Raw genomic sequence first — 57,671 nt, 5'->3', positions numbered from 1 at the left:
TGGCGAAGGATTCGGGAGAGATTTGGTGCTTCAAACCGTGAGCGGCAAATGCACCTAAACAGACACTGATAAATCCGCTGACAGCAGCGAAGCTGAGGAAGAGTCGTTGCATACAAATGCTCGTAATATTATTTCTATGTCAAATCAAATGAAGAGCGCTAATTAATCTGGGAATCGCCGGNTTGGGAGTCGCCATTCTCGCGCAGCGGGATCCAGTTGTTAACAAACTAAAATCAAGAGCTGGATCCCCGCTACGCGAGGATGACAACTCCCTATTAAATAAATCTCAAGCCCTATAAATCAGAACCACATAAAACAAAAAAGCCGCGCTAGGCGCGGCTTTTCAGCTAATCAGATAACGAATTAAGCTTCCATCATCATAGTTTTAACTTTGTTCATGGCATTCTTTTCAAGCTGACGAATACGCTCGGCAGATACGCCATACTCAGCGGCCAAATCGTGCAAGGTTGCCTTGTCGTCGTTCAACCAGCGACGCTGCAGGATGGCACGGCTGCGGTCGTCGAGTTTTTGCATGGCCAATTCCAAACCGTTTACGTTGGATTCTTCCCAATTGGATTCTTCCAGACGCACAGCCGGATCATAGCGGTTGTCTTCCAGATAATGAGCTGGCGCTACATAAACGCTATCTTCATCATCTTCGTCGGCGTCAAAACCGGCATCGTAGGAAGCCAAGCGGCCTTCCATCTCGCGCACTTGCTTGATATCTACGCCTAAATCTTGCGCTACAGCGGCAGCTTCATCATTACTTAACCAGGCCAAACGCTTTTTAGCACCGCGCAAGTTAAAGAACAATTTGCGTTGCGCTTTGGTGGTCGCAATCTTGACGATGCGCCAATTTTTCAAAATAAATTCGTGGATTTCAGCCTTGATCCAATGCACGGCGAAAGATACCAGACGCACGCCTTTATCAGGGTTGAAGCGTTTTACCGCTTTCATCAGGCCAACATTGCCTTCTTGTACCAAATCACCCAATGGTAAACCGTAGCCATTGTAAGAACGGGCGATATGGACCACGAAACGCAAATGCGCCATAACCAATTTACGCGCAGCGTCCAGGTTTCCGTTGAAATACAGATCCTTGGCCAGCTCTTGTTCTTCATCAACTGACAATATTGAAAAAGCGCTTACCGCTTGAACATAGGCGTTCAGGTTTGCGCCGGGGGCGAGTACGCCTAGGGGCTGCAGACTTGTGCTTGTGCTCATGTGTTTTCTCCAGAAAACTGTTTAGGAATACAGTTAAGGTAATACAATTAATCGGGTCTTAATGAACTTTCACGATCCTTTTTGACGAACATTGGATCGATAAGTTCACTTCGCCAGACACCGGGAATGGAGTCTAGCATTTGTTATTTTAGAGTGCTATCTGGCAAAAAGTTTCGCAAGTGATGCTTGTCATTAATATGTTTGACATAGGTCAACGGGGCTGGATTTGGATCAAATGCCTGACGACCGCAATCCATGCCCCCAACAGCCCGGTCAAACCCGCTAGCAACACCAGCTGCATGCTGCCAAACACACCAAGCCCTTGCAGACGGAAGTTGCTTTGGTAGAGCGCCGCAAGCTGATCAACTGTAGCTGAAACCCACAAAAACCCGAGACCCAAGACCACCAACGCCAGCAAACCACCCCCAATTCCGTACCACAAACCCGTATAGAGAAAAGGGCGCGCTACATAGGAATCGGTACCGCCTACCAACTTAACCACTAAAATTTCATCGCGGCGGTTCTCAATGGCAAGGCGAATTGTATTGCCAATTACCAGCAATACACCCAATGCCAGCAGGCCGCCAAGGCCAAACACCATCTTCTTGCCAAGGATCATCAGCTGTTGCAAACGCTTGACCCATTGCATATCCAAACGCACATCCGCAACGGCCGGATCGGCAAGTAAGGATTGTTCAAGTGACGTTATGGCGGCGTCACTGCCATTTTGCAAGCGGGGAGTGACTAATAAAGTGCCAGGTAGCGGGTTTTTCTCCAAACTATCAACCACTTCACCCAAACCTGACTGGGCTTTAAATTCAGCCAAACCCTGGGCTGGCGACACATAAACGACCTTGGCTATGTCGGCGCGCGCTGCCAATCGGATACGCATCTCTTCGGCTCTGGCATCCGTAGTTTCCGGTTTTAGGAAAACAGATACCTGACTTGAACCCTCCCAATTTTCGCCCAATTGTTGAAGGTTAGCGAAGCCAATGTAGAGCGCCGCCGGTATAGCCACTGCTATGGCGATAACCAACCAAGTCATCAAACTTTGGAAGGGTGTTTCTAGCAAGCGCATAAGGCTGTCGATGGCAGAAGTACTGTGATGCGCAAAATAGGCATCAAACTTGTCTGCCAGCCGCACCTTGGTTTGCACCGCACCCTGTTGGCGGTTTACGGGTTCCGGTTCCGGCGCTCGTTCGGGACGACGTGTGGTGGTAGCGCCGCGAGTGGCTCCAGTAGATGGACGTGTACTGGGGCGATTGCCTGTCACTGATGGACGTTTTGATTTCACCAGAGCACCCCGTCGTGTACAAGTTTGCCTTCAACCAAACCAAGAATGCGTTTGTTCATGCGCTTAAGCAGTTCAACATCGTGACTGGCAATCATTATTGTGACGCCAACTTCGTTGAACTGGCGGAATAAAGTCATGATCTCCTCAGATAACTCTGGATCCAAGTTTCCGGTCGGTTCGTCAGCCAATAACATGGTTGGTTTGTTCACCACAGCGCGAGCAATACCTACACGCTGCTGTTCACCGCCGGACAGAACTATGGGATTTAAGCGCTCTTTTTCGAGCAGGCTGACTTTATCGAGTGCTGCGCGTACGCGCTTGCCAATTTCATGATGTGACAAACCCGCAATTTGCAGCGGGAGTGCAACGTTATCAAACACGCTGCGATCAAACAAAAGTTGGTGATTTTGGAAAACCACGCCGATATTGCGGCGATAGTAGGGAATCTGGCTGGATGACATGCGGTTGAGGTCATGACCATCGACCATAATCTGGCCATGGCTGGGGCGCTCCATCTGCATAATCAGCTTCATAAGCGTACTTTTACCGGCGCCCGAGTGGCCGGTTAAAAACAGCATTTCGCCCGGTTCGACTGCAAAGTTGATGCGCGAGAGCGCTTCAAAACCGTTATCGTAGCGTTTGCTGACGTTGTCAAAACGTATCACGCAGGCTCCTTGAATAAATTTTATAAATTATGATTCTTGGGTACTGAAGAGTGCTTCTATAAAGGGTTCAGCGGCAAAAGGTTGAAGATCATCAATGCCTTCGCCCACGCCAATAAAGCGCACTGGCAGACCAAATTTTTTGCTTAGCGCGAAAATCACTCCGCCTTTGGCGGTGCCATCGAGCTTGGTTAGCGCAAGACCGGTTACTCCTGCGGCTTCAATAAATTGTTGCGCCTGATTCACAGCGTTCTGGCCAGTGCCGGCATCCAGCACCAATAGAACTTCATCTGGCGTACCTGCATCCAACTTAGCCAAGACTCGTTTTACCTTGGCAAGTTCATCCATCAAGTGGTCTTTGTTGTGCAAACGGCCAGCAGTATCGGCAATCAAGACATCCAAACCACGCGACTGGGCAGCTTGCAGGGCGTCATAAATAACCGAGGCCGAATCAGCACCCGTATGCTGGGCAATCACCGGAACCTGATTGCGCTCACCCCACACCTGCAACTGTTCAACAGCGGCAGCGCGGAAGGTATCGCCCGCAGCCAACATTACTTTTTTACCCTGGTTTTGCAGACGCTTGGCCAACTTGCCAATGGTTGTAGTTTTCCCTACGCCGTTAACGCCAACGACCAGAATTACATAAGGCTTTTTAACCCCATCGACCACACGGTTTTCAACCACCAACGGCTTTTCAACGGGGCGAAGCAGAATCGCAAGTTGTTCACGTAGCGCGGCGTAAAGCGCATCGCCATCGGCAAGCTGTTTGCGGGCAACGGCTTGAGTGAGGTTGTTGATAATTTCTGTGGTCGCGTCCAGACCAACATCAGCCACCAGGAGCTGCGACTCCAACTCTTCAAACAAGTCGTCATCGATAGTTTTGCGGCCGAGAATTAAGTTGCCCAAACCTTGCGCGAAATTGTTGCTGGTACGACTTAAACCTTGTTTGATACGGGCAAAGAAGCCTAGTTTGGCGGGCGCTTCGCTGGAAGCAGGCGCAGGTATCGCATTAGGGATTGGCTCAGAATCAATTCCTCCGGAGGTGACTTCCTCAGCGAGGTTTTGTGGTTCATCCGCTTTGGGTTCAGACTTCTTAAAAAACTTGGAAAACATAAGTAACAAATTCTTAGTAATACGGGGGGATTAGGCAGTGAATTAACAGGAAGCCCTGAAAAACCGTTATCCTATCATTATCCTAATCCTACCACTTCTATTTTAAGATTTGAGAATTAAGCCTTGAAACCTGCGCGACCGTCGCCTAAAGCTTCCACAAACAACCAACTTCGCATCATTGGCGGCCTATGGCGCGGCCGTAAATTGAGTTTTCCCGATGTTGACGGCCTACGCCCAACGGGAGATCGCATCCGCGAAACCCTGTTTAACTGGTTAGCACCGGAGATTCAGGACGCGCGTTGTTTAGACTTATTTGCCGGTTCGGGCGCCTTGGGGATTGAAGCTTTATCCCGCGGCGCAGCGACAAGTGTGTTGGTTGAGCTCGATACCAAAGCGGCCGCACAACTTAAAACAAATTTGGAAATTCTCAAGGGGGATAAGGGGCGCATCATCAACGCCGATGTTATGGAGCTGCTGCGGAAGGGAAATACAGAAGAGCCCTATCACATAGTATTTATAGACCCGCCCTTTCAGCTCAAACTTTGGCAGGCGGTGATTGGGGCTTTGGAAGAGGGAAATTGGCTCGCAGAAAACGCAACTATTTATATTGAGTCCGGAACGGAAGATGAATTCGCACCGCCTATCAACTGGCAGCTGCACCGCGATAAACACGCCGGTGCGGTGAGCTACCGGCTGTTTTATCGCGAGCCTGCTTAAGCTTTACTGGGGCGCAATGTCTACAAAATTGCTGTAAAGGCCGTTTTTATCGAAAGCGGCTACCTGGAAGACATAGGTACCTGCAAGCCAACTAAAGTTATAGTAGTTTTTCCACGCATCGTTAATAGTGACGTAGGTATAAGCAACATCGGTAAGTTTACGATAACGCAACTCATAACCACCTACTTCAGTAATATCTAAATTATTCCCGTTCTCACGCAAATTTGGTGCAACCCAATTAAAGTTTACTGGTCCCTCCACAGTTACACTTTTCACGCCCAAGCCAGATACCGAAGAACTACTTGATGAAGCCTTAGAGCTTACACTGGATGTCGATATCGAACTCACGGAAGACTTACTTGAGGACGTCACAGGTGCGCTACTTTTTGAAGAGGCACTTGATGCAGATGAGGCGACCGAGGATTTCGCCCCACTACTACTAACTGCAGCAACGGATGACGAAGTAACAGAAGAAGGGGCTGAGGAAACCTGTGAACCAGACTCAAGCGGAACCGAAGCGGTTTGCACAAACACAGATTTGATCACCGACCAATTACCTGCAGCATCACCTGCACTCACACCATACAAATATGTTTTCCCGGCAGCGACATTAAAATCAAAATAACTATTCTGAGACCCGTCAACAGTGTCTATCTGTACCTGATCACGATAAATTTTGTAGCTTACTACTTCGACGTTATCAGTAGCAGACAGCCATTCAAGTTGTACTTGGTCACTAAATGCTGCAGCTACCGTGATCTTGTCCGGCATTTTTGGGCTAGCTACGTCTAAACTCGAAGTCTTGCTAGAGGATGAAGATGACTTACTAAGGCTACTTACCACAGCACTCGCCTTGGAAGAACTGCTACTGGAAGACTTTAGACTGCTACGTGAAGAGCTACTAGCCGCAGAGGACAAGACCGGTAAAGGTTGTGATTTTGATTCGTTAGCATTGATAGAAGAAGAACTCTCAAAATCAGCACCATCAACATTAACCGGCGCGGAGGAAGCGCTTGAAGATTTAACGGTAAAACCAGGAGTAACTTTTGCAGCCGCGCTGGAAGAGCTGGCTTCAGCAGTGAAAGACGGACGAAACGTAGTCCCCGCCGCTGCACCAACACTTGCTGTCATTAAGGGTGCACAGAAAGACATTACAATCGCCATTTTGCGTAGCATCAATTGCCAATTCAAACCGCGTTTCAATTGCAAACGATCAATAAAACCCAATTCGATTAAAATTTCACCCAGGGACGAATTAACGCCCAAGTTTGAGTCAAATGGGTCCAGCAACTGACGGCGCTTTTGCTGCTCTTTGATGGCAATGTCCAACTGCTCAGCAGTTATCAATCCTTTCTCTAAAAGAATTTGGCCAAGACGAGTTGCGGTTGATTTGTTCACGGATCCTCCACGAATTGCATGCTTATGACTAAAAATCGATTAGCAAATACAATTCTAAAATTTACTGAATAAAGAAAAAATTACTAATAACAAGTTACTTTATTGTAGAAGATATTAGGTGGCGCAAAAAAATAAAAGGAGAAGTGGTTCACACACCGAAAAACCGTTTTGAAATAGGTTTTTAGCATTTTAGATCGATATGTGTTTAACGAAAAAAAGCAACAAAAAAAACCAAAACTTCCAATCAATTGGCTCTTAAAATCAAATTTTAATTCTATTGCGCGAAGGATCTTTTCCGGGATGTGATGTCTGAAAAATCATGTAACACCTTGCATCAAAGGCTCCATAGAAAATGGTGACCATGAATAACTCCTACCGTTCAAAGTGTTGATTTTTGTACTTAGGGTACAAATTGTTTACTATGCGGCCCACTATAAGCTCCCAAGAGAACTCCCCATGCGCAAAGTGGTTTATCCCGGTACTTTCGACCCTATCACCAACGGCCACATAGATTTGGTCGAGCGCGCCTGCTGTTTATTTGATCGGGTAGTCGTTGCGGTCGCCGCGAGTAACCGGAAAAACCCGCTATTTACACTCGAAGAGCGCGTAGCCTTAGCGCAAGAAACGCTAGCGCATCTGCCCAATGTGGAAGTCTGCGGATTTGATATTTTATTGGTGGAGTTTGTTCGCCAGCAGCAAGCCCAAGCTGTCCTTCGCGGGTTACGCGCAGTTTCCGATTTTGAATATGAATTTCAGTTAGCCAACATGAACCGCGCCTTGGCACCCGCCATGGAAAGCTTGTTTCTCACACCGGCAGAACATCTCTCGTACATCTCATCATCCATAGTGCGCGAAATTGCTTTCCTGGGTGGAGATGTCAGCCAATTTGTTGCCAAACCTGTGGAAGCTGCGCTGCACAAAAAATTTAATCGCTAGTACTAGGCTATAAATTCTGAGGAAGGACCATGGATAAACCTCTTATGCTCATTACCGGCGGCAGCCAGGGTATAGGTGCCGCCACTGCATTACTCGCCGCACAAGCGGGCTACAACATTTGTTTTAGCTATCACTCGCAAGCAAGCTTCGCACAACAAATTTCAACGCAACTTACTGAACTGGGCGCGGAAGTTTTGTATGTTCAGGCAGACGTTAGCATTGAGGCCGATGTATTAAATTTATTTGATCAAATTGATACGCGTTTTGGCCGGATCGATGCGTTGATCAACAATGCAGGAATCCTGCGAAAAAAATTAGTTGTTGATATAGATGTAAAAGAACTGGAAAAATTATTTGGCGTAAATGTAATAGGAAGTTTTATTTGCGCACGCGAAGCCATTAAACGTATGGCTGTTTCCAGAGGCGGTAAAGGCGGTGTTATTGTGAATGTATCTTCAATCGCGTCCCGCGTTGGTTCGCCGTTTGAATATATTGATTACGCTGCGACCAAAGGCGCTATAGATACCTTCACTCTCGGTTTGGCGAAAGAAGTTGTTGCGGAAGGCATTCGTGTTAACGCCGTGCGCCCCGGTATTATCCAAACTGAAATCCACGCAAAAGGCGGTGAACCCGGCCGTATAGAACGTTTAAAATCTGTGATTCCCATGCAACGTGCGGGAACTGCTGAAGAAGTTGCAAAAGCAATTTTGTGGTTAGTCTCTGATGATTCCTCTTACACAACTGGACATTTATTGGATGTTGGCGGAGGCCGCTAAATTTATTTTTTTGCCAAACCATCCAAATCCGATTTTACTTCTTTGAGTGCAGCAACAATCGGTGCAGGCTTAGCGGCATAGGCAGCCGCTGCCAACAGCAAAATATCAGCGACCAAATCAATAAATTGCGCAATTTCCTTAATTTTTTTCATAGCTTTTTTTGCGTCATTTACAGCGCCTAACAATTCTGCTTGCGGAGTTTTTAAATCTTTTACGATGCGATTTGCCGCATCAAGATACAAACTGTTAGCCCGTTGGCGCAAAATAGTTTCATCCTGAAATATCGCCTGTGCACTTATTTGATTTACCTCGCCATTTTTTATAGCGTCCATCAACCGCAGGTGCATTGCGTTGGCGCACTCGGTAATTTCATTTGCTAATGCTTCTACTTCCGCCGCGTTATCCAAAGCCATAAGATTCTCCTGGTTACAAAGATTCAAGATTTGTTCTAATGATTTTTATATCTTTAGCAAGCTTGCTAACGGACGTTTTGATTTCAGCTTTGGAAAGCTTATCAATATTGTTGTGCAGGTAAGTGTGTCCTTCAGCGATGTTATTGAGGCCTTTTTCGGCAAGTTCATATTTAACCTGAGCGTTATTATATTCTACTGTTTTAGCCTGGATATGCGCGCGCGCCAAGGCAATTAGCAATGCATCTTTTTTTGCATCCGCAAAAGCTATATTGGTTTCAAGCAAGCCCAGCACTTCATTTTTTTCATTCTCATTGGTGGCTTTATAAATACGCACTAATGACTTCATGCCAGCCAAGAGAGTTTGTACCGGTTCATTTCCTTCTTGTACCATTTTGCGTACCGCTTGCTCCTGATGGGCAGACGTAATCCATTTAGCTAATATTTGTGTAATGTTTGATACAGCATCGACCTGTTTTGCATCTACATTGAAATTTGGATGCGCTTTAATTCCACCCTTTAATGCATCTAACTCTTTTGCCAGGCTAAAACTATCTTCGCCCGCAACTTGCGCAAGCGTTTCCATGTAAAGCGAAACACTTTTTTGAATTTTTATTAGATCGTCATAGGCAGCTTTGCGGCCAAGATCTGTAGCTTGCGCAAGCTTTTCTGCCTCGCCATTCAGATAGGGTTGCTCGCGTGAATAAGTGTCGCGAAACCGAAGCGTTAATTCGTTATAGGAAGAAAACTTTGCCGATTCAGTGGCATATTCTCTTACCTCCTTAAGATTGGTACATGCCGTTAAGGAACTTGCAATGCAAAGTATTAAAACCAGTTTTACAATTTTCATAGCAACATCCTATTCATGCGGAAAATAAAAATCGCCCAATACGCCGTTTTGGCCAATTATAAAACGCACGTTATCACAGCCTCCAACTTCATTATCAGCATCAGCACCTATTTTGTTAGCATTTTGCTTACAGGTATTATCATTTTGAGTGGTGCTGAATAATTGGCCGCGCTTAATAAATTCATTAACGACTTCCTGATCAGGAAGCGTAACGCCACTGTATTTGAAAGGGCCCGAGGATATGACAAAGTAACGGGGCTTCACCGCATCTAAAAATAGACGTCGCGAAGACGTAGAGCTGCCATGATGCCCGGCAATTAATACATCGGCTTTTAAATTCGCTTTACAACATTCCAGCAAATCAGCTTCTATTGTATTTTTCTCAGGCGAATCATTAGTCAACCATTTTGCGCGCGCACCACCTTCGGCATCTCCCATCAACAAAAACGAGTTCTTACCCACTTCAAGTCTTACCACCAAACTATTTTCATTTACATCAGAATGGTGCTCCGCCGTAGCATAAAGAAATTGCATACTGATATTTTTATCCAATATTATTTTTTCATCTGTATTAATTCGGCTACTAAACTTTAATTTAACGGAAGATGGAAATTGGCAGTTAGCGCCTATTTCCATGGCTATATCTTTTAAACCAAAATTATTGGTTGCCGTGTGATATTCCGCATCGGATGCGCGCACTGCAGAAAGGAACTCAGCGTAAATACAAGAATTATAATCAGCACCGGAATCCCACACGTTGGCAACTTTGAAATTGCTGAATAGATCAGGCAACAAACTAATGTGATCTTTGTGTGGATGGCTAACAATCAGGTGATCTATGCGCTTAAGCGCAGGCTGATGATGCTGGATAAAATTTATTAAACGGTTGTCAGGCATCCTCGCACCATCATCTTGTGTGCCGCCGTCATAAATCACATTGAAATTATCATTGTGAATCCACATGGCCAAACCTGTCCCAACGTCAATAACATCCACATAAAAATCTTTGAACTTTGTATCTGCAAGATTTTCTTCGCTGTTATCCGTTAGCGCATGGTCGATAATTTCAGACCAGGATTTACTGACATAACCAATTTTACGTGGACTAAACCTGACTTTGTGCCAATAGGGAACGGATCCTAAATATTCAAGTTCCTCACCAACTTTGAGTTGGCCGAGTTGCACACCACCTTCATTCGGTGAGCTGCGCACCGTAATTGAGTTAGTCGCGCGATTGGACGGCGTTACATATTCAGCTGCTTGGGCGAACAGACTGCAACAAAAAAATAGAAGTCCCGCTATGAAATATTTCATTATATTTTTCCCTGTTTAAAATTTTATGCTGAATCGGTGAGACTCTTAATTCGCAGGTCATCAGGCAAGAAACCGATGACATGCAGCGAAGCATTTTCAATGCCAGATCATAAAGCTGATAAAAATCAAAACGCTATCCCCGGTTATCTTTTTTGCGAAGAAGTTTTGTAAATATCCCCGTCATGAATTCGGCGACAACCATACTTAAAACCAATTTGCGACAAGGCAGGATTCAACAAACCAAGCCAATGCTTTGCCTTTATTTTCTTTTCGCCACGCCATGTAAACGGGAATTTTTGGCCGCGGAACTGAACATTCCAACGCGATTAAATCGCCATTAACTAATTCATTTTTAATTAAATGCCGGGCTAAAAATCCTACACCTACGCCCATGACTTGCGCCTGGATTTTTGCTGAAGCATTTGCAACCCTAATGGTTTGGCGGCTTTCCAATAGGCCCGACGAACGGCCTGGTGAAGTCAATGACGAATCCGCAGCCACAATGGTTGGAAAGGCGCGAATCGCAGCCGCATCCACCGGACCTTTATGCAAACACAGTGGATGCTCACGGGCTACCGCAAACACAAACTCCACTTCACCCATGATGCGATACTCGAGCACGCCTTTCGGTAGCTCTCCACTTGCTCCTAAAGCCAGATCGCAGCGTTCAGCCAATAGCGCATCCCAAGTGCCACCGAGGACTTCTTCGCTCAGGGTAATGGCGACGCGTTTGTCGAGTTGATTGAAGGCGTTCACCTGTTGTAGCAGGGGAGCGAGCGGCAGGATTGTGTCCTTGGCGATACGCAATTGTGTCTCCCAGCCCGACTCCAGCTGATGTACAGCCTCCTCAATTGCATTGGCAGCTTGCAAGAGTTGTCGCCCCTGTTCCAGCAATAGTTTGCCAGCGGTAGTTAGCTGGGCACGCTGTCTGGAGCGATCAAAAATACTGATTTCAAGATCGGATTCAAGCTTTTGAATTGTATAACTAAGCGCTGACGGAACCTTAAAAAGCGCATCTGCAGCAGCGCCAAAGCTGCCTTTCCTATCAATTGCATCCAGTACTCGCAAGGCTTCCAGCGTAATTGCGTGTTGCATTTTCACCTCAACATCAAATGTTCAAAAATTTTGAACTATTAACTCAAAATCTTCCGCTTTTTTGTTTCGCTGTGCAAGCCTAAAGTAACTACCAAGTGAGGCGTGAAATGAATTGAACGACATGCCACCGCGAATTGAACCTAAACCCAATATTATTTTCGGAGTTACATCATGAGCAAATTAACCAAGATTCTTGCTACCCAAAACAGCTTTGCACCTTTGGCATTACGCGTTCCAGTCGGCCTGACATTGGCAGCCCACGGTTCACAAAAACTTTTTGGTTGGTTCGGCGGCTACGGTTTGGAAGGTACAGGCAAGTGGATGGCATCCATAGGTCTTGAACCAGGTGTCTTGATGGCGGCGCTCTCGGGTTCGGCAGAATTTTTCGGTGGACTGTTTTTAGTCTTAGGTCTGTTAACACGCCCAGCCGCGTTGGTAGTTGCCTTCACCATGCTGGTTGCGATTTTTTCAGTACACATCAATAACGGCTTGTTTATGAGCAACAACGGTTACGAATATGCGCTAGCTTTATTTGCAGTAGCAGTATCCTTGCTCATCTCTGGCGGCGGCCGTGCCAGTGTTGATAACCTTATCGCCAACAAATAACTCTTCGCATATTGCGGCGCAAGTGCGCCGCACAAAAATTGAGGTGACCTATGATCAGTATTAGAAAAAGTAACCAACGCGGCGGCGCAGATTTCGGTTGGTTGAAGAGCCAACACACATTTTCGTTTGGCAATTATTACGACGAACAACACATGGGTTTCTCTGCGCTGCGTGTCATTAATGATGATCGCGTTGCACCTGATTCCGGTTTTCAAACCCATGGTCATCGCGATATGGAAATTATCAGTTATGTTTTAAAGGGCGAAATTGCCCATAAGGATAGCGAAGGTAATGTGGCTGTGTTACCGCCAGGTGAATTCCAATTGATGTCAGCGGGTAGCGGTATTCGTCACAGCGAATTTAATCCATCGATTAGTAAGGAATTACACTTCCTACAAATCTGGATTCAACCCAATGTGTATGGCCAAACGCCCGGCTATCAGCAAAAAGATTTTGGGCAAGAACACGGCCTAACTCTGGTTGCAAGCCCAGATGGAAAAAACGGCAGCATGGTCATTAAGCAAGATGCGTTTTTGTATCAACTTATATTATCTGCCAGCAAGGAAGCCAGTTTACCTGCAAGCAAAAGCAGACATTATTACGTGCATTTGATTGAAGGTGAATTAGAAGTTGAAAACCAAAAACTAACGCCGGGTGACGGCGCCAAAATTGAAAATATTGATGAACTTCAATTGAAAGCTGTTGATCAGAATGTCAAAGCCTTGGTGTTTGATTTACCCTAAAACAAAAAAGTTGTGACTCCAGTAGCTCACAACTTTTTTATTTGGTATTCAGAGAATGCTATGTTTGATCGGGTTGTTCTGGCTCTGTAGGTCCTGTCGCTTCTGACGGATCTACAGAACGTTTTTGATGTGGATGATTTTTATGTTCAGCTTCTGCCATTAATCGCGCAGCCAAATGCCAATGGCGTTCCGCTTGACCGCTAGGTTTTCCTTCAGATTCCCAAATTTGATGGGCGAGTGAACGAACATTGTGTTCCGTATGAACCATAAGCCACCCCCGTAATTAAGAAAATAGCTTTAAATTTATAACACGCGGCTAATGATCGTCTGTGTGTTAAACCGCATAAGCAGTGTTTGGTATTTTCCAGTCGTCTCTATTAATTGTTACTCACAACTCTATTCCATTCTAAACCAATCAACATCCATATAACCGGCGCTTTTTTCGATACTGGAGTTAAGGCTAAATAAACCCACCTTTGCTCCTATCCATATGCCTGCTGTTGCCTGGAAAGGCTCACCTATATTTATAAATGTATTGCCATCTGTACTGTAGGAGAATTGGCTTAAGCCGCCATCGCAAACATCGACTCGTAGAAACGCAGAATAATTATCTGAAGTTGCTGGCCAGGAAACTGAAGCGATTTCCTTAGTCGCATCGTCATATTGTTCATAGGTGCCATTAAATAAACCTAAACGGGTTTCACTGTCGGTTTTATAGAATGCAAGATAAGCCCAGGTTTTTCCCATTACAACCAAACCGGCTTTGTCTTTTTTGCCGTCTGGATGGAAAGTAACTTTTGTTGTAGCTACAAACGCAGGTGACGAAAATTTCTGCAACAATAAATTAGGTACAAAGCGTAAATTGCCAGCTTGCGTTAAATTTTGTACGGCATGTAAACGCAAATGATCTTTGTGCGCACGATTAAGTGAATACCATTCCTGTTTGGGATTAGCATGCCATTGCCATTGTAATCCTAATTTTTTGGAATCAAATTCGTCACTGGTTTGTGGAGCTTCGATTGGAAATATTTTTCCAATGGCCGGTTTTTTCCATTCCAATACAGGCTCACCAATTCCGTCGTTATCGGAGTCATTTCCTATCACAGGCCAATCGTCTTTCCAGTTCATTGGCTGCAAATGTGCAACGCGCCCATAAAGTCCGCGATCCTGAAAATGCATAAACCACCATTCACCTGAATCCAGTTCAACCATTCCACCTTGATGTGGTCCATTGATGTTTGTTTTACCCTGGTTCATCACAACTCTGGATTCATATGGGCCGTAAATAGATTTTGAACGCAATACACTTTGCCAACCTGTCGCTACTCCACCAGCAGGAGCAAAAATATAATAATAGCCATTACGCTTTAAAAATTTGGGTCCTTCGATTACGGGCTGGGTTTTTAGATCCTTGAAAATAACCTTGCCATCATCCAGTAAGGTTTTTCCATCAGCACTTAATTTATGGAGATATAAAATATCGGCGCGAACTTTTCCGCGCACCAAATAAGCCTGACCATCGTCATCCCAAAATGCATCGGGGTCTTCCCACAATTCAACATCTGCCATGTGTTTAAGTGACCACGGGCCCACAGGATTTTTTGCAGTGGCAACAAATAATCCCAAATCAGGCGTGCAAAAATAAACGTAGAACATACCCTTGTGAAAATTTATTGAAGGTGCCCATGAACCCAAACCATGAGCTTGACGATCATGCTTTTCAAAGGGCAAGCGATCATAGATATGGCTGATAATTTTCCAATTCACCAAATCTTTTGAATGCAAGACCGGAATGCCCGGCATGGTGTTAAAGCTGGAAGCGACCAAGTAAAAGTCATCGCCTACTTTGATAATGTCAGGGTCTGAATAATCAGCAAACAGTACCGGGTTTTTATAATTGCCGTTACCTAAGTCGGGAACCCAAGGTGCAGAATGAGCGAAACACGAAATACATATTGCGAATGCTGCTGTAAGAAATTTCATTTTTAGATGCTCAAATGAATTCAATTAAAAAGGGAATCGTCATCCTCGCGTAGCGGGGATCCAGCAGTTAAAAAAGCTAAAATCAAAAGCTGGATCCCCGCTACGCGAGGATGACGACTCCCTACTTACGCAAACCCCAGATCAGATATATAACTGTGAATTAGATATCAAACTGCTTGCGCATTACCCCAGCCGATTAATACCGTTGAGCTGACTAAAGTGAGGATTCCAAGCCAAACCAGTAATTTGGTATTGCGTGTGGTGCCTTTCCATTCCGAAAGTGCAAACCCCCACAAAGTGGAAAATAAAATGATGGAGGCCATATGCAGGGTCCAGCTTGAAAAGCCGAAGCGACCCATTTGGCTTTCACCCAGGGTGTAAAAGAAAAATTGGAAGTACCACAGGGTTCCACCTAGAGCGGCAAAGAAATAATTAATGCGTAAAGAGGTGGCAGGAAGATTAGTTTTAAAAAATTGCTGCGCAGATTTATTGCTCCATATCAAATAGGAGCACCACAACAGATTCGTGGTAAAACCACCGGCGAGAATCACGCATAAAACTGGCAAACCTTTCCACGAGGGAGAAGTACCCTGTAAAAGCGAAGCAGCGCGAATCGATTCCCCAGCATCCAAACCAAAAGCAAAACAGGAAGACATAACTCCGGAAAATATGGCGATGGCGATACCTTTCTTTAAATTAAATTCGCCTCTATCTGTATCACTACTATTTAATTGTTTTTCTTTTATTTGCTTTTCTTTAGCATGACCAGCCAAAGCAATAATAATAATGCCGAGCAAAACCACGGCAATGCCAACAAAAATAATTTTTCCACTCAGTGTGCTCGCAAGTGTGCCCACAGTGCCACGAAATAAAGGTGGGCCCATAGTACCTATAACAGTTGTTAAACCCAGCGCAACAGCCATACCTAAAGACAAACCCAAATAGCGCATGGTTAAACCAAATGCTAAACCACCCAGGCCCCACATAGCGCCCCAAAAATAACACCAGAGCAAAACATTTGTGGGAGTACTACTTAAGACTTCCCACAGATTATTAGTTTGAATACTTGCAAATAACCAGGGCGCGATAACCCAGGAAAAAAATCCACCGGTCAACCAGAATATTTCCCATGACCAACCGCGAATGCGTTTATAGGGAACATAAAAACTGGCAGAGGCTAAACCGCCTAGCCAGTGAAACAAAACGCCGGTAAGTGGATTGGGTGTCATTTTGTTACCTCGTTATTATTAACTTATTTGCATATAACCCCGTCCCAAACTCCCGTCTACAACGGGTAGGCCGGGAAGAGGGGGAATTAAATTCTATAAATCCGCTCTGCATTTGCAGCAAAAAGTGCATCCTGTTCCTGCACACTCAATTCACACACGATTTGTTTATATACGTCGTAAGCTTGCTTAAAGGAATTAAAGAGTTTGTCGGTTGGAAAATCACTGGCAAACATAACGCGATCCGTTCCAAACCAATCAATTGTTTGGGTTACCAAATCTTTCATACCTTCAAAATTCCAGCGGCGATCAATAAATCCAAAACCGGAAACTTTTACCGAAACATGCGGCAAGCTGCTTAATAACGACATTCCTTGTTGCCATTGTTTTTTGTCTTTATCTACCGGCATACCCATATGATTGATAATCACCGGCACATTGGGATTTGCTTTAGCAAGGTCGTAGGCTTGCCCCATTTGATTGGGATAAATTTGCAGATCAAATGACAGACCAAATTTATTTAGCAGTTTGTACCCGCGTTTGAATACTGGATCTTCCAATAAATTTTTCGGCGTATAGGTTAGGGCTGGATTGGGATGCCAATTAATAATATGGCGAATACCGCGAACATTTTTATTTAAGCAGTGAACCTCTAGCAGAGACTCTACTGCAAGATCATTCAAAGATGCATGAGCCACTATGGCATGTGGAAAGCCGGTTTTATCAGCCAGTGATTGCAACCATAAGGTTTCAGATAGCGCGTCTTCAGCGTTTGCACCGGCCTCAATATGCACAAGCTTTTTTACGTTGATGTTTTGCGCATCAGCAAAATAATTTTCTAATAAATAATCAGAAGCAATGGCTTCAACGCTACCGTTAGGACCATCGCTGGTAAAGGGCGGAGTTAACCAAGGGTAGCGAATATGTTTGAGATCCCACAAATGCACATGGGCATCAACAACACGTGGGATCTTCATAAGGTGCCTCTTATTATTTTAAGCTTTACTAATTCTAATATGTTGTTCTTCCACCCGAAGTATCAAACACCGATGCCGTAGTGAATGAACATTCTTCAGATGCCATAAAGCACACCATAGCCACAGATTCATCAATTAAACCTAAACGTCCCATAGGAATTTTTGAACGCATATAATCAACTTGCGATTGCGGCAATTGTTCCAAGATTGGGCTGTCGAAAGTTGCGGGGGTTAATGCGTTGACGATAATATTTTTTGTCGCCAATTCTTTGCCTAAGGATTTGGTTAAACCAATTACGCCCGCTTTGGATGCGGAATAAGCGCTAGCGTTGGGATTGCCTTCTTTACCCGCTACCGACGCAATATTTACGATGCGCCCATAATTATTATTGAGCATGTGCGGCACCGCACTGCGGCAGCAATAAAATAATCCATTTAAATTGATATCCATTACGCGCAGCCAGGAATCAATGGGGAATTCCCACACAGGTTGGGTGGCGCCTGTAATGCCCGCTGCATTTACAAGCACATCAATTTTACCGAGAAACTCAAGTGATTTTGTAACCGCATTGTTAACAGCTTCTGAGTCAGAAACATCGACTGCTATGACACCTTTAGCACCAGTTTCCACAGCAGCGGCTTGCAGCAAGTTTTCATTCTGATCCCACAAAACTACATTGCCGCCTTCCGCAACAATACGCGCGGCAACGGCTTTGCCAAGCCCAGATGCGCCGCCGGTAATAATGGCGTTGCGATTTTTAAAACGATTTGAAAATATCATTCGATGATTTCCTGATTGGCAAGACTGAATGCGACTACGGTTTGGCGTTGCTCACCTAATTTGGTAACGCCGAGATGAATTTCATCGCCCACATTTAAATAAATAGCCTCAGGTTTTTTACCTTCACCCACGCCCGGTGGAGTACCTGTAATCACCAAATCGCCAGGTTGCAAAGTAATAAAACGTGAAATGTAGCTGATGCATTGCGCCACATTAAAAATCATGGTTTTGGTGTTGCCCGTTTGCATGCGCTGGCCGTTTACATTTAAAAACATATCCAATGCTTGCACATCGCCCACTTCATCGGGCGTTACCAAATAAGGACCAACCGGACAAAAGGTATCGCAACCTTTTCCTTTCACCCATTGGGTGCCGCGTTCTTTTTGGAAGCCGCGTTCGGAAATATCGTTTACTAACGTGTAACCGGCGATGTGTGACAGGGCATTCGCTTCATCTACATAGCGACAGGTTTTACCGATAATAATGCCTAGCTCAACTTCCCAATCCATTTTGGTGGCGTCGCGCGGTTTCATTACAGCGTCATTCGCGCCATTTAATGAAGTAATGGCTTTGGTAAAAAATATCGGCTCGCTTGGCACAGGCAAATTGGATTCGGCGGCGTGATCGGCGTAATTCAAACCTACGGCAATAATTTTTCCAATTCCCGCAACAGGCACACCGAATCTTTGTTCGCCTTCTACGATGGGTAAACTGCTGATGTCCACATCATGCAAAGAATTTAACTTTGATAAACGTACTTGATCAGCATTTAGATCTGGAATGACTGAACTGAGATCACGTAGGCGACCTTGCGCATCAATCACGCCAGGTTTTTCTGAATTTTTTTGGCCGAAGCGGCAGAGTTTCATGTTATGAGTTCCAAAAATCAGTTTTGTTGGGAGCCGTCATCCCCTGCGGGGATGACGGCTCCCTATTACATAAAATCCAAATTTATAAAAAGTCGTTACTTACTTTATTAATTCCGTACGTAAGGCCGACGCAATTTCACTGCCGGATTTAATTCCACACCAAAGCCGGGTTTATCCAACGCGGATACATTCATGCGGCCATTAAAGGGCACAGGTTCGCCTAGCAGTTGTGGATGGAACATGGGCGCAACATGATCGGCTTTGGGAGCCATCATTAGAAATTCTGCGAAGGGTGAATTGTGGCGAGTAATAACAAAGTGATAGCTGTAAACCGATGATCCGTGCGGAACAACCATAATTCCACGCGCATCGGCCATGGCAGAAATTTTTAATAATTCCGTCACGCCACCGCACCAACCTACATCGGGCTGGATTAAATCGCAGCATTCCATTTCCATAAGCATGCGGAAACCCCAACGCGTTGCTTCGTGTTCGCCGGTGGTGACAAGCATGCCGGGTGGCACTTGTTTTTTGAGTTGTTGATAGCCCCAATAATCATCGGGAGAAATGGCTTCTTCAATCCATTTCAATCCGTAGGGCTGACACGCATGCGCAAGACGCGTTGCATAATGGACATCGAGCGCCATCCAACAGTCGTACATCAACCAAAAATCCGGGCCACATTTTTCGCGCATTTCCGCAAGCCAGGCGACGTTTTTCTTGAGGCCTTCATCACCTTCAATGGGGCCGTGCAAGAGGGGTAATTTGCCACCGATAAAACCCATTTCTTTAGCGAGATCAGGGCGTGCACCCGTTGCATAAAATTGCAATTCATTGCGCACCGCGCCGCCGAGCAAACGATACACAGGTTCACCGCGTAAGCGCCCCATTAGATCCCAGAGCGCGAGGTCAACGCCGGAGATAGCATTCACCACCAAGCCTTTGCGGCCGTAGTATTGCGACGCAAAATACATTTGATCCCAAATGGTTTCGTAATCGAAAGGATCGCGGCCTTCTAAAAAGCGTGCGAAGTGATGTTCAACCAAATAAGCAGCAGGCTCGCCGCCGGTAGTCACCGCAAAGCCGACAGTGCCGTCTTCACATTCAATTTCAACCACCAAAGTGCCCAGTACATTAATGCCGAAGCTTTTGCGACTTTGGCGATATTCGGGATATCGCCCCATAGACGTGGCTATATGGTTATCAATCCAATGGCCTTCGCCTTGATCGTGATAATCAGCTCCTCCGCCGCCTTCGCCACCTTTCGCAACGAGTGCACGTACGTGTTTTATTTTTGTTCTTGGGTTCATTGCTTCACCAAGCTAGCTTGAGGGATTAAATAATATTCCACACTATGGGATTAAATCCTACAGAATGGGAAATGTTGCGTCAATGCAATAAGGTCGGGAAAGCGGGCTTTTTTTATAATTTTGTATGAATTTTTTGGGGGCACTTCAATACAACATGAAAAACTTCGTGCAGGTGTTGAGAAATAGTCCTGCACGAAGCAATTTCTTGTTAATCACTTACAAATTTATTTCCACTTTCGAATTTTCATTCAAACCTAGCGGCAAACGAATTTGTTGGGTGGACTCGTCGAATTTCCATGTTGCGGCTTTTCCATTTAGCGATATGTTTTTTGGTGATTTCACTAAAAATACGGTCAATTCGCTAGCATGATTCAACGCGGGAATATCGAGACTGATTTTCTTTTTATCGCGTTGCATGACAAACGACTTTTGCTTGTTGCCATCTAGCAGGTCAACGTAAGTAAATGTCGTATCACCTTTCGCCTGCGCCGGATTTGCAAAAATAGTTAAATGCGACGCTTGGTTGCTCCAGTTACGGTTGCTGCCTTTAAAAGTATCGCCTTGCACAAAAATGGAATTTTCAGCAATAAAGCGTGGCAAGGTATTGAGCGGTGCATTGACCTTTATGGTTTTACCGCCCTCGTAACGCTGTGCAGTATTATCAAAATCAATCCAGTTGCCCTTGGGTAAATAAACACTGCGCGTTTCGCCATCGTGTAAAACCGGTGCAATTAGCAAGGCATTACCCAAATAAAATTCGTCAGCAATTGCGTAGGTGTTTTTATCTAACAGATGGCGGTAAGCGAGCGGTTGCATTAATGCACCCTTTGTTGCACTTGTATTTGCCAGCGAATATAAATAAGGCAAAAATTGCATGCGCTCTTCACAAATTTTGCGGAAAATAGCCTGGAATTTTTCATCGTAGCGCCAGGGCATGCGATCATTTCCAGCACCACCAGCACCATCTAATTTAATTTCAAATAAGCCACTCATGCTGCCCGCTTGCATCCAGCGGATGTAAAGATTTTCTGGAATATAACCATCGCCCTGGTAACCACCCACATCTGTTCCCCACACCGGGAAGCCCATAAATGATGAACGCATAGCGTTGGCGATATTGCTTTGCAAACCTTCCCAACTGGTGCGCGGATCACCGCCCCAAATTGCGCTCAAATAAGGTTGGCTGCGTTGATAAGCGGAACGTGCAAATGTGAGTTGGTCATCCCCCCATTGTTTGCGCAAGGCTTCGTCATGTACTTTCGCCATCAAGTAAGAATATTTATTACGGCGCTCTGGAATCGTCACATTTTTGTCTGCCCAATCTTCTGCGGCGGGAAATACTTCATCAGCGCGATCCATCTTGTGGCCTTTAACACCAAATGCGTGTTGTTTTTCGGCGAGCGCTTTTTGGAAAACATTTACAGTCGCAGCATCACTTAAATCGAGATAAGAAAATCTGCCGGGCAAATGTTTTGCAACGGAATAATCGTTAAAAGTTGCGGTGGCCGTCCAGGTCATAAATTCCAGACCTTCCTGCGTACGCAATTGGTTAATCCACTGCGCAGGATTTGCAAATAATGAATTGAAATTCATTTTTGACCAAGCGTGAGCACCATCGCTGTAAGGGCGATCAACAAACCATGAAGTAAACGGAATTTTTAACTCACGCATTTTCTTAACATCGTCAAGAATTTCTGGCGCACCACCGTTATTTTGATCGCGCCATCCCATTGGCCCCAAGCCCCAGGCGGGTACATGTTTAGGTGCACCGATTAATGCAAAATATTTTTGTTGTATGGCAACGCCGTCGTCACCGGGAAACACATACCAATCCAACTTTCCGGTGTCGTGAGTAATGCGATTTTTTCCATTAATCGCTAAATCGTAGCGGCCGCGCGCAAAGCTATCGAAAAAGGAACCATAACCAAAGCTACTGATATAAAACGCGGAATAGGCAGTCGCGTAATTTTCGTGAAGGTAAGCATCTTCGCTATTGATATCTACGTTAATGCTACTGCCTGTTAAATCAGGTGATACTTGTGCGTCAGGTTGCAAGGGTTCTGACAAACCAAAGAAGTGGTCGCCGAGATAATTAAAATGCAAGGCAGTCGATCTGCCCCAGGCAGGTTCCGCATTTAAACGAAAGCCGCCCGCAACTTTGCTTAGCGTAAGATTAACTGAGCGCGGCTGAGTGTTGGTGACCGGATTATAAAAATCCACATGGGCAGGAAACTCACCTACAAGCGTGATTGAATTTTCTGAGGTGTTTGACAAGGTCCATCGGGACGCAGCTGTATCGTTGAAGCGAATATCATCAAGCGCGATAATTTTTTTGTTTTTGCTGAAAACATCTACCGCTATTTTATTTTTGCTAATTTCTACATTCAGCTTTTGCGTATCGTCTATAAGGCTCGCTTTTTCTTGCGCCGCACTGGATAAACTTATACTGCCAAACAAAATAAACACCGGGAGACTTAAGAAATTCAATATCGCTTTTCTATTCATCATTGCTCTCACTCATAATTTTCATTTATGTTCGGTAAATTTAAAGCTCCTGTAATTTCCGCTCAGCGACACAGGATTATGGATTTATAAATTTACCAAACTGTCACGTTTAATTGTGTTGACCGATGTATTGCCAGAGAGCGCCATTGCAACGCGCATTTCGTTTTTAAAAATATCCAATATTTCCCGCACACCTTTTTTCTGGCGCGCCGCCAAAGCATAAACCCAAGGTCGTCCAATCATTACAAAATTTGCACCGAGTGCGAGTGCACGTACGACATCAAGTCCGCTGCGTACACCGCTGTCTAAAATAATACCGAGGTCATTGCCCACGGCATCAGCAATGTCTGGCAATGCACGAATGGATGACAGGGCGCCATCCAATTGTCGACCACCGTGATTGGAAACAATAATGCCATCTGCGCCTATTGATGCCGCTTGCTTGGCGTCTTCCGAATCCAGAATACCTTTGATAATAAATTTTCCGTCCCACTCTGCGCGAATGCGATCTATATCCGCCCAAGTGACTGTTGGATCAAAATTTTGTGCAAGCCAACTCCAAAATTCATCAATCCCCGCGTTATCACCTAACACGGGCGCAATATTACCGAGCGTGTGCGGACGACCAAACAATCCGACATCCCACGCCCATTGTGGACGCATAAGTACCTGCCGTGCGCGCGTAATTTTACGTTGCAATATAGTGCCGGACGATAAACCGGATCGCATATCGCGGTAGCGTGTTGCAGGCACCGGCATATCAACCGTAAATAACAAAGTATCGGTTCCCGCTGCTTTTGCGCGCGCTAAAATCTCGCGCAAAAATCCGCGATCTTTAATCATGTACAACTGAAACCAGATGGGATTATTTACCGCTGCACGCACTTCATCAATTGCACAGGCCGACACTGTTGAAAGACAAAAAGGTACACCTGCTTCTTCCGCCGCTTGTGCTGCTTGTACTTCACCGCGCCGCGCGTTTAAACCGGCGATACCTATGGGCGATAAACCCAAGGGCATGGCATATTCTTTTCCAAACAAAGTCGTAGCGGTTGATACGGAGGAAACATCGCGCAGCACTCGCTGACGCAAAGCGATAGTTTGCAAATCGGCACTGTTGTTGCGCAACGTAGTTTCACTAAAGGCGCCGCCGTCGATATATTCAAATAAAAAATGCGGCAAGCGTTTGCGTGCGAGTGTTCGGTAATCTTCGATATTGGCCAGGATCATTTGTTGTAGTTTTCTCTCACAAAACTTAGTTTCTAATTTTATTTATCTTTTTTTGCCGTAATCCCCGCAGGGATCTAGTGTCATTGTAAAAAATAAAAATCACTGCAAATTTACAAACATCCCGCCATCTGCAAGTACCGAAGCACCCGTCACATAGTCCGCAAGATCTGATGCTAAAAATACTACTACCTTGGCAATATCTTCTGGCACCCCCAAGCGCCCGAGTGGAATTCGTTTTTCCATATAGGCACGTTTTTCGGGATTACTTAAATCGTCTTTGTTGATGTCAGTTTGGATTGTGCCAGGCATCACCGAGTTGCAGCGTATGCCATATTTTCCCAATGCGATGGCCGTGGATTGCATAAGCGAATGTACGCCTGCTTTGGTTGGTGTGTAGTGGGTTTGCATTTCACCGCCCACCAACGCCGAAATGGAACTGATTGCAATAATAGAACCGCCGCGACCTTGGGAATCTTTACCCTGGCTAACCATTTGTTGCGCGGCAGCCTGGCACATGGTGTAGGCGCCGAGCAGATTTACATCCATAGTGCGGCGCAAGGTCTCGATAGGCATTTCTAAAAAACTGTGGAAGGGGCAAATGCCAGCGTTGGAGACAAACACGTCCACACCATTAAAATTTTTTACGGCCGCTGCAATAAAATCCGTGGCAACTTGGGGATCTGCAACATCACCCGCATGAAAAAATGCGCGGCGGCCCATAGCCTGAATTTCTTGCACAAGGCTGGCAGCAGCGTCACCGTTTTGAAGATCATTAATACCAACATCTGCACCTTGGGCCGCAACCATCAATGCCGTTGCGCGGCCAATACCGTGAGTGCCGCCGGTGACTAAAACTCTTTTGCCTTGCAACAACATTCACAGCCTGCCTTGTTGTATTGATAGATTTATTTAGTGACGGATTTTTCACTCCATCCGTATTCAGCGGAGATGGCTTTCGCCGTAGCAATAACGCTTTCCCTCAGTTCATTCATGCGCTCGTCGTCCATGTACTGGGCCGCCGAGGCAACGCTAATTGAACCAATAATTTTGTCGCCCGCATTGCGAATAGGCGCCGCTACGCAGCGAATGCGGTCTTCGTTTTCTTCCAGGTCAAATGCACAGCCCTGGCGGCTATATGCATCCATCCGCTCCAGCCAGCTTTCCAAATTGGTGTGGTACTGGCTTTGCTCGCGGTTATAAATGGCTTCCAGCTGCGTTTTGGAATGGTCGAGCAACAATGCTTTCCCCAACCCGGTAGAACTGAGCGGCTGGCGCTCGCCAATGCGCGAGCTGATTTCAATGCGGCGCGAACCGGGAATTTTGTCCAGATAGAGCGCGCTGTCATTATCCAACACCCCCAAGTGCACCGTATCGCCAGTAGCGGAGGCGAGGAGTGCGATGTGCTCGTAGGCAACCCGGGGCAAGCTCATTTGCTGGGATGATTTATGCCCAAGCTCAATTAATTTTGCGCCCAGGCTGTAACCAATACGCGGAGTGAAATTCAGAAACCGTTGTTCAACCATGGTGTTGGCAAGCCGGTGCGCGGTTGAGCGCGATAGCCCTAAAGCATTGGCGATATCCTGCAAATTACCGGTGCCATTGGCGACTACCGACAAAATTTCCAAGCCGCGAATGAGAGTTTGCGCCCCTGAAAGGCCCTTTCCCTTAGCTTCTTCACCCGATTCGTTATTGGTTTCATGTTCCTGCATTTGTCTCACCTAAAGGGATTGAGTTTCATATTGTGGAATTTTATGGCCTATGTCAATCAAAAAACGCGCATAGATAATATTCAACGTATAGCATTGACGTATTTTGTTTCAATCTATAGGATTAAATCCCATAGTGTGAAACGACGATTTTTTAGTTTGTGTTCGCCTATAGCGTTAGACACCTAGTGTAGCGCGGTGAAGCGATGACCATAAGAGTAAAAATAAGGCAAGCAGGCGCTCTGCAGCAAAAGCCCCTTAATAACCTGGTCACAGTTCGGTCGGTTCCTCCAGGCTTTACGCGTTTTAGCAGTTGCTCAACCTGACAGATTGCAGCCACGCTCGGCACCAAGCAGGGGCGGCGAGATTAATAACTAATTCAAAGGAAAAGAGAGGCTATGAAAAAGAATCGTTCCAGCTCAGATCACACTAATTTATTGGGAGGCATCGGCGGTTTAAGCGTTCTGTGTGCCTCACTCCTGAGCCCCATTTTGTATGCCGCGCCCAATGGTGAAACTGCCGGCGACGTGCAAGAAGTTGTGGTAACAGGTTCGCGCATCAAGCGCGATGGTTTTGATGCATCCACCCCCGTATCCGTTATCAGCGCCGAGGACATCAAGCTGTCCGGCAAAATCAACGTGGAAGAACAGCTAGCTAAATCGCCCCAGTTTGTGGCTTCCACCAACGGCGGCGCCTCTGCCAATACAGTTCCCGGAGGTACGGCTGACGTCAACTTGCGCGGCTTCGGCGCTACCCGCAATCTCGTGTTGGTCAATGGTCGCCGCTTTGCGATCCATGGGCCGGAACAAGTCACCGACCTGAATACCATTCCTTCCGCATTGATTGAGCGAACCGAGATTGTCACCGGCGGCTCCTCTGCTGTTTACGGCTCCGATGCCATCACCGGTGTGGTCAACTTCATCATGCGTGATGACTTTGAAGGTGTAGAGCTCAATGCACAATACGGTGCAGATAGCCCCACCGGTACCGGCAACTACAGTTTCGATATCACCGCCGGCACTAACTTTGACGAAGGTCGCGGTAACGCGGTTATCTCCATTAACAAGCTCACGCGCGGCGGCATTACCCGTGGCGAGCGCGGTGATTTTGCATTTGATTCGCTCTCTGACGGTTGCGTAGTGAAAGGCAGCGGTACTGATCACAGTGCGGGCGACGTGTTTAACGCATCACTTGCCAGTTGTGTAAGCGCAGGTGGCGAGCTCGGTTTTGTACGCGGCGGCAGTGGTGATATTCCGGCGTCGCGCATTTCCGGTATTCCTTTACCCGGTTCGGCGCAATCCAACGCTGCTTTGAATGCAGCTTATACGGGAGCGGGCATAGGTAACTTTGGCGCCTTCGGTGTGACTTTTGATAACACCGGTAAAACCGCACGCGCAGCTCTGGACCCGCAAGATCGCTTCAACCTCGGGCCAGACAACTACCTGATTATTCCGCAAGAACGTGTAATGGCGAACCTCTTCAGCCATTACGACTTTAGCGAGAAGGCTACCGGTTACCTTGAGTTGCACTACAGCGAAAATACCGTAGACGCACAGCTCGCACCCAGCAACGTAGGCACCACCACCCTGTTAAACGTGAACAATCCTTACCTGTCCGCAGGCATGCAGGAAGTGCTCAACCAACTGGATTTGCGCGAAACCGGCAGCACCAAAGTCACTAGTGGCTCCACCTCGCGCACCACAGTTGCAGGCGACGGTTTGGCGATGGTCACTTTGGGCAAACGTTACAGCGAAGTGGGTAAGCGCCGCTCGGAAACCGAGCGCGATGTATTCCGCGGTGCCTTGGGTATAAAAGGTGAGTTGGGCAGTTACTCCAATAACTTCCTGAGCAACCTCAACTACGACGTTTATTACACCTACGCCAAAACCGACACCACCGAAGATCTGTTCAATGCTTTATCGCGCAGCCAATTACAAGCGGCGCTTCTCAGCAACGGCAGCAACAAGCCCGTGTGTAATGTGTTCGGGTTGAATGTAGATGAAGCCTGTGCGAAGGCCATCAGAATCAGCGCAAAAAATACCACCGAAGCCAGCATGAAAGTATTTGCGGCCAGCATTTCCGGTGATTTATTCCAATTGCCTGCAGGCGCAGTCGGTTTTGCGGTGGGTACAGAATGGCGCAGTACCAGCGCGCAATATTCGCCAGATACTTATTTATCCTCCGGCGATGTCGTGGGCTTTAACGCAGGTTTACCGACCGGCGGCAGCCTGAGCGTTAAAGAGATATTCTCTGAAATGCGCGTACCTCTGGTTAAAGATGTCACGGCCATTAAAAACCTTACCGCCAACGCAGCCTTCCGTTATTCAGATTACAGCTTGTCCGGGATTGGCGGGGCGGCAACTTATTTAGGTGGTTTGGAATGGCAAGTTAATGATGACTTAGCATTCCGCGGCCAATTCCAACGCGCCATACGTGCGCCCAATATGGCTGAATTGTTTGGCGGCTTGCGTCGTTCAGTGGAGACAGCGACAGATCCATGTTCCAGCAAACAACCCGCATCCCAGCAAACTGCCGATGTTCGCGCCGTCTGCGAAGCCACCGGTGTTCCTACATCACAAGTGTTCACAGCGGGCGTGCAGCCCAACACCATTATTCCAGCGGATTTTGGTGGCAACCCCAACGTGGGTGAAGAGACCTCGGACACCAAAACCCTGGGTGTTGTTATTACTCCATCTGCCCTGCCTAACCTGCGCTTGAGCCTGGATTATTTCGATATCACCTTGGACGGTGCTATCGCCACCTTGGGCGGCGGCCTCAACAATACCCTCAACCTCTGTTACAACGTGATCAAGGATGCAAATAGCGAATTCTGTAAAGCGGTTCATCGCGACGGCAACACAGGCGCAATTACCGATAGCAATGCCGTGCAAATTCGCCAGGCCAACACCGGCGCGCTGGAAACCTCTGGTGTGGATTTGGCGATGCGTTACAGCTTTGAACTCAGTAACAGCAAAATCGATGTGGGAACCGATTGGACTTACACCGATGATTTCTCGCTCACACCTGTGCAGGCGTTCCCGAATGTTATCAACCACTGTGTAGGTTCTTACGGGGCAACCTGTGGCGAACCAATCCCGGAATATCGCGGCACCACTCGCATTACCTGGGCCTTGGACAATTACTCATTTAGCCTGCGTCACCGCTATATGAGTGCCGTCACTATAGATACCCATGTATTGCCAACACGCCTCGGCAAAACAGCGCCGGCGCTTAGCACCTTGGTGTATCCAAAATTACCTTCCCAGCAATATCTGGATATTTCTTTCACTGCCAATGTGATGGAAAACATTCAGTTGTATGGCGGTATCAACAACGTCCTCGACAATGATCCACCAGTGGTAGGTAGCGCGCAAATTCGTGCAAATACTTATCCCGCAACTTATGACGTACTCGGGCAAGAGTATTTCATTGGTATCAATGCCAAGTTTTAATTTTTGCTAGACCCCACTTGTAACCCGCTCTAAAAAGCGGGTTACCTTTTTATTCGCGACAAATTTATTATTCGCATTACACTAGGCTTAACTATTTAGTGGATATCGGAATGGCTCCTCAACCCAACGCAAAAAAAAAATCCAGTAGGTGCGAAATCCACTTGGTATTCGCTAGTGTTGCTTTGTATGTTGAGTTGGAATACTAACGCCGATGCCATAAACCGCCAAAAAATTGTGTCTGCTTTTTCACCCGCTGTAAAAAGTGTTGATATGAAAAGCCCTTTCACCTTGGGCAACGGAAAATTTGCATTCACTGCAGACGTAACAGGATTTCAAAGTTTTGGTGATGAATATTTTTCCGCAGGTTTTCCGCTGGAAACCAAAGCGCGCTGGGCGTGGCACAACAAAGGCTCTAATGTGCACCAACTCGCCGAGGCCGATGAAGAATACCAAGCTTACGAGCGCACCATTAAATTCCCCACCCAAACCAATACACCTGCTGCCCAATGGTTACGGCAAAATCCCCACGATTTACCTTTGGGACAAATTAGTCTTTTGTTGGATGGGCAAAAAGTAGATCCCAATAAAATATCCAACATCAATCAGCAATTGGATTTATGGAATGGCAAATTAACCAGCCGTTATGAATTAACTAACCAACCTGTTTTAGTTACAAGCGCAGCTCACGCAAATCGTGATGCCGTTGCTTTCCAACTTAAATCGCCACTGAATAAAAATGCGCGATTGACTGTGCAATTTCGTTTTCCGCGCGGTTATGACTTCGCCGTAAAAAACACCCCGAACATGGATTGGCTTCGCGACGACGAACACAGCACGCGCATAATCAAAGAATCCAAACAACAGCTCGTACTTGAACGCAAAGTAGACGATGAAGTTTTCTCTATAGTCGTCCAGTGGAAAGGCCAGGCAAGTCTAAGACAACTTTCTGCGCACAACATTGAACTCACACCGGCTAGTAATAAAGAGTCGTTTGAATTTACCGTGGAATATGTGGAGTCGGTAAATGCCAAAATAAAATCACTGGCTTTTGCTGACACAGCGCAATCTGCCAAACATTTCTGGCAAGGCTATTGGAAGTCCGGCGCTTTTGTCGATTTAACGCAAAACACAGATTCACAGGCAACAGAATTGCAACGTCGTATTCTGCTATCGCAATATGTGCTTGCAACCCAGGCACGCGCAAACATTCCTACGCAAGAAACCGGCTTAACGGCGAGTTCCTGGTACGGAAAATTTCACACCGAAATGGCATGGCTTAGTTATTCCCATTGGATTCTCTGGAACCGCAGCGAATCTGCACAACCTATTTTTGATTGGTACCTGAAACACTTGGATGTTGCACGCGATATCGCAAAAAAAAGAGGTCTTGAAGGCGCACGCTGGCCAAAAATGGTAGGGCCGGAGGGACGCGAGAGCCCCGGTGGTAACGCCTTAATTATTTGGAATCAACCTCACGCAATTCATCTGGCAGAATTATTGTTTACCAAATCTGGCAATAAAAATTCACGCGATAAAGTGATGCAAAAATACGCCGCGCTAGTAGAAGAAACCGCGCAAGCCATGTCGTCGATGCTGACTTGGGATAAAGTTAAAAATCGTTTCGAATTAAACGCACCTATCTGGATTGCGCAAGAAATTTACACGCCCACCCAAAGCCGCAACCCGACTTATGAATTGGCTTATTGGCGTTACGGACTTGAAATTGCACAAGCGTGGCGTGTACGCCAGGGTTTACCTGTAAATGCGCAATGGCAAAAGCAATTGGAGTTATTATCGGCGCTACCAATTAAAGATGGAAAATATGTTGCCATGGAATCCATTCCGGATACCTTTGATAATGCAGCGAGTCGTGAAGATCATCCCAGCATGCTTGCACCCACCGCATTTTTTAACGATGCTCATGTTGACCAAAAAGTAATGAATAACACTTTGGATGCCGTGTTAAAACATTGGGCATTCGATACAAAAATTTGGGGCTGGGATTATCCTATGTTGGCCATGACCGCCGCGCGTTTAAATCGCCCGGAGCAAGCCGTGCAATTGTTATTGAAAGATAGTAAAAATAATTACTACTTGAACAACGGCCATTGCCCACAAGTGGGCGCAGATCTCGCCGTTTATCTTCCCGCCAACGCATCTTTGTTGAGCGCGGTCGCCATAATGTTGGAAAAAAATCCGCAGACAGGCGACTACACAGGCTTTCCAAAAACCTGGAACATTCGTAGCGAAGGTTTTTAAGAATGATTAAATTGTTGTCGCCATTTTCATAAGTGAAGTGGCGACAATATGAATCTATAGCTTCTGCGTTAAAAATCCCCGCATCATTTAGCTGAACTAGGGTATATTGGTTAGCTTCACGTTTTAGCACATCACGCCTGCCATATTCCCCATGCGCAAAACCAATAGCTTACTGTCAGTGGATTAAGAAATGAGCCTCACCCAAACGGCGCCGCACCAAAATCCATTTACCGGATTCCTGCTGGCTGCATCGGGTTTACTTATGTTTGCCTGTATGGATAGCTGCACTAAATATCTTGCAGCGCACTACAACGTACCTTTCGTAGTCGCTATGCGCTACATCACCCAATGTGTGCTTATGTTTGTTGTGCTGGTACCGCGTCATTCCAGTCACCTTATTAAAACCCAACGCACTGGTCTTGCTATTGTGCGCGCAGTCTCCTTAAGTTTTGCTTCGCTGTTTGTAGGCTTGGCATTGCAGCGTATGCCGCTGGCAGAAACAACCGCCATTAATTTTCTTGCGCCCATGTTAGTGGTGTTACTCGCGAGCCCTTTACTTGGTGAAACAATTGGGCCCATGGGTTGGGTTGCCGCAGTTGGAGGGTTTTTAGGTGTGCTGTTAATTGTGCGACCGGGAAGTGGTTTGGATACCGCGGGAATTTTATTTTCCTTGCTCGCCGTTTGCGCAAACACGACTTACCAGCTGCTATCGCGGGTTCTCGCTAGCACTGAAAAAGCCATCACTCTTTTATTTTACACAGCACTCGTCGGCTCCATTTTTTTTGGCCTTGCCCTGCCATGGTTTTGGGAAAATAAAACGCCCAGCAATCTGGAATTTGGATTATTTTTATTAATGGGTGTGTCGGGCGGCTTAGGGCATTATTTTTTCACCTCAGCTTTTCGCTACGCACCTGCTTCAATGCTTGCGCCTGTCACTTATCTGCAACTGCTGTGGGCGGCGTTACTCGGTTGGATTATTTTCAACAACACGCCTGATCAGATCAGCATACTTGGCATGATCATAGTGGCTGCATCGGGATTGATGATTGCGCTTAAGTCGCGGCGTACCGCATCTTGATAATATTTGATTTAACGTCTGCTAATTGACGACATCAAAAACTGTAAAGAGAAAAACATGGAAAACACGCTTAAAGAACAAGCTGAACAACTACTCGAAAAGGGTGAAGTTGAAGAGCTTTACCAATTGATTGAACCCTTTATTAAGGCCAATGATCCCTACGCCCTTTTTCTTTACTCAAGCTTTAGTTTGGAAAGTTTGAACGAAAGCGACGATGATTTTGAAAAACGTAGTGTTGAGCTGTTGAAAGCTGCTTCAGAAGGCGGGCTTGCAGAAGCCTCTTACCGCTTGGGTGTACTTTATCTCTACAGTGATTTAGCGACTGAGGAAGATCAAAAATCGTCGGTCTATTTTGAACGTGCAATTTCCCAAGGTCATTCACATTCCAAATTTACTTATGGATTTAGTCTTTACTATGAACAAGCAGGGCAAGCTAAAGCTCGCGGTCTTCAACTGCTTAAAGAGGCTGCAGAGGAGGGGATTGAGCTTGCAGCCGAAGAACTTAAAATTATTTATAACGCAAACCACTTGTGAACGAAAATAAAAAAGCGGAGTAGTAATGGAATTTTTGGATCATCCAAAACTTATTTTACTCGTGGCATTTTTGAGTATTCCTCTCTACCTAACCATTGCGCGCGGCTTTTGGGGCGAGAATTTTGAATCGCTGGGTGAGGCCATCAAATACCTTCTCTGGCCAGATTGGTATTCCTTGTATAAAGGAAAGTTTGATGAAGATGCAAACTCCTCAACGATGGTGACCCTATATATTATTCTCTGCGTCGGCTGGGCTTTAGCTGTGACAGAAATAATTTGCCGACATTTTTTAAACTAGTATTTAAAGAAACAGGCGTAGCGTCTAATTATTCATTTTGGGTTAAGTTGCGACAACTACCATACAGTTTCGCAGCAAAACCTTAACAAAGGATTTTTAAAAATGAAAATAGTTACTCTCACCTCTTTGTTGTCGCTTCTCGCCCTTACAGCTTGTTCCTCTGCTTACACCAGTATCACCCAAAACGAAACATCCGGGCTAATTGGCTGCCATCCAAAGGAAATCGCAATCGAACCACATGATTTCTCAGGCCAAACCTGGACAGCAACCTGTAAAAATACCAAATTCTATTGCAGCAAAACCGACAAACTCGTTAATTGCAAAGAAGCCAAATAGTATTAGTACTAAATCATTAGCGATAAATATAATTTCATAAAATTTCACAATTTTTAATTGGGCAGCAGGGAGGCTACCGCCCAAAATCATGGGCCAATAAATAAGGATTCACGCTATGGCCAAATCTTTTAATCGCAGGGCTTTTGTCTCCCTCCTCGTTTTCCTGTTTTTTACGGTTATTCTTGTTACTTCACTTTTGATGTTTATCAGCCCACATACCCCTATGGTGTCTATGGTACATACGGGTATAGGTTTTGTTTTGCTGTTAATACTTGGCTGGCACCTCAAAAATAATTTATCCAGCCTTAAAACCTATTTTACGTTTCGCACGGCAAAATCTGGCACCAACCTTGCAATGCCGGTTGCCCTAGCGCTTAGTATGACCATGTTAGGTTTGGGCCTGATGCAATCTTTGCCTTTCGCATCGCTTTACGCATGGGGTAATAAATTGAGGAGTGCTGAAAAATCAGCAGAACAGCTTCAATTCAGTTATGTAAGAGTTGACCAAACTAATGCTAGTGCACTTGGAAATAAATTAGTTATTGACCTACGTAAAGGTCCCTATTTCAGGTTTCCACAATATGCTATTTGGTTGGAGACCCTCGAGGGAAAATTCATTCAGCCCTTGTATATCACCCAAAAATTGGCGCAAAACAAATTCACCAATAAAGTAACTTTGCGCGATCAAAAGCAGATTTTTACCAGTGATGTCTCGGGCTTTGATGACCAAACCTGGGATAAAACCTTCGCTTCTGAATTGAGCCCCGAAACGGCAAGTAAACGGACGCGGCCTGAATCTTTACCTGTCTTTTTACATCAACTTGCATCGCAGAAATTAACTGATAATCAAAACAACCCAGCTAGCACTATGGATGCTTATGCAGGCGCAACTTTGTTAAATAATTTTTTAATGTCTTCGCGTTCAAATAATGATTTGCCGGAAAAATATAAAATCCGTTTTGAAATAAACCAGTCGTTCGATTTCAACACATTTTATTCCAGTGATCGCTTTCCTGATGATCCTATTTATTCCGGTGATGGTTACAACGGACAACCTTCTGTGATTTATGAAGCCATCATAGATACACAATCTTCACAACAATATTATCCAATGACATTGATCGGGCATGGCCATCATTCAGGGAAAGATGGCAAGGTTCATACAGATATGAATAACCTCACCACGGCAAAAGAATTGGTTGACCGAATAATTATTGAAGTAAAAAGCGATTAAATTTTCAATAACCTAGGCACGCGTAACCATACGCGCGCACAGAGGTACCAAAGTCATCAAACCTGCAAGAATCCAAAATGCGGAAGCCAAGCCAATTGCCTGTGCAACAAAACCAACACAGGCTGGACCGGCCAGAATTCCGGCATAACCCATAGTCGTCATAGCGCCCACCGCCAAAGCAGCTGGCATAGCATTTTGGTTTCCGGCGCGCCGAAACAACACGGGCACAATATTGGATGCGCCTAAACCAATTAATAAAAATCCAGACATCGCGATCAGTGTATTAGGGCCCATCAATAAAAATACAAAACCTGTTACCGCAATAATGCCGCCCCAAAATAAAATACGTTTGTCACCCAAGCGTGCGGTGATTGCATCGCCACTGAAGCGACCAATAATCATGGCAATGGAAAATATCATATAGCCTAAACCGCCTTGTGCTTCGCTAACTTGTCCTTTGCCAATAATTAACAAAGCGCCCCAATCTAGCAAAGCACCTTCCACTAAAAAAGTTGCCGCCGCTAAACCAGCAAGCACTAATACAAATCCTTTCGGCAAAACAAATAAAGGACCATCGCTCGCTTTAACGGCGGTTAACAAACGCGGCCAGGCTAGCAACATTGCGATAACCATAAGCGCAGAACACAATAGTGTGCTGAGAAAAGCATTTACATTTATCGATAATAAAAATGTCATTAAACCTGCGCCGGCAAATGCACCTACGCTAAATAAACCGTGAAAGCCCGACATCAATGGTTTGCCGGAAGCACGCTCCACTTCAACCGCGTGCACATTCATCGCAACATCCAATGAACCAAGCGAGGCACCAAAAACCAACAATGAAAGTCCAAGCATTATTGGCGTATCGACAATCGGCAAAAAAGGCAAAATTGCCAGAAGCCCAAAACCGCTCACCACAATAATCGGCTTGCTTCCATAACGCGACGACAATGGCCCCGTCACCAACATCGCGGCTATAGAGCCTGCACCAATACACAAAAGCAGTAACCCAAGAATGCCGTCATCAACGCCCAAACGTTTTTGCGCAAAAGGTACGAGCGGCGCCCAACAAGCGTAACCAAAACCCGCAACCAAAAAAGCTAAACGAGTGGCTAAACGTGTTGCAGGTTGATCTGGAGATAGCATCGAATAAATTCCGAAGAGAAAGATGGTGGGCAATTTTGGCAGGCCAAGGTAAAAAGGCAATGATTATCAGGATAAAAAGCGTAAAGATGAATACACACCTATAACTTATAAACCCAATGTGTGCTGTACCTAAAGCGTTCCGTCTAACATCTTATTCAACGTCAAATCTTCCTCAAGGGATGAGTTTTATAGCGCTATAGGCTTCAAGAATAGGTTTAGATTCTGAGGGGTTGTTCTGTTCAACTCTGCGATAATGGGAAATTGTTCTGCGTAAATAATCTTCTGCAATCTTACGCTGCGCGGGATCATTACTGTGCCACAACGAAGTGCCCACCGCGCCAATTTTTGATGTTGTATTTTTATTCGTGGTCACCCATAAAATTTCATAATAGCGATTGTTTTCAGCGAGCAAGCATTCAGTTTTCAATCGTAAATCCAATGCTATTAATTGTTGGCGCAAGGTGTAGTTGTGGTGCACCGGACACAATAAAAAATCTATCTCGCAATTTGGATTATTGCGATGAATTGCTGTAACCAAGTCACACATCAAATCACCACCAACACCCGCAATAATCACCAAATGTTTTCCTGAAAATTCAAGCAATGGCAATTTCGATACGTCTAAAGTATGCACTTGCCAACGTGGAATTGATTGCGAATCCTGCGGAAAAAAGCGCGTTAATTTTTCATGCAATTGCTGCATCAACTCGGGTACAACATCCACAAAGTGAATGTGAGGTGCGTTCCTTTGCGCAAGTAGTGCAGCACCTAACAATCCGTGGTCGCAGCAACAATCCCAAATATGATCGTAGTGCGGTGTGACCATGGATTTAATTTGTTCGAGACGCTTACCGAGTTTCAATACTCTATTCCTATCATGCGCAATCTGTACTATTTGCAGGCTCCGCATTAGATATCTTATCCAGATTGGCAATTAGCCTTGTGAGCAAATTAACGAGTTGGCTTGCTTCGGCATCGGAAAAGCCTTTCATAACTTCATCATTTCCCTCAAGCAATGTTTTTATCGCCTCGGGCATAAGCTTTTGCGCTGCACCAGTCAGCACAATGTGACTGCTGCGGCCATCTTCCGGGTGGCGGTTTCGCTCGATTAAACCATCCCGCTCCATACGTGCCAGCATTTGCGCCATGGGCGGCTGCTCAATTCTGGCGAAACGCGCGAGCTCTCGCTGCGTACTCGCGTTGCCATTTTGTAATGCAACCAAAACCGGCAGATGGCCAACACCAAAACCCAGCGGTTTAAGTCGGGACTCAGCAAGCCGGGCAAAGCCGCGCGCAGCAATGCTTATTAGATGACCGGGAGTAGCCAGTACGTTTTCATTCATTTGAGAGGCTTCCAATAAAAATGCGATTTGACAGGGATACATATGCGCATATATATTTATCTTAAATTACATATGTGCATATATATCAGAAAGGTTTACCGCAATCCACCCTTTGGAGGCCCCCATGTCGACCACCCACGTTCAACTCATCCATCGCCTTTATGAATACTTCAATTCAAGAAATATAGAGGGTGTACTTGCAGCACTTACTGAAGACGTTTGTTGGGCCAATGCTATGGACGGAGGTCACGTTCAGGGACATGAGGGTGTTCGCGAATACTGGAGTCGCCAGTGGGCAATGGTCAGCCCTCATGTTGAACCTCTGGCGTTTGAAGAAACTCAAGAAACTGTTACGGTGACTGTCGTTCAGTCTGTTTTCGATCTTAACGGCCAACCGCTAAGCGGACAAACCCACGGCCTCAAGGACAAAACTGTCTTGCATATCTTCCACATTGAGAAGGGCAGGATAAAACGTTTTGATGTTAAGGATTAATCATAACGACGACATATTTTTCAATTTAATGCACGGCAAGAAAATCGCTGACCAGTTTTATTACAAAAAAGAAGCAGGTTGTTTAATTCTGGAAGATTAGAAAATACTCTGGTGCGAACGGGAATTTTTGTGCTTGAAGGAACCATGTATCCCAACACGGAGCAAGCGGATAGTTCTATCACCAAAGAGTTTTTGAAATTTGATAATGCAACTAAAGAATGGAAGCAATTTTTTATCGGCGTTGCGCGTAAATCGGTAAATAAATAACCAATGAGTTTCAATACAAAATCTGCTTCTGCACGCTAATACCTAAGCGCTTTGCCAAGCGTGTCAGGTTAGCTCTGTCTTGTTGCAGGCAACGCGCAGCTTCTGCCCAATTGCCGTGAGTGCGCTCAAGGGTTTGCAAAATTAATGTGCGTTGGAAATTATCAGTCGCTGTTTTTAAATTGGTTTCCAACTCTCGCTCAGCACTCATAACAATTGGCAGCCTTGGTAAATTTGTTTGGCTCAACTCAAGTAAGGCTGCGCTGATACTGACAATACCCGCGCGGCCATTTTGGCCAGCAGCTTTTAATGCCGCACGGCTAAGCACATGCTCCAATTCACGCACATTTCCCGGCCAGTTGTATGACAGCAATGCATCCGCAGCATCTGCCGCAAGCTTTAGCTGACGAATGCCTAACTTGCGACTGATCTGCTCAAGAAAATAACCCGCCAATAGCAATACATCCTGTTGGCGATCCCTCAGGGGTGAAACTGTAAGGGGGTAAACCGCCAAGCGGTGATACAAATCTGCGCGGAAGCGACCCAGCTCTACTTCCTGTTGTAAATCGCGGTTGGTCGCAGCAATGATCCGGACATTCACTTTTTGAACCTCATCCTTGCCCACTGGCTGAATTTCACCGCTTTGCAATACGCGCAATAATTTGGCCTGAATACTGAGGGGTAACTCGCCAACTTCATCCAGAAAAATACTACCGCCATCCGCCAGCAAAAATTTTCCGGGCCGTTCTTTTTCCGCGCCGGTAAAGGCGCCGCGCGCGTGGCCAAACAGTTCGGCTTCCGCCAAACTCTCTGGCAAAGAGGCGCAATTCAAATGGACGAGGGGCGCCGTTTTTCGCGGCGACAATTGATGTAGCGTGCGCGCCACCAGTTCTTTGCCCACGCCAGTTTCACCTTGTACCAGCACCGTAAAATCTGAACTGGCTACCAGCTGTATATCTTTGCGCAAGGCCTGCATGGCTGGGCTTTGGCCAATCAGTTCACCCCCATCCCGCAGCAAAGCTTCCTGCGTCAGTTCTTCTACCAATTGCCGGGCATGTTGTGCGCTCAGGGCCAACTTGGTCATCTCAAAGGCACTTTTTAAGGTGGCCGCAGACAAGGCCGCCATTAGCTCCAGGGTTTTGTCGCTAATGTGATCAAACGCATTGGGCTCGAGGCTATCAATCGTTAACAAACCAATTATTTGATCGTCGGAATAGAGCGGCAAACCCATGCAGGAATGCACGGGAAGGTCGCCACTGCGCGATAGCAATAAACCATCGTAAGGATCGGGCAGGTCACTGTCGGCAGCAAAGCGGTGAGGGCCGGAGCTCTGGCAGAGCTGCTGCAGGCGCGGGTGCTCGCTGAGCAAAAAGCGCCGCCCGATAGTATCGGGTGACAATCCCTGAATGGCGAGCGGGGTTAGCACTTGCTGATGCAGGCCGAGCAGAACTACAGCATCACAGCGAATCGCCTTGCGGATTGAGGTCAATAATCGGTCGAACCGATTTTCATTGTTCAGGCTATTCGCGAGATCTAACGCGACTTCCAGAAGTAGATTAGTGTTTTGCTCAACCATATTAGCTCGCAAAGTCAATTTGACTCTTATAAATCGAAATAACCTCGATAAAGTATAAGTCAAATTGACTCACATCATAAATAAGTAATTTCAACTAATTGAATTTTAAACAAATTTTAAGATGGCACAGCTCCTGCTCTATAGATTTTATCTAGAGACGGACGCACCCCATGCAAATGACAGAACCCCTGTTTAACCCTGCGAATTACCAACGGCTACTCGGCTTTTCCAACTTTTGCTTAAGCCTGTCAGTGCTGGTTTTAGTGACTACCGTGCTGATCTGCTATCCGTTTGCAGAATTCCTATCCATAAGCCAGCTCGTCGCCAGCCACCTATGCCTGATTTGCAGTGCAACGCTGTTAAAACTCAGCTACATCGGGCGGTGTGTTGCCCGTCATGGCTTAAAACTTGAGGTTCTCTGAGATGCAACACAGCTCATCTTCTACACACCCGCTCTTTGCCATGGCCTTCAGGCCCTTTTTTCTCATGAGCGGCATCTGGGCTGTTGTGGTCATTAGCCTTTGGCTTGGGGACTTATCAGGCTGGTGGCCCAACCAGCAGCTATTAACTCCCAGCCTGTGGCATGCCCATGAAATGCTATTTGGTTTTGGCGCATTGGTCGCAGCAGGTTTTTTACTAACCGCAGCACAAAACTGGACTGGCGTACCAGGCGTGAAGGGCAACAAGCTCGTGCTTTTGTGTGCAATCTGGCTAGCCGCCCGTTTAGTGCCCTTCCTATGGCTTTTCCTTTGGGCCGAACAGAAGCAAGGATTAGTACTACTCATCATCTTACAAAGCCTTTGGTGGCTAGGCGTAATTGCTGCGCTCAGCCGTCAGCTGTGGCTCGCCAAAAACCCTGGCAATTACCCGCTGGCCGCGCTCTTACTGGCCATGGCAATTCTCAATGGCAGTTTTCTGTGGTTAAGCCAAAGGCAATACGCACTGGCGGCTCATCTTAGCCACTCCATGATCCTCATGTTCTGCCTGCTGATGGGTCTTATTGGCGGCAGGGTGATTCCGTTTTTCACCGCCCGCGCTACCCAAACCGGGCAAATCAAAACACCGGGGCTGGATAAATTACTGCTGGTTACCGCCCTCTTAGGCACAACACTTTTTATTGGCAGCGGCTTTGTACAGCCTCTATTTTCGCCCGGCTGGTTGATGTTGCTAGCAGGAATATTTCATCTGGTCCGGTTGAAGCGTTGGTTTACGCCAGGGCTATTGCGCCAGCCTTTGCTGTGGTCACTGCATTCGTCCTATCTCGCCATGAGCATAGGCCTGCTATTGATGGGCTTAAGTTTGCTAACCGGATGGGTGAACTTTAAAGACATGCTGCATCTGGTCGCGGTGGGGGCCATGGCCGGAATGATGTTGGCGATGATGGCTCGCGTATCACTCGGTCACACTGGCCGCCCTTTGGCGGTAGGCCAGTGGATAACCACCAGCTTTGTCCTCTTGCTACTGGCTGGCCTATTCCGCGCTTCAGCACTAATCACCGGGCGGCCACATTTACTTTGGCAGCTCAGCGCCGCCCTTTGGCTTATCTCGTTCCTGATTTTTATCCGGGTCTATTGGCCCATTTTAACGGCTCCCCGGCTCGACGGCCGCGCGGATTAGTTGTCCACACCTAGAGGTTGTTATGTTATCTGCTGAACAGATCCAAATCGTCAAAAGTACAGTCCCATTACTTGAAAGCGCTGGCGTCGCCATCACCGAACATTTCTACAAACGCATGTTTAAGGCTAACCCGGAGCTAATGAACATTTTCAATATGAGCAACCAGGTGAATGGCAAACAGCAATTTGCCCTATTCAGCGCCGTAGCCTCCTACGCAAAACATATTGATAACCTTGGCGCTTTGGGCGCCATGGTTGAGCGGGTTGCCCATAAACATGCAAGCTTTATGATCGAGCCCGCCCATTACGATATTGTGGGCCACCACTTGATTGGCACACTCAAGGAACTGGCGCCTCAAGAATTCACCGAACCCGTTGCCGAGGCTTGGACGCAAGCTTACAACATGTTAGCGGGCATTCTGATTGGACGTGAACAGCACCTCTATCAAGACAAGAGCCAAGCCAAAGGGGGCTGGCGTGGTGCGCGCCGTTTTGTGGTGAGCGAGAAAACGGCGGAATCTGAATTGGTATCCAGTTTTGTGTTGACGCCAGAAGATGGCGGAGCGGTTGTCGACTACCAACCCGGCCAATATTTGGGTATCAAGGTCAAGCCTGACCATGCGGACTACGTTGAAATCCGCCAGTATTCCTTGTCAGACCAAGCCAATGGCCGCAGCTACCGCATCAGCGTGAAACGCGAAGAACTGCCGCAAGCTGGCGTGGTATCCAATTATTTACATGACCAGATCCAGGTTGGCGACTCAATAGAAGTCATGCCACCGGGTGGCGATTTTTATTTAAAGTCTTTAACACAACCGACGGTGTTAATTTCTGCAGGTGTAGGGCAAACACCCATGATGGCGATGTTGGAAACGCTGGCCAGCAAACAATCATCCACGCCTATCTGGTACCTGCACGCCTGCGAAAATCCGGCCCAGCATTCATTTGATCAACGCATTCAGGAGTTAAAAGAAAATCACTCTACATTGCATAATCACACCTGGTACAACCAGCCACAACTTAATCACCCATTTAATGGGCTAATGCAACTGGCAGACATCGCCGACGAACTACCTTTGCAAACCGGGCAATTTTATTTATGTGGCCCAACAGGATTTATGAAGTTTGCGAAGGATCAGTTACTGGCGATGGATGTAAAACCCGAATCCATTCATTACGAGGTATTTGGTCCCCATAGTGATTTTTAAAAACAACATGCCATGCGGTTTTCCGCGTGGCATTCTATTGAATGATTTCTTTGCGCAATTGCAACAAACAAAGCCCGTGAAAACGAGATAACAAAAAACTATTCTTAAAAAGAAAAACCGCTGCAATTAGTCACCCTGAGCGGAATTTATTTCTTTGGTAAATTCGTGCAACCCACACCTCAGCAAATCAGCCATTTCATGATGTGCAATAATCTCATTGCAATTCATATTGCTCCCGAGTAAGGGCACAGAAACGCACGCACTCTCAATAATAATGCCCGACATAGTAGTAACAACCTCCCGCAAAGCATCCATAGCAATGTAAGCGCGGGGTGAGGTATTAATGAGCATGATGGGTTTATTAACAAATTCCGGGCCGCTCACCAACCAGTCCAATGCATTTTTTAACACGCCACTTATTCCATGAGCATATTCAGGGCTCGCAATAATCAAACCGTCAGCGGTGGAAAGTAATTTGCGGAGTTCTACAACAGCGGGAATGATTTCCAATTCACGGTCGGGATTAAATAATGGAATTTCATCCAGCAGACCAAAAATAATAATCTCAATATTTTCAGGTGCCAGTCTCTTTAATGCATTGAGCGCAGCGGTGTTGTAAGAGGTCTTCCTTAAGCTGCCTGATATCGCTAAAAAATTCATAAAATTATTCATCCAATGACGTTCAAATATTCATCACAAGACCAACGCGGCCTTAAGCGAAAATAAACTAAACCTTCTACTTATGTTAAACGAAACACAAATTAATTTTCTCGCTTTAGCAGAACGACTAAATATTCCAGCTGTGCGGCAACGTACTGTAATCTATTTGCACAAATCATAGCATTTCTCTCGATGCAATTTTGCATGTACATCAATCGCTAAATGAGGGCTTCACTATGAACTTTATTGTCTGGATTGTCGTAGGGGGTATAATCGGTTGGCTCGCGAGCATAGTTATGAAAACCAATGCGCAGCAGGGCCTTTTTCTAAACGTTGTGGTTGGCATCATCGGTGCGTTTTTAGGTGGCCTGTTTTTAGCGCCATTGTTTGGCACGGGCACTATAAACAGCGATGACTTTAGCTTGTCCGGATTACTCGTTTCGTTTTTAGGCGCAATTATTCTTTTGGCTATTGTTAACCTATTTCGCCGTCGCTCCGCACATTAAAAATGTTGTAATATGCTGCGTTTAAAAAATGGGCTTTTTTAAAAGCCCATTTTTTATGGTGAATTTTGTAAATCACTCGATGACCATATCCCGTTTTAACTACTTCAATACAAAGCCCTATCGAGGATAGCTAATGACCGCCCATTACCAAGCTGTAAACACATTTATCTTCGATATGGACGGAACACTGCTCAACGAGAAACATGAGCTTTCAGAATTAACCATTCGCACACTTAATGAATTGCAGGCACGCAATGCCAATTTGATTATCGCCACCGGCAGGCATATCAACGACATTCGCTGTTACATAGAGCAACTCGGCGGTAGTATCGCAGCCATTACCTGTAATGGCGCTAACATTCATGATATGAATGGCCAACTTGTCGCCAGCCAAAATCTTCCAAGAACAGCAAACGAGGCGTTAATTAACCTCGGCAATCAATTTGATGTATACACCAACCTCTACACACCTGATGAATGGCTTGTCTGCCAGCCTTGCGAAGAAATGCTTAAAGCACACCAGCGCTCAAAATTCTTTTATCGCGAAACCAGTCAGGAAGAAATGTTCGCAGCGCCCGCATTAAAAATTATGTTTTACGGCCAACACAGTGAACTTCTCGCCTTGCGCGAGAAAATAGATCCGGTCATAGCCTCTAGCATGAACGTTACGTTTTCTGACGAAAATTATTTGGAAATTATGCAAAAAAATATTTCCAAAGGTGAAGCACTCAAAGCTCTGCTTCCCACACTGGGAGTTGCGCTAAACCAAACCATGGCATTTGGCGATAGCATGAATGATGTGGAACTCTTCAGAACCGCAGCACACCCAATCCTTATGGAAAACGCAGTCAAAAATTTGAAAGCGCTTTTCCCAATTGCAGAACGCGCGCAAGCAAACTACAAAGATGGCGTGGCGCGTTTTTTAACTGAACACATTTTGTAGCGGTTCAATCACAAGCACAGACGCAAAAATTCTCGTCGCGCTTTAGCCTGGTTACTCGCGCACAAACTTAACAGTTTGCGTTTCCGCATCATACTCGTGAACTAGCCAACCGTGGTTCAGCCAGGCTGTACGGTGGCTCTGGATTTTTGGATACACATTCGTCCACCAGCTCGGCTTTTGCGAAGAAGCAGGCAAGGGCGCGGCAAGAATTTGCTCCGCCTCCGCAAATGTTAAGGTGAGTTTTTTTGCTGAAGCAGGGCGAGTGCGAAACCATTCGTCCAGCGGAAGATATTTAGTAAATTCGGGTTGCTTTGCCACAGTATTCTCCACGTCAGCTTTTTACTGATCACCAGAAGGCATTGCTGATTCATCCATCCACAAAGCTCCCCAAATATGTCCATCGGGATCAGCCATGTCGCGGCAATACATAAAGCCATGATCTTGCACCGGATTAATATCAGCCGTTCCGCCATGCGCAGCTGCCGCTTCGTTCATAGCATCAACAACTTCACGACTTTCGCACGACAAAGAAAATCCTACTTCGCTTGAGGTAGAGGGAGGAATAGGGCGTGTCGTAAAAGTGCGCCACTTTTCGTGCGTAATCAGCATGAGCTTAATAGCCTCACTCCATTCCATACCCGCAGCAGTATCATCCGTAAATTTAGGATTGGGCGTAAAGCCAATGGATTTATAAAAGGCCACAGACGCGTCAAGGTTGGTTACCGGTAAACTTATAAAAATCGTTTTGGTCATGGTTTTTCTCCAGGTTATTGAGGCGACAATTCTTTATTCTGTCTTCTAATAGACGAACGATACACAGCAAATTCGACAGTCACATGGATTATTTTTACAAAACCAACTCAATCCTTTTTTCCCCATGCTGATACGCGTAGATGACAAATAGCCGGCGATACGCCACCCCGAGGCCTCGCCAAAAAATTTGGCGGCGGTTTCAAAATATATTGTGGTTCAAACGTAGAAGGGAATATTTATACGACGAGCCTGGAATATGCAGGGCAGGATTAAGTAGGTCCTCATTCACTAGAGGCAATAGATTTGAGGACCTGTCTTTTTTACGTGGCTGTTTTTTTTGAGTAGCGGTGGTTGGTTACTGCACTACCAATTTGCTGCGCAGCACAGCATCTTTATGTGTAGACGTAGGAAAATCAAAACTACCGTATCCCGCTTTTATAATTGCATCAATAATTGGGCCTTGATTGGAGCTTTTTGGTTCGTTAGGCGTTTTTCGAATCATAAAAAAAGCGGCGCCTTTTTTGTCATCTTTCGGTAAAAATATGCCGCAGTCCCATTTATCGCTCCACGCATTTTCAGGATACTTCGGTGGAACTACACGCATTTCCAAACATTGAGGTGTTAGGCCAATTAAGTAATGTGCCGAAGAATCTTCATAAGCAAGTTTGAAACTACCAGCACTCAGCGTAAAAGTGGCCGATTTTTCTTGAAACTTATAATCCTCTTGCAGCACATAGGTTGTACCATTCTCTACCGTTTTTAAGCTTTTTGGATAAACATGCTTCGCAAACACCACTGATGGTATTAACGATAGAATTAAGATTGATATTAGTTTCACAGACATGTGAAGAAACTCCGGTGCTTTAAATTTTATTTTTGCTTGACCAAGGATCGTAAATCTTTAGCCAATGGATCATCTTTTCGAATTCTTAATTCGTACTGGCCTAACTCCATTTTAATGGCGGCGTTGGTGGCTGCCATTGCAATTGGGCTTGTGCCAATATTAGCTGTTGCATTATTTTTTTGGTCCGCTTGTTTGGAAAGCTTCTCCACTTTTTGCGTCCCGACTACAGTAAATATAACGGCTGGCTGATTAGCGTTACTGGGAACAAAAATGCCACAGTTAGTTGTAGTCCGGTGAAATGCATCAGCTACATCAATTTTAACCATGAAGCAACTTTCAGGCCCCAAGTAATATGTACCTTTTGCATCTTCCTTGGCGGATTCATAAATACCTTTGCGTAAGGTGTATGTTGTAACAGCGCCTGGAATGGTTTCTTTGGCTTCCCTATCCGCATCCAAATAAATGCTTGAAGCTGTTACCGGTGCATTTAATTTTTCTGGATTAACCCCACAGGCTGACAAAGCTATTAGAGGCATCAAACCAAAGCAAGACTTTAGCGTTTTCATTTTATTAGTCCTTATTAACAAAACTGGGCATCGCTGCCCAGTCATTTCTTTAGATGTTAATCAACAATAAATTCAGCTTGCCATTTTTTGTTAGCTTTATCGTAACTAAAAATATTGCCGCCTGGTGCAACACAGAATTGGACTTTATTTTTTTCGTTATGTAAAAGCACGTTGCAGCTGGTTAACCCATCGTAGTCTTTAACCCATTTATTTTTCACAGCATCATAATTGTTAAACTCCGGCGTCGCCGTAAACATACCGGGGCTTATGCGCGTAGCTATACCTTTTGTTTCACTGTCAAAAATAATGTCGTTGATCTGCAATGACGGTGAATCTATTTCTTTCCAGCTTTGGCCTGCATTGGTGGATATGTAGGTATCAGAGAAAGCACCGGCTGCAAGCCAAGCGGTGATGATTTGCGAGTTCGGCGTAACGTGGAATCCGTTGACTTTTTTCTCTTTGGAAATATCCGTTATTTGATTGGTTTTAAGATCAAGACTAAACAAACTCACAGGAACTATAAACACATACTTGTCTTGCAACTGTTCGCCACGGATTTGCAAAATGCCGCCCTGTTGCGAAGCGGGAATATCGTGATTATAAAGTTGCGTGAGGTCATTAAGACCAGCTTGCGTGCCACTATACAAACGCACATTCTTCAGTGGCTTAAACGCCCAGGGGCTTTCTGCATATTGCCCGGTAATGACAATGTTGCGCTCTTTAAGGCAATCAATATCCAAAACAGATTCCGCGCTGCCAAAATCTTTTACTTGCACCCAGGTTGCGCCGCCATCGCGAGACATTTTTAAAATGCCATTGGCATAGCCTGCCACTAAATTATTTCCGCACACTTCCACCGCCGTAACAGGGTAAAGGCTCGCTGTATCCAGGCTGGACCAAACACCCGAAGAGCTTCTAACTCTTACTTGTCCAAAATCAGCGCCGAAGTATAAATTTCCTTTTGCGTCTATTGGTGTTTCATCAGTTGATGGTGCGGAACCGCTTTTGGCTATTTTGAAAAAATCCTGTGGATTTTTTGTAGCAAGCAATTGTTTATTTAGCGAAGGTTTAACGACCTTGCGTTGGTACTCATTCATGATGTCGACAATTAATCCAAGCCCGGTGGAAGGCGCAACTTCTTTCAAAATTGGAGGAACTGTTTGCGGCGCCCAACTAATCGGCTCCGATGTTGCGAGTTGCGCAGAAAATTCACGTAACGGTGCTTGTACAGCCGTTTCAGTTTCTTTGAGCTTAACCGGCAATATCACATATTGATAACCACCTAAGGACATAGGGATGAGGCTACCCAAATCAGTGACTTGGCCGACCTTAACAGTAAATGTTTGATACTCGCCCCATGGAGTGGTGCCCCACTGACTTATTTTATATTCACCCGGCGGCAACCAACGCCCCCAACCATTTGCCTCAGAGCGCGACAAAAGAGTGTAAGTCTCTTTAGTACCAACACGCGCAACCGTTAATTGATTACCAGCACCAGTTTTGGGGAAATAAGCAAATACATAACCTTGGGTTTTAGCAAGAAGATTTGCATCCTGCGTTACGGGCGCGGTTGCGCAACCCAGCAGCATAAGTGTTATAAATAGACCTAAAGCAATTTTTTTCATTATTAATCCTTTTTAAAGTTTTACTGTTATTGATGTTTTCTAGAGCTGGATGGTGTGGTTAATGAATTATTATTTTTTAATCGACCCGAGTATCTTGATTATAACTTCAAGCCTAAAAATTAGGGAGTCGCCATTTTCGCGAAAGCGAGACTAAAGTACCGGGTACTTTGAACAACCAGAGGTTGACGTGAAAGGCGAACAATGTGAGTAATCCAGCGTTACTTCTTACCCTCAATTTCAGCGTTTTGTGAATCATATTGAATCCAGTTAGCCGCTGTATGAATCACTTCATCTAAATTTCGACGTGTTTTCCCTTTTAAAGCGCACTCCCAAATTACTAATACTTTCCAACCAAGCTTCGTAAGCTTTTCAAGGTTAACTTCATCGCGGATTTTATTGGAGTTTATTTTTTCTTTCCAAAACTCTGGCCTACTGGAAGGCCACTTGAATAAATGACAATTATGGACATGCCAAAAGCACCCATTAACAAAAATTACAGAATTAAATTTTGGAAAAACTAAATCTGGCCTTCCTGGTAAATCCTTTCGGTGCAATTGATAACGGAAGCCAAGTTTATATAAGCCTCTACGAATTAATAGCTCGCCTTTGGTATCTTTATTTTTGATACCAGCCATCATTGAAGATCTTTTGGATTTATCTACTATGTCCATAGTCACAATCTTGTGGTTAAGTAAGATATTTTCGTAAAAAGGCCTACATTTATAAGCCGCCCGTCCCTGGAAAAAGATCGAAATCCTGTTATCCTGCACCCTTTCAATTATATTCTACTTTTATAATGTCAACTCAAATCAAAATAATTGATCTTTTCGCAGGTCCGGGCGGGCTCGGAGAAGGCTTTTCTGCATACAAAGATAAAAAAACCGAGAAGCATCCATTTTCTATTGCTATATCTGTTGAAAAGGAAGCCAGTGCTCACAAAACACTACAGCTACGATCTTTCTTTCGCAAGTTTCCTGATGGGCAAGCCCCTCATGAATACTATCAGTATGTAAGTGGAAAAATTTCACGCGAAGAATTATTTGAAGCCTATCCAAAGGAAGCTAAAGCCGCGCAAGAAGAAACTCTTCATGGGCCGCGCGCTTTAGGTGAAGATAATAAATATATTTATGAGCAAATAGAAAATGCTCTAAAAAATCACAAAGGTAAAACAATCGTCATTGGAGGACCACCATGTCAAGCTTATTCGCTTGTAGGCCGTGCCAGAAATATGGGGATTGTTGGTTATGAAGCCAAAAATGATCCTAAACATTTTCTGTATAAAGAATACTTAAGCATTCTTTCATTAGTGAATCCTGAAGTTTTTGTAATGGAAAACGTTAAAGGTATTCTTTCATCAACGGTGGATGGCGAAAAGATATTTCCAAAAATATTGAATGATTTAAAGTGCCCCGGGAAATCCGTGGGGAACAAAACTGGAAATCGATATAAAATTTATTCTTTTGTTAAAGCAGCAGCTGATTCTACTGATCCCACCTATGAGGACAATTCTGATTTTATTATCCGTGCGGAAGACTACGGAATTCCTCAAGCCAGGCACAGAGTAATTCTTTTAGGTGTCAGAGAAGATATTAAAAAAATTCCTGGGCAGTTAGCCACCAAGGATGAAGTAAATATTGAAAAAATCATTGGCGATTTGCCAGTTCTTAGAAGTGGACTCTCAAAAGAAGGTGATAGCCATGAGAAATGGTACGACATAGTCGGTGAAATCGCTAAAAAACTATCATCTAAACTTAAGAAAGAAGGCTGTAAAGAACTCGCCGAAAAAATTCCGCTTTACTCTTCGCAAGATCTAAAAGTGGAAAGTCGTGGCCTAAGAGCAATTCAAATTAACCGTTCTGTTGTAAAGAGTGTGCCACCAGAGTTAAAAGACTGGTACAAAGATGAAAATTTGAAGTATGTTTTAAATCACGAAACTCGCGGACATATTGTAGAAGACTTGGAACGTTATTATTTCTGTTCAAGTTTCGCCATAGCTTTCGCCAACCGTGAAAACCCAAATCCTAAATCGCATGAATTTCCAAAATTTTTAGCTCCCAAACACAAAAACTGGGCGTCAGGAAAATTTTCTGACCGTTTCCGTGTGCAAGCGAAAGGAAGATATGCGACAACAATAACTAGCCATATTTCAAAAGATGGGCACTACTTTATTCATTATGATCCGCTTCAATGTCGCAGCTTGACTGTTCGCGAAGCGGCACGTATCCAAACATTTCCTGATAATTATTTTTTTGAAGGAAATCGCACGCAACAATATGTTCAGGTAGGAAACGCCGTGCCGCCGTTTTTAGCAAATAAGTTGGCTGAAATAGTTTACGATTTATTGTAAAGGATATTAATTTTGTCAAGCTCAGGGAAATGTTATTTACGCAGTTAAATCTGCTTTTCTTCTTTCTAAAATATTGTCAGTTGAAACTAGCTGGCTAAAAAATTTAGGTAATATTTTATTGGTAATTAGCTCGGCAGAATCAGTTAATTGCTTCCAGCAAGCCTCTCTCTTGCACCATTCTGAAATATTTGAAATTCCATGAGGAGGCTTAATGATGATGCCATTTACCGCTTCTGCGATAGTTGATATGGCATTTTCTAGAGCAGCATCAATTTCTTGTTCGTTCCAAATTTTTAAATAATCGATAGACTCTTTTTTACGCTTAGTAATTTCACCAAGCATTGCCAGTGTATAAGCCACGATATTTGCTCGGTATCCTCCGTTATACCAATTTTGGTTGGATACGATTCGTTCGGTGTTTCGAAAAATTATTGCTCGTGCTACCGCTCGCTTATAATAAAATTCATTAAATGAATCGGATGATTTTTCCCACTCCCTGCCAATTCTCTCGGCATATTGTTTGAAATTTTTTTGTGACCCTAAATTTACCCATTTTGGATGGTCATCCCAGATATTCTCATATTTTGCTAGATCAGTTTTAGTAAACATTTGAGGCTTTGGATGTTCAGCCTTGAAGCGGCGTTGTTCAGCGAGACTGAGTTTTGACTGCTGATCCGCATATTGACCACGAGTCCGTTCATAAAACCAACGAGTTTCACGTTGTGATCCAGATTTTGCCGGAGCCCAAAGACGCCTGGAAAATCCCTCCATTCGAACATGAAATGGATGATTTGAAAAAAAGTCGGCTGCATTTACTTTATTCTGCGTGTTTGCATATTCTGAAATCTTTGGTACAACAACATCACTTTGCTGGCTATCTATTACGGATAGCTTCATTTGAACAAATATCTGTGAAAGATCCGCTTTGTCTCGCTTCTTGGTATGGAATAGTGAAGCTGTAGTTTGACCACCATTAACAATCTGAAGATCAACAATTTTTGTAATCACTAGACCGGAATCTGTTACGCTTTTCTCAATACTTTGAGCGGTAGCTGTAATCCCGTTGTTGTAAGCGAAAAACATATAGGGTTCTTTTAAAATCGTTTCTCGTATCCCTTTGTTCACAGTACCTCGCGCCTGCAAGAATGTTCGAACGTTTTGTTCTAACAAACGAGCACCATATTTGTCGTAGAGCACCGCTAGAACATCTGCTGGCATTACCATTAGATATGATTGATAGCTATGAGTTGTTAAATGAGCGGGAAGTGAGGCGATACCTTTGCCAAACATCTGCACGAAATCCAGATCTAACGCTTCTTTATGATTTTTGGAGCTTTGTTGCCTATGTATTCGTGATATGTCCCATATATGGTGAGTTACAGGAATACCGGCAACTAGGGCATTGGGTAGCTCTTGAATTTTCTCGCTCAAAGAGCGTTCAGAAAATAGAAATAAGTTAACTTTGTAAATACTATCTATTCTGTCAGCAATCTGTCTTGCAAGTCCGTATTCTGGAGAGGTAACTTCCAGACTCTGCGCTAATCCTTTATTAGTACTTGCTTCGAGGAAGCTTATAAGGCGTTTGAATAAAACAGCAACTTCGGTTCTGCTTAGTGAGGTAAGTTCTACGCGATTATCAAAATCAGCAATAAATAGAGCTAAATTTCCTTCATCGTCAAACCAGTAACCGTCCACGCGCATCCCACGTTGTGCACGAAAGTGGCAAACTTCAAAGCCCTCGCTAAAACCAGTTTCTATAAGTTCATTTGCGACTTTTTCCATAAATTCCGAAAGAAAAAAACTTCCATTAGCCTCGGCACTTGAAAGTAATTCTTGACGGAAATCGTGAAAAAATTCTTCTTTTGTCTGTTCCATTAGATGCCCTTAAATATCAACCGCTCATCGCACTTATGTGATGCGATATTCTCCAGCTTTAAATAATAACTAACATTGGTGACTCCAGCCGGAAGCTGGGAGCGAATTAAACGAGGAAAATCATTATCAATTTTATATGTGTTTACCTCGCTAATCACAAATCTAGGAAGATCATATTGTGGTATTGGTACATACCCATAAGCTGCTAGTTTTTTATCAAAAGCATCTATTGCCTCAGCGTCTTTAAGTTTTATATATGTGATATTGATCGCCTCATTTAAAGATTTGGCTGCAGGTGACTTTGTTTGTGCGCTAAGCCTATATATACGAAGAAACAAAAAATCGTTTACCGATTCTAACTGATCTTCAGATGATATACACACCACGCCTCGCTCAATACCAGATATGGATTTAACTTCAATACTGGTGTTCCCAAAAATGAAATCATGATGTGATCTCTCCGCACCAAGCCAAGAGGCAACTGCATCATTGCTTGCAATGTCCTGATCAAGTAACTCTGATAAAAAAGTAATTTCTGCAAATAAACCACGTACTTCCTCAACTGAAAGTTGCTGGCTGTGTCCCGCCAAAAACGCCTTCCAGCGGCGAAGATGCGAAAGTGATATGGCTAATGAGGACGCAGAGTCCGTGGCATTCCTTAGAGAAACAATAAGCGCTTTGCAAAGTGCTTCAAAAATATCTCGATCAACTTGTTTTTCGAGAGAAAGTATAATTCGCTGCTGTTCATGCCCTCCTGACCGAAGATCAATGTTGATGCCATTTACTGTAATAAAATCCTTTCTAAATTGAAGCGTATGATCGCCTTCGAGCTCAATTATAAAAAGGCAATTTCCTCTAGGGTCGCGAGCCCAATAGCAAGGTGCAACAGTTCTTTCGGATATTTGACGGACATTAAAATCTTTTTCAGGAATATTGATTTCATCCCATGGTGAGATATTAATCATCATGATCATCCTCGTCAGGATTGTCTGAATATCCCGTCATTTGTTGAAGCCATATTTTGTTTACTACTACATTGATAGTTGTTTTTTGATCTCCATATGGAAAGCTAATTCCGAAAGCCGCAATTGGGCCTTGTACAATATCTCCCTTGGGTGCAAGGCTATGTATCATCAAAAGAGGTTTATTTCGAATCATTCGATAGTGAGTATCTGAGACGGCAATTTTTTCGATTGTGCAATCAAGCTCTTCTTCGCTTCCAGCAGCAGCTTTCTTTCTTGCTTGCTCTATTTGATCGTCGCTAAGTCCTAGCTGCTCATCCCCACGAGAAGCAACTCTACCTTTATTTAAATGCCATCCATTGCCTTTTGGCTGATTAGGGCCAACCGCTCGCTCCTGGTTATTCAACGCAAAAGGCTTCGAACTTTGCGTTCCACGTGCTGGAGAAATTAGTACAACATCCGCTAGCGGATATTTTCCTTTAACCCGGTCGAGATAATCTTTAACGGCTGATTTCGTGGATGAAATAGATGCATGACATTCGAATCGAACTAAAAACTCATTTAGTATCTCGATAGCTACGTCGCGATAAATTGGACCTTTTTTTGTAGATTCTTCCTTGCAGCCACCAAATCTGCCTTGCCAAAGCTCAGTAATCAAAGAGAAATTCTTGGCGTTAACCTCTGGATCAATTGAGACAATATGACTTTCCCATATTCTTCCACTGTAGCTTTGTTCTACTGTAACTTTTTCACCAAACCGCATTTTGTTTGCAGCTGTAATCAGTAAGGTGTCGGGATGTGATCGAACGTATAAACCAAAGTCTTTCGGACTAAGTTTGTCCCTTCTCATTTGTCTAACTTGTTGGATAAGTTCTTCAGCAGCATCAGCAATATGTGAGTACCACTCAATAGAGTCATAAGATAAATGGACGCGACAAAGATCTTCATAACTAGGTCTGTAACCAAACCATCGCCCCATCTGCATTAATGAGTCATACATTTTTGTATTGCGATACATGTAACTTATAGTTAAGCCCTCAATTGTCAATCCGCGCGAAAGGCTGAATCCGCCAACTGCAATTGCAGTTAAGCCAACCCCCTCATTTTCATAACGTTTGAAATCAAGAATTTCATCGCTCTTACTGTTAATTACATATAAATGAAGGTTATCAAAGACACTGTTAAGCGCAGCTTTTACTTCAGGCCAAGTAAATCCAACACTAGCATACTCGTTTTCAAAAACTTGCTTTAATTCCTGCATATACATGTTTTTGGAAGAAATTCCCTCATCCATTGCATAATTAGCAATGACGGCTTGCCGTATCAGTTTTTCTCTGAGGCTTAGAAAGTCTCGCACTGCGTTCTGAATCGGGACAAATCGAGAAACATTGATCATCATTGAGCAATGTTTATTGGCCTGCCCCCGGAGATTCCTAATTGCGCGAGCAATAATAAATTCATTTAGCGCTCGGTAGAGGCTCTGTGGAAGCTCAGAGATAAGATCATCTCGTTTGTGTGAGTATGGAATTAGGTCTTCACAATCATCTATCGGTCTCACTATCCGTGAGCTTGTAGTCTCATTGAGAAAGACCTTTTCTGGACCGAAATAAGTTGTTGGTGCATCGAGACAATAAATGAAGTCACGAGGAAATAGATCTTCACTCACACCTTCACCGTAAGCATCGGGATTTATAAAGATATTAGCGAACGGTGTAGCGGTATATCCTACATAGCATGATTTGGCAAATAGACTCAATATTTCCCTCATCTTTGCATTTGTCTTGGTCGGATCTAGATCTTCTTTATTTGTATTGATTGATGCATTGTCTGCTTCATCATCAATCATTAGCATAGGGATATCACGGATACGACCATCATTGGTTGCGTTTAACTCTTTTAGCCATTTATATAGAGCGGTGAGCGTTGTTACGTTTTTCTTAATTATTAAAATTGTTGGGTTAACTTGATTATTAATTTTCCAGCCACTCTTCGCAGCGGTATTTTTATTGAAGTCTTCGTTAACGTTGGTGAGTGTTGCGGGATGCGGATAGTCAGATGTAAGACCTACACCAATATAGCGACGATCATCGGGATCGCTTGAGCGGCCAATAAATGCTTCGTCGATTCGTTGTTGTGTTTGTTTGCGCAAGTTATTATGAATGCCCGCGATAACAATAATGAACTTATAGCCTGTATCCGCTGCTCTAGCTATTAAACCTGTGTAATTCGCAGTCTTACCCGACTGAACATGGCCGATAACAAGACCGCGTCGACTCCAAGTTGAACCTTCACTTGATGGGTCTTGCAGATGCCCGAGAATACGGTTAGTTACATCGCTTAATGATTGAACCATTTGTGGTGGCCAGCTTTCTTCGCGAAGAAATTGCTCATATGCATGGGTGTAAGTCCACTTGATGTTTTCACGCTTATGAACCCATTGATCATCGTGTTTTGCTGTTACATCGATAAGTGAAACTCCGGCTCCCATACGGGTATCAATCGCTATCATTACTTCTGTGATTATGTTAGTGAGCTCATCTGTGTAATTAAGAAGATCAGCGAGCTGTTTTGCTGTTTCTCTAACTTGTTCTTTTGTCGGTATTTCATTTTTATATTTAGCTGCTAAACCTGATATGAGCGTATTGGTGAAATGCTGTGTTTTAGTCATAAAGTTTCTCAAATAAAAATTTTTCTACAAGTTCCAATTGACTATCGAAAAGATGTGTTGAAAGTACTATCTGAATAAACTCATCAGGATTGCCAGCGCCACTACTATAAATTGTTTCCCACAATTTTTTTAACTTCTCTATAACCAGATGCTCATCTATTTTTTGTCTATTAATTTCTCGAGGGCTAGTCGAATAATCGGAATAAATCATCTCTAATGGTACTGAGGTAGCAATTGCATCAAGCAAAACCTTAAGTGATTCTCTTTCTTTTGGTGCTATTTTTGACTCCAGAGCTGCAATCACAGGATGTTGTTTGTTAATAGCGAAGCGTATGCCGCCATGATCAGCATATCGTTCCCACATTGGGGCTTGGTCTTCTTGAAAAAGCTTCTGTCCGCGACCACGATGTACTGTCACACTTCGATTGACAATCTTGGTAATTATCTGTCGAAGACGTTCGCGTACAATTAATGGAGGGCGAGCACGTGATTTTTTTATATCAATTGTCCACTCTTCATCTAGATTATTAGGAAAATCAATCCGCACTCTTGCCAATTTAGTTGCTTCACCTTTAGGGACCAATCTAAACCAGTCGCCCCATGCCATAAGTCGCCCATTTCTATAAACGTAACCTCCTTGATTAGAAATGAAGTCGCTACGACTTTGATAATAATCATATTCAGATGCAGACAACCGACTATGATGCGGCAAAACATAAGGTTGTATACGAACCTCTGCATCGCCAATACGAATTATTTCTTCGGGCAATAATTGGGTAGCGGGATTTTTTCTGCAAAAAGGATCAAAAGCTTTGAGCGAGTGCCCATTAATAGTTAAGGAGATTTTCGGCTGACCTTTTACTTCCCCGGAAATAAATCTATGGAATACGAGAGATAAATGCCTATTAACTGCTTCCAGTTTTTCATTGACGATTTCATCGCGACGACTTCCTGATTCATCTTCAAATAATCGATCAAGCTCTCTCCAAATAACAGCAGTACCTTGTTTGGTGAGTCGTTCAACGTAAGGTAATGAATTAATATCTGTTTGGTCGAGAATAGATAAAATCCAGTCATCAGCTTTATCAATTCGATCAAGATTCCATTCAGCCCCATTAATCGAAGATTCTTTAGCGCTTACAACAGTTAAAGAGCGACACTGGGAAAATGAGGCAGTTTTTAGGCCTAAACCAAAGCGTCCGAGATCTTTAGGCGAGCGTTTTTGCTGTGGATTAATTGTTCCATGACGCATTGCACTTAACAGTTCTACATGCGTCATTCCCTTTCCGTTGTCTAGAATCACAACAACGGGATCATTTCCAGATATGTCACAAATGATGTCGATTTTATCTGCATT

The 57,671-nt window shown here is 44.8% G+C and carries 56 protein-coding genes (2 of these 56 only partly in view); 20 read left to right on the top strand and 36 right to left on the bottom strand.

All coding sequences use genetic code 11. The features are described from left to right. The 5 genes from IE104_RS16370 to ftsY form a co-directional block, all read right to left on the bottom strand. Window positions 1-112, bottom strand: the start of a protein-coding gene (locus IE104_RS16370) for a DUF423 domain-containing protein (RefSeq protein WP_189420464.1). The gene continues 257 nt to the left of window position 1, outside the view; only the first 112 of its 369 coding nucleotides appear in the window; the start codon lies at window positions 110-112; its stop codon lies beyond the left edge, outside the window. 251 nt (window positions 113-363) lie between these two features. After that, window positions 364-1,224 (bottom strand): RNA polymerase sigma factor RpoH, encoded by an 861-nt coding sequence (rpoH, locus tag IE104_RS16365; RefSeq protein WP_189420462.1) that lies wholly within the window; start codon window positions 1,222-1,224, stop codon window positions 364-366. 211 nt (window positions 1,225-1,435) lie between these two features. Then, a complete protein-coding gene (ftsX, locus tag IE104_RS16360; RefSeq protein ID WP_229838029.1) occupies window positions 1,436-2,518 on the bottom strand; it encodes a permease-like cell division protein FtsX in 1,083 nt (360 codons plus the stop codon). Beyond that, window positions 2,515-3,183, bottom strand: coding sequence for a cell division ATP-binding protein FtsE (gene ftsE, locus IE104_RS16355; RefSeq protein WP_189420460.1), 669 nt, complete (start codon window positions 3,181-3,183; stop codon window positions 2,515-2,517). The genes ftsX and ftsE overlap by 4 nt, the downstream gene beginning before the upstream one ends. 27 nt (window positions 3,184-3,210) lie before the next feature. Next, window positions 3,211-4,296, bottom strand: a complete 1,086-nt coding sequence (gene ftsY / locus IE104_RS16350; RefSeq protein ID WP_189420457.1) for a signal recognition particle-docking protein FtsY — start codon at window positions 4,294-4,296, stop codon at window positions 3,211-3,213. A 123-nt stretch (window positions 4,297-4,419) separates the two neighbouring features. On the opposite strand from ftsY, the gene rsmD reads away from it, so the two are divergent. Next, window positions 4,420-5,013 carry a 16S rRNA (guanine(966)-N(2))-methyltransferase RsmD gene (gene rsmD / locus IE104_RS16345; protein WP_189420455.1) on the top strand — a complete coding sequence of 198 codons (594 nt, stop codon included), beginning with the start codon at window positions 4,420-4,422 and terminating at the stop codon, window positions 5,011-5,013. A 3-nt stretch (window positions 5,014-5,016) separates the two neighbouring features. Here rsmD and IE104_RS16340 read toward each other — a convergent pair whose 3' ends face one another. Further along, a complete protein-coding gene (locus IE104_RS16340) occupies window positions 5,017-6,411 on the bottom strand; it encodes a fibronectin type III domain-containing protein (protein ID WP_189420453.1) in 1,395 nt (464 codons plus the stop codon). A 456-nt stretch (window positions 6,412-6,867) separates the two neighbouring features. Here IE104_RS16340 and coaD point away from each other — a divergent pair, with 456 nt between their 5' ends. Both coaD and IE104_RS16330 read left to right on the top strand, forming a co-directional pair. Next, the gene (gene coaD / locus IE104_RS16335; RefSeq protein WP_189420451.1) at window positions 6,868-7,347 is read left to right on the top strand and encodes a pantetheine-phosphate adenylyltransferase; all 480 of its coding nucleotides are present in this window, start codon (window positions 6,868-6,870) and stop codon (window positions 7,345-7,347) included. A 29-nt stretch (window positions 7,348-7,376) separates the two neighbouring features. Then, a complete protein-coding gene (locus IE104_RS16330) occupies window positions 7,377-8,123 on the top strand; it encodes an SDR family oxidoreductase (protein WP_189420449.1) in 747 nt (248 codons plus the stop codon). Window positions 8,124-8,125: 2 nt separating this feature from the next. On the opposite strand, the gene IE104_RS16325 is transcribed toward IE104_RS16330, so the two are convergent. The 4 genes from IE104_RS16325 to IE104_RS16310 all read right to left on the bottom strand — a co-directional run bounded on the left by IE104_RS16325 (window position 8,126) and on the right by IE104_RS16310 (window position 11,792). Beyond that, a complete protein-coding gene (locus tag IE104_RS16325; protein WP_189420448.1) occupies window positions 8,126-8,536 on the bottom strand; it encodes a hypothetical protein in 411 nt (136 codons plus the stop codon). A 13-nt stretch (window positions 8,537-8,549) separates the two neighbouring features. Next, window positions 8,550-9,383, bottom strand: a complete 834-nt coding sequence (locus tag IE104_RS16320; RefSeq protein WP_189420446.1) for a hypothetical protein — start codon at window positions 9,381-9,383, stop codon at window positions 8,550-8,552. A gap of 9 nt (window positions 9,384-9,392) precedes the next feature. Continuing rightward, window positions 9,393-10,697: an MBL fold metallo-hydrolase gene (locus tag IE104_RS16315; protein ID WP_189420444.1), complete on the bottom strand. Its 1,305-nt coding sequence runs from the start codon at window positions 10,695-10,697 to the stop codon at window positions 9,393-9,395. A gap of 204 nt (window positions 10,698-10,901) precedes the next feature. After that, window positions 10,902-11,792 carry a LysR substrate-binding domain-containing protein gene (locus IE104_RS16310; RefSeq protein WP_189420442.1) on the bottom strand — a complete coding sequence of 297 codons (891 nt, stop codon included), beginning with the start codon at window positions 11,790-11,792 and terminating at the stop codon, window positions 10,902-10,904. A gap of 171 nt (window positions 11,793-11,963) precedes the next feature. Here IE104_RS16310 and IE104_RS16305 point away from each other — a divergent pair, with 171 nt between their 5' ends. Continuing rightward, window positions 11,964-12,398, top strand: coding sequence for a DoxX family protein (locus IE104_RS16305; protein WP_189420440.1), 435 nt, complete (start codon window positions 11,964-11,966; stop codon window positions 12,396-12,398). Window positions 12,399-12,448: 50 nt separating this feature from the next. Then, window positions 12,449-13,141 (top strand): pirin family protein, encoded by a 693-nt coding sequence (locus IE104_RS16300; RefSeq protein WP_189420438.1) that lies wholly within the window; start codon window positions 12,449-12,451, stop codon window positions 13,139-13,141. A 58-nt stretch (window positions 13,142-13,199) separates the two neighbouring features. Here IE104_RS16300 and IE104_RS16295 read toward each other — a convergent pair whose 3' ends face one another. The 11 genes from IE104_RS16295 to IE104_RS16245 form a co-directional block, all read right to left on the bottom strand. After that, window positions 13,200-13,409: a DUF2934 domain-containing protein gene (locus IE104_RS16295; protein ID WP_189420437.1), complete on the bottom strand. Its 210-nt coding sequence runs from the start codon at window positions 13,407-13,409 to the stop codon at window positions 13,200-13,202. Window positions 13,410-13,537: 128 nt separating this feature from the next. Beyond that, on the bottom strand, window positions 13,538-15,124 hold the full coding sequence (locus IE104_RS16290) for a glycoside hydrolase family 43 protein (protein WP_189420435.1): 1,587 nt from the start codon (window positions 15,122-15,124) through the stop codon (window positions 13,538-13,540). A 167-nt stretch (window positions 15,125-15,291) separates the two neighbouring features. Then, a complete protein-coding gene (gene rhaT / locus IE104_RS16285; RefSeq protein WP_189420434.1) occupies window positions 15,292-16,353 on the bottom strand; it encodes an L-rhamnose/proton symporter RhaT in 1,062 nt (353 codons plus the stop codon). 86 nt (window positions 16,354-16,439) lie between these two features. After that, complete coding sequence (locus IE104_RS16280; RefSeq protein WP_189420433.1) at window positions 16,440-17,327, bottom strand: amidohydrolase family protein; 888 nt, start codon at window positions 17,325-17,327, stop codon at window positions 16,440-16,442. A 34-nt stretch (window positions 17,328-17,361) separates the two neighbouring features. After that, on the bottom strand, window positions 17,362-18,108 hold the full coding sequence (locus tag IE104_RS16275; protein WP_189420432.1) for an SDR family NAD(P)-dependent oxidoreductase: 747 nt from the start codon (window positions 18,106-18,108) through the stop codon (window positions 17,362-17,364). Beyond that, complete coding sequence (locus tag IE104_RS16270; protein ID WP_189420431.1) at window positions 18,105-18,977, bottom strand: 2,4-didehydro-3-deoxy-L-rhamnonate hydrolase; 873 nt, start codon at window positions 18,975-18,977, stop codon at window positions 18,105-18,107. Before IE104_RS16270 ends, IE104_RS16275 begins: the two co-directional genes overlap by 4 nt. 107 nt (window positions 18,978-19,084) lie before the next feature. After that, complete coding sequence (rhmD, locus tag IE104_RS16265) at window positions 19,085-20,287, bottom strand: L-rhamnonate dehydratase (protein ID WP_189420430.1); 1,203 nt, start codon at window positions 20,285-20,287, stop codon at window positions 19,085-19,087. A gap of 216 nt (window positions 20,288-20,503) precedes the next feature. Then, window positions 20,504-22,795, bottom strand: coding sequence for a glycoside hydrolase family 31 protein (locus tag IE104_RS16260; RefSeq protein WP_189420429.1), 2,292 nt, complete (start codon window positions 22,793-22,795; stop codon window positions 20,504-20,506). A gap of 81 nt (window positions 22,796-22,876) precedes the next feature. Continuing rightward, the gene (locus tag IE104_RS16255; protein ID WP_189420428.1) at window positions 22,877-24,022 is read right to left on the bottom strand and encodes an L-lactate dehydrogenase; all 1,146 of its coding nucleotides are present in this window, start codon (window positions 24,020-24,022) and stop codon (window positions 22,877-22,879) included. A 99-nt stretch (window positions 24,023-24,121) separates the two neighbouring features. Beyond that, window positions 24,122-24,898: an L-rhamnose 1-dehydrogenase Lra1 gene (gene lra1, locus IE104_RS16250; RefSeq protein ID WP_189420427.1), complete on the bottom strand. Its 777-nt coding sequence runs from the start codon at window positions 24,896-24,898 to the stop codon at window positions 24,122-24,124. Window positions 24,899-24,927: 29 nt separating this feature from the next. Next, window positions 24,928-25,731, bottom strand: coding sequence for an IclR family transcriptional regulator (locus IE104_RS16245; RefSeq protein ID WP_189420426.1), 804 nt, complete (start codon window positions 25,729-25,731; stop codon window positions 24,928-24,930). Window positions 25,732-26,126: 395 nt separating this feature from the next. Here IE104_RS16245 and IE104_RS16240 point away from each other — a divergent pair, with 395 nt between their 5' ends. The 7 genes from IE104_RS16240 (at window position 26,127) to IE104_RS16210 (ending at window position 34,919) form a co-directional block, all read left to right on the top strand. Beyond that, the gene (locus IE104_RS16240; protein ID WP_189420425.1) at window positions 26,127-29,180 is read left to right on the top strand and encodes a TonB-dependent receptor domain-containing protein; all 3,054 of its coding nucleotides are present in this window, start codon (window positions 26,127-26,129) and stop codon (window positions 29,178-29,180) included. 186 nt (window positions 29,181-29,366) lie between these two features. Continuing rightward, entirely contained in the window at window positions 29,367-31,439 is a 2,073-nt protein-coding gene (locus tag IE104_RS16235; RefSeq protein WP_189420424.1) for a hypothetical protein, read from the top strand. Between the two features lie 190 nt (window positions 31,440-31,629). Next, window positions 31,630-32,517, top strand: a complete 888-nt coding sequence (locus IE104_RS16230) for a DMT family transporter (protein WP_189420423.1) — start codon at window positions 31,630-31,632, stop codon at window positions 32,515-32,517. 57 nt (window positions 32,518-32,574) lie between these two features. Continuing rightward, the gene (locus IE104_RS16225; RefSeq protein WP_189420422.1) at window positions 32,575-33,051 is read left to right on the top strand and encodes an SEL1-like repeat protein; all 477 of its coding nucleotides are present in this window, start codon (window positions 32,575-32,577) and stop codon (window positions 33,049-33,051) included. Window positions 33,052-33,076: 25 nt separating this feature from the next. Then, on the top strand, window positions 33,077-33,349 hold the full coding sequence (locus IE104_RS16220) for a hypothetical protein (protein ID WP_189420420.1): 273 nt from the start codon (window positions 33,077-33,079) through the stop codon (window positions 33,347-33,349). A gap of 102 nt (window positions 33,350-33,451) precedes the next feature. After that, entirely contained in the window at window positions 33,452-33,685 is a 234-nt protein-coding gene (locus IE104_RS16215) for a hypothetical protein (protein WP_189420418.1), read from the top strand. Between the two features lie 115 nt (window positions 33,686-33,800). Next, window positions 33,801-34,919, top strand: coding sequence for a DUF4405 domain-containing protein (locus IE104_RS16210; RefSeq protein WP_189420416.1), 1,119 nt, complete (start codon window positions 33,801-33,803; stop codon window positions 34,917-34,919). Window positions 34,920-34,931: 12 nt separating this feature from the next. Here IE104_RS16210 and IE104_RS16205 read toward each other — a convergent pair whose 3' ends face one another. From IE104_RS16205 to IE104_RS16195, 3 genes are all read right to left on the bottom strand, one after another. Further along, window positions 34,932-36,065: an MFS transporter gene (locus tag IE104_RS16205; RefSeq protein WP_189420414.1), complete on the bottom strand. Its 1,134-nt coding sequence runs from the start codon at window positions 36,063-36,065 to the stop codon at window positions 34,932-34,934. A 172-nt stretch (window positions 36,066-36,237) separates the two neighbouring features. Further along, on the bottom strand, window positions 36,238-36,927 hold the full coding sequence (locus IE104_RS16200) for a tRNA (adenine(22)-N(1))-methyltransferase (protein ID WP_189420412.1): 690 nt from the start codon (window positions 36,925-36,927) through the stop codon (window positions 36,238-36,240). A 13-nt stretch (window positions 36,928-36,940) separates the two neighbouring features. Then, entirely contained in the window at window positions 36,941-37,408 is a 468-nt protein-coding gene (locus IE104_RS16195) for a MarR family winged helix-turn-helix transcriptional regulator (RefSeq protein ID WP_189420410.1), read from the bottom strand. Between the two features lie 124 nt (window positions 37,409-37,532). Between IE104_RS16195 and IE104_RS16190 the strand changes: the two genes are divergently transcribed. Together IE104_RS16190 and IE104_RS16185 are read left to right on the top strand one after the other, a co-directional pair. Continuing rightward, window positions 37,533-37,901 carry a nuclear transport factor 2 family protein gene (locus IE104_RS16190; protein WP_189420408.1) on the top strand — a complete coding sequence of 123 codons (369 nt, stop codon included), beginning with the start codon at window positions 37,533-37,535 and terminating at the stop codon, window positions 37,899-37,901. Between the two features lie 129 nt (window positions 37,902-38,030). Beyond that, complete coding sequence (locus IE104_RS16185) at window positions 38,031-38,168, top strand: hypothetical protein (RefSeq protein WP_189420406.1); 138 nt, start codon at window positions 38,031-38,033, stop codon at window positions 38,166-38,168. A gap of 10 nt (window positions 38,169-38,178) precedes the next feature. Here IE104_RS16185 and norR read toward each other — a convergent pair whose 3' ends face one another. Beyond that, window positions 38,179-39,741 (bottom strand): nitric oxide reductase transcriptional regulator NorR, encoded by a 1,563-nt coding sequence (gene norR / locus IE104_RS16180; RefSeq protein ID WP_189420405.1) that lies wholly within the window; start codon window positions 39,739-39,741, stop codon window positions 38,179-38,181. A gap of 170 nt (window positions 39,742-39,911) precedes the next feature. On the opposite strand from norR, the gene IE104_RS16175 reads away from it, so the two are divergent. The 3 genes from IE104_RS16175 to hmpA are packed head-to-tail and all read left to right on the top strand — an operon-like array spanning window position 39,912 to window position 42,565. Then, window positions 39,912-40,163 (top strand): hypothetical protein, encoded by a 252-nt coding sequence (locus IE104_RS16175; protein ID WP_189420403.1) that lies wholly within the window; start codon window positions 39,912-39,914, stop codon window positions 40,161-40,163. Between the two features lies 1 nt (window position 40,164). Beyond that, entirely contained in the window at window positions 40,165-41,358 is a 1,194-nt protein-coding gene (locus tag IE104_RS16170; RefSeq protein WP_189420401.1) for an NnrS family protein, read from the top strand. A gap of 22 nt (window positions 41,359-41,380) precedes the next feature. Then, a complete protein-coding gene (gene hmpA, locus IE104_RS16165) occupies window positions 41,381-42,565 on the top strand; it encodes an NO-inducible flavohemoprotein (protein WP_189420399.1) in 1,185 nt (394 codons plus the stop codon). A 126-nt stretch (window positions 42,566-42,691) separates the two neighbouring features. Here the strand turns inward: hmpA and IE104_RS16160 are convergent, their stop codons facing one another. After that, window positions 42,692-43,225 (bottom strand): NADPH-dependent FMN reductase, encoded by a 534-nt coding sequence (locus IE104_RS16160; protein WP_189420397.1) that lies wholly within the window; start codon window positions 43,223-43,225, stop codon window positions 42,692-42,694. A gap of 236 nt (window positions 43,226-43,461) precedes the next feature. Between IE104_RS16160 and IE104_RS16155 the strand changes: the two genes are divergently transcribed. Next, a complete protein-coding gene (locus IE104_RS16155) occupies window positions 43,462-43,731 on the top strand; it encodes a GlsB/YeaQ/YmgE family stress response membrane protein (protein WP_189420396.1) in 270 nt (89 codons plus the stop codon). A gap of 133 nt (window positions 43,732-43,864) precedes the next feature. Then, entirely contained in the window at window positions 43,865-44,674 is an 810-nt protein-coding gene (locus IE104_RS16150; protein ID WP_189420394.1) for an HAD family hydrolase, read from the top strand. Window positions 44,675-44,725: 51 nt separating this feature from the next. Here the strand turns inward: IE104_RS16150 and IE104_RS16145 are convergent, their stop codons facing one another. The 6 genes from IE104_RS16145 to IE104_RS16120 form a co-directional block, all read right to left on the bottom strand. Beyond that, window positions 44,726-44,992 carry a hypothetical protein gene (locus IE104_RS16145; protein ID WP_189420392.1) on the bottom strand — a complete coding sequence of 89 codons (267 nt, stop codon included), beginning with the start codon at window positions 44,990-44,992 and terminating at the stop codon, window positions 44,726-44,728. 21 nt (window positions 44,993-45,013) lie between these two features. Beyond that, the gene (locus IE104_RS16140) at window positions 45,014-45,427 is read right to left on the bottom strand and encodes a VOC family protein (protein WP_189420390.1); all 414 of its coding nucleotides are present in this window, start codon (window positions 45,425-45,427) and stop codon (window positions 45,014-45,016) included. 355 nt (window positions 45,428-45,782) lie between these two features. Beyond that, complete coding sequence (locus IE104_RS16135) at window positions 45,783-46,271, bottom strand: hypothetical protein (RefSeq protein WP_189420388.1); 489 nt, start codon at window positions 46,269-46,271, stop codon at window positions 45,783-45,785. Window positions 46,272-46,297: 26 nt separating this feature from the next. Further along, window positions 46,298-46,837 carry a hypothetical protein gene (locus IE104_RS16130; protein ID WP_189420386.1) on the bottom strand — a complete coding sequence of 180 codons (540 nt, stop codon included), beginning with the start codon at window positions 46,835-46,837 and terminating at the stop codon, window positions 46,298-46,300. A gap of 56 nt (window positions 46,838-46,893) precedes the next feature. Then, a complete protein-coding gene (locus IE104_RS16125; RefSeq protein ID WP_189420385.1) occupies window positions 46,894-48,462 on the bottom strand; it encodes a beta propeller repeat protein in 1,569 nt (522 codons plus the stop codon). Window positions 48,463-48,680: 218 nt separating this feature from the next. Beyond that, a complete protein-coding gene (locus tag IE104_RS16120) occupies window positions 48,681-49,133 on the bottom strand; it encodes a very short patch repair endonuclease (RefSeq protein WP_189420384.1) in 453 nt (150 codons plus the stop codon). 125 nt (window positions 49,134-49,258) lie between these two features. Between IE104_RS16120 and IE104_RS16115 the strand changes: the two genes are divergently transcribed. Beyond that, window positions 49,259-50,809, top strand: coding sequence for a DNA cytosine methyltransferase (locus IE104_RS16115; RefSeq protein ID WP_229838020.1), 1,551 nt, complete (start codon window positions 49,259-49,261; stop codon window positions 50,807-50,809). A gap of 36 nt (window positions 50,810-50,845) precedes the next feature. On the opposite strand, the gene IE104_RS16110 is transcribed toward IE104_RS16115, so the two are convergent. The 4 genes in view from IE104_RS16110 to IE104_RS16095 are tightly spaced (each overlapping or abutting the next) and all read right to left on the bottom strand, a layout consistent with a single transcriptional unit that may run on beyond the window. Next, window positions 50,846-52,684, bottom strand: coding sequence for an AIPR family protein (locus tag IE104_RS16110; protein WP_189420383.1), 1,839 nt, complete (start codon window positions 52,682-52,684; stop codon window positions 50,846-50,848). Continuing rightward, window positions 52,684-53,652, bottom strand: coding sequence for a PD-(D/E)XK motif protein (locus tag IE104_RS16105; RefSeq protein ID WP_229838018.1), 969 nt, complete (start codon window positions 53,650-53,652; stop codon window positions 52,684-52,686). The genes IE104_RS16110 and IE104_RS16105 overlap by 1 nt, the downstream gene beginning before the upstream one ends. Further along, complete coding sequence (locus IE104_RS16100; protein WP_189420382.1) at window positions 53,642-56,314, bottom strand: Z1 domain-containing protein; 2,673 nt, start codon at window positions 56,312-56,314, stop codon at window positions 53,642-53,644. The genes IE104_RS16105 and IE104_RS16100 overlap by 11 nt, the downstream gene beginning before the upstream one ends. Continuing rightward, window positions 56,307-57,671, bottom strand: the 3' portion of a protein-coding gene (locus IE104_RS16095) for an ATP-binding protein (protein ID WP_189420381.1). It continues 117 nt past the right edge of the window; only the last 1,365 of its 1,482 coding nucleotides appear in the window; its start codon lies off the right edge, out of view; it ends in the stop codon at window positions 56,307-56,309. Before IE104_RS16095 ends, IE104_RS16100 begins: the two co-directional genes overlap by 8 nt.

This window comes from Cellvibrio zantedeschiae (genome assembly GCF_014652535.1).
Classification (GTDB): Bacteria; Pseudomonadota; Gammaproteobacteria; order Pseudomonadales; family Cellvibrionaceae; genus Cellvibrio; species Cellvibrio zantedeschiae.
The sequence above is the reverse complement of the archived record's forward strand: the minus strand, read 5'-3'. Positions and strand labels throughout refer to the sequence as shown.

What these genes read in the sequence shown, in the direction of transcription:
- rpoH (WP_189420462.1), bottom strand. Translation starts at nt 1,224, where the DNA reads ATGAGCACAAGCACAAGTCTGCAGCCCCTAGGCGTACTCGCCCCCGGC.
- ftsY (WP_189420457.1), bottom strand. Translation starts at nt 4,296, where the DNA reads ATGTTTTCCAAGTTTTTTAAGAAGTCTGAACCCAAAGCGGATGAACCA.
- coaD (WP_189420451.1), top strand. Translation starts at nt 6,868, where the DNA reads ATGCGCAAAGTGGTTTATCCCGGTACTTTCGACCCTATCACCAACGGC.
- IE104_RS16330 (WP_189420449.1), top strand. Translation starts at nt 7,377, where the DNA reads ATGGATAAACCTCTTATGCTCATTACCGGCGGCAGCCAGGGTATAGGT.
- IE104_RS16325 (WP_189420448.1), bottom strand. Translation starts at nt 8,536, where the DNA reads ATGGCTTTGGATAACGCGGCGGAAGTAGAAGCATTAGCAAATGAAATT.
- IE104_RS16320 (WP_189420446.1), bottom strand. Translation starts at nt 9,383, where the DNA reads ATGAAAATTGTAAAACTGGTTTTAATACTTTGCATTGCAAGTTCCTTA.
- IE104_RS16315 (WP_189420444.1), bottom strand. Translation starts at nt 10,697, where the DNA reads ATGAAATATTTCATAGCGGGACTTCTATTTTTTTGTTGCAGTCTGTTC.
- IE104_RS16310 (WP_189420442.1), bottom strand. Translation starts at nt 11,792, where the DNA reads ATGCAACACGCAATTACGCTGGAAGCCTTGCGAGTACTGGATGCAATT.
- IE104_RS16305 (WP_189420440.1), top strand. Translation starts at nt 11,964, where the DNA reads ATGAGCAAATTAACCAAGATTCTTGCTACCCAAAACAGCTTTGCACCT.
- IE104_RS16300 (WP_189420438.1), top strand. Translation starts at nt 12,449, where the DNA reads ATGATCAGTATTAGAAAAAGTAACCAACGCGGCGGCGCAGATTTCGGT.
- IE104_RS16295 (WP_189420437.1), bottom strand. Translation starts at nt 13,409, where the DNA reads ATGGTTCATACGGAACACAATGTTCGTTCACTCGCCCATCAAATTTGG.
- IE104_RS16290 (WP_189420435.1), bottom strand. Translation starts at nt 15,124, where the DNA reads ATGAAATTTCTTACAGCAGCATTCGCAATATGTATTTCGTGTTTCGCT.
- rhaT (WP_189420434.1), bottom strand. Translation starts at nt 16,353, where the DNA reads ATGACACCCAATCCACTTACCGGCGTTTTGTTTCACTGGCTAGGCGGT.
- IE104_RS16280 (WP_189420433.1), bottom strand. Translation starts at nt 17,327, where the DNA reads ATGAAGATCCCACGTGTTGTTGATGCCCATGTGCATTTGTGGGATCTC.
- IE104_RS16275 (WP_189420432.1), bottom strand. Translation starts at nt 18,108, where the DNA reads ATGATATTTTCAAATCGTTTTAAAAATCGCAACGCCATTATTACCGGC.
- IE104_RS16270 (WP_189420431.1), bottom strand. Translation starts at nt 18,977, where the DNA reads ATGAAACTCTGCCGCTTCGGCCAAAAAAATTCAGAAAAACCTGGCGTG.
- rhmD (WP_189420430.1), bottom strand. Translation starts at nt 20,287, where the DNA reads ATGAACCCAAGAACAAAAATAAAACACGTACGTGCACTCGTTGCGAAA.
- IE104_RS16260 (WP_189420429.1), bottom strand. Translation starts at nt 22,795, where the DNA reads ATGATGAATAGAAAAGCGATATTGAATTTCTTAAGTCTCCCGGTGTTT.
- IE104_RS16255 (WP_189420428.1), bottom strand. Translation starts at nt 24,022, where the DNA reads ATGATCCTGGCCAATATCGAAGATTACCGAACACTCGCACGCAAACGC.
- lra1 (WP_189420427.1), bottom strand. Translation starts at nt 24,898, where the DNA reads ATGTTGTTGCAAGGCAAAAGAGTTTTAGTCACCGGCGGCACTCACGGT.
- IE104_RS16245 (WP_189420426.1), bottom strand. Translation starts at nt 25,731, where the DNA reads ATGCAGGAACATGAAACCAATAACGAATCGGGTGAAGAAGCTAAGGGA.
- IE104_RS16240 (WP_189420425.1), top strand. Translation starts at nt 26,127, where the DNA reads ATGAAAAAGAATCGTTCCAGCTCAGATCACACTAATTTATTGGGAGGC.
- IE104_RS16235 (WP_189420424.1), top strand. Translation starts at nt 29,367, where the DNA reads ATGTTGAGTTGGAATACTAACGCCGATGCCATAAACCGCCAAAAAATT.
- IE104_RS16230 (WP_189420423.1), top strand. Translation starts at nt 31,630, where the DNA reads ATGAGCCTCACCCAAACGGCGCCGCACCAAAATCCATTTACCGGATTC.
- IE104_RS16225 (WP_189420422.1), top strand. Translation starts at nt 32,575, where the DNA reads ATGGAAAACACGCTTAAAGAACAAGCTGAACAACTACTCGAAAAGGGT.
- IE104_RS16220 (WP_189420420.1), top strand. Translation starts at nt 33,077, where the DNA reads ATGGAATTTTTGGATCATCCAAAACTTATTTTACTCGTGGCATTTTTG.
- IE104_RS16215 (WP_189420418.1), top strand. Translation starts at nt 33,452, where the DNA reads ATGAAAATAGTTACTCTCACCTCTTTGTTGTCGCTTCTCGCCCTTACA.
- IE104_RS16210 (WP_189420416.1), top strand. Translation starts at nt 33,801, where the DNA reads ATGGCCAAATCTTTTAATCGCAGGGCTTTTGTCTCCCTCCTCGTTTTC.
- IE104_RS16205 (WP_189420414.1), bottom strand. Translation starts at nt 36,065, where the DNA reads ATGCTATCTCCAGATCAACCTGCAACACGTTTAGCCACTCGTTTAGCT.
- IE104_RS16195 (WP_189420410.1), bottom strand. Translation starts at nt 37,408, where the DNA reads ATGAATGAAAACGTACTGGCTACTCCCGGTCATCTAATAAGCATTGCT.
- IE104_RS16190 (WP_189420408.1), top strand. Translation starts at nt 37,533, where the DNA reads ATGTCGACCACCCACGTTCAACTCATCCATCGCCTTTATGAATACTTC.
- norR (WP_189420405.1), bottom strand. Translation starts at nt 39,741, where the DNA reads ATGGTTGAGCAAAACACTAATCTACTTCTGGAAGTCGCGTTAGATCTC.
- IE104_RS16175 (WP_189420403.1), top strand. Translation starts at nt 39,912, where the DNA reads ATGCAAATGACAGAACCCCTGTTTAACCCTGCGAATTACCAACGGCTA.
- IE104_RS16170 (WP_189420401.1), top strand. Translation starts at nt 40,165, where the DNA reads ATGCAACACAGCTCATCTTCTACACACCCGCTCTTTGCCATGGCCTTC.
- hmpA (WP_189420399.1), top strand. Translation starts at nt 41,381, where the DNA reads ATGTTATCTGCTGAACAGATCCAAATCGTCAAAAGTACAGTCCCATTA.
- IE104_RS16160 (WP_189420397.1), bottom strand. Translation starts at nt 43,225, where the DNA reads ATGAATTTTTTAGCGATATCAGGCAGCTTAAGGAAGACCTCTTACAAC.
- IE104_RS16155 (WP_189420396.1), top strand. Translation starts at nt 43,462, where the DNA reads ATGAACTTTATTGTCTGGATTGTCGTAGGGGGTATAATCGGTTGGCTC.
- IE104_RS16150 (WP_189420394.1), top strand. Translation starts at nt 43,865, where the DNA reads ATGACCGCCCATTACCAAGCTGTAAACACATTTATCTTCGATATGGAC.
- IE104_RS16140 (WP_189420390.1), bottom strand. Translation starts at nt 45,427, where the DNA reads ATGACCAAAACGATTTTTATAAGTTTACCGGTAACCAACCTTGACGCG.
- IE104_RS16135 (WP_189420388.1), bottom strand. Translation starts at nt 46,271, where the DNA reads ATGTCTGTGAAACTAATATCAATCTTAATTCTATCGTTAATACCATCA.
- IE104_RS16130 (WP_189420386.1), bottom strand. Translation starts at nt 46,837, where the DNA reads ATGAAAACGCTAAAGTCTTGCTTTGGTTTGATGCCTCTAATAGCTTTG.
- IE104_RS16125 (WP_189420385.1), bottom strand. Translation starts at nt 48,462, where the DNA reads ATGAAAAAAATTGCTTTAGGTCTATTTATAACACTTATGCTGCTGGGT.
- IE104_RS16120 (WP_189420384.1), bottom strand. Translation starts at nt 49,133, where the DNA reads ATGGACATAGTAGATAAATCCAAAAGATCTTCAATGATGGCTGGTATC.
- IE104_RS16115 (WP_229838020.1), top strand. Translation starts at nt 49,259, where the DNA reads ATGTCAACTCAAATCAAAATAATTGATCTTTTCGCAGGTCCGGGCGGG.
- IE104_RS16110 (WP_189420383.1), bottom strand. Translation starts at nt 52,684, where the DNA reads ATGGAACAGACAAAAGAAGAATTTTTTCACGATTTCCGTCAAGAATTA.
- IE104_RS16105 (WP_229838018.1), bottom strand. Translation starts at nt 53,652, where the DNA reads ATGATGATTAATATCTCACCATGGGATGAAATCAATATTCCTGAAAAA.
- IE104_RS16100 (WP_189420382.1), bottom strand. Translation starts at nt 56,314, where the DNA reads ATGACTAAAACACAGCATTTCACCAATACGCTCATATCAGGTTTAGCA.